This window comes from Streptomyces sp. NPDC002784, assembly GCF_053592135.1.
Genome location: NZ_JBSFVD010000015.1, coordinates 1 through 57671 on the forward strand (window position 1 = coordinate 1; position 57671 = coordinate 57671).

Consider the following 57671-nt stretch of genomic DNA (forward strand, 5'->3'; position numbering starts at 1 on the left):
GGCGTCCCATTCACCGGCGGGGGGCGCCCCCCCGCCACCACCCCCCCCCCCCCCCGCTCCAGGTTCACGCGTCAGAGAGCCGACGGTCCGTCAGACCTCCACCACGACAGGGAGGATCATCGGCCTGCGGCGATAGGTGTCGGAGACCCACTTGCCCAGGGTGCGGCGGATCAGCTGCTGGAGCTGGTGGGGCTCCACGACGCCGTCCTGAGCCGACCGCTCCAGCACCTCCGTGATCCTCGGGATGACATCGCCGAAGGCGGAGTCCTCGATGCCGGAGCCGCGGGCCTGGATGTGCGGGCCGCCCGTGATCTTGCCGGTGGACGAGTCCACGACCACGAAGACCGAGATGATGCCCTCGTCGCCGAGGATCTTGCGGTCCTTCAGCGCCGGCTCGCCCACATCGCCGACGGAGAGGCCGTCGACGTAGACGTAACCCGCCTGGACCTTGCCGGAGATCTTGGCCCTGCCCTCGATGAGGTCGACGGCCACGCCGTCCTCGGCGATGACGATGCGGTCGTGCGGGACGCCGGTCATGGCGCCCAGCTCGGCGTTGGCGCGCAGGTGGCGCCATTCGCCGTGGACCGGCATCAGGTTCCGCGGACGGCAGATGTTGTAGAAGTACAGGAGCTCGCCCGCGGACGCGTGGCCCGAGACGTGCACCTTGGCGTTGCCCTTGTGGACGACGTTGGCGCCCCAGCGGGTCAGACCGTTGATGACGCGGTAGACCGCGTTCTCGTTACCGGGGATCAGCGACGACGCCAGGATCACCGTGTCGCCGTCGACGATGCGGATCTGGTGGTCGCGGTTGGCCATGCGGGACAGGGCGGCCATCGGTTCGCCCTGGGAACCCGTGCAGACCAGCACGATCTCGCTCTCGGGCAGGTCGTCCAGCGTCTTGACGTCCACCACCAGGCCCGGCGGGACCTTCAGATAGCCCAGGTCGCGGGCGATGCCCATGTTGCGGACCATCGAGCGGCCGACGAAGGCGACCCGGCGGCCGTATTCGTGAGCGGCGTCCAGGATCTGCTGGATGCGGTGGACGTGGCTGGCGAAGCTGGCCACGATGATCCGCTTGCGGGCCCCGGCGAAGACCTGGCGCAGGACGTTGGAGATCTCGCGCTCCGGCGGAACGAACCCCGGGACCTCGGCGTTCGTCGAGTCGCTGAGGAGAAGGTCGATGCCCTCTTCGCTCAGGCGTGCGAACGCGTGCAGGTCGGTGAGCCGGCTGTCCAGCGGGAGCTGGTCCATCTTGAAGTCGCCCGTGTGGACCACCATGCCCGCGGGGGTGCGGATGGCGACGGCCAGGGCGTCGGGGATGGAGTGGTTGACGGCGACGAACTCGCAGTCGAAGGGGCCGATGCGCTCGCGGTTCCCCTCCGCCACCTCAAGGGTGTACGGGCGGATGCGGTGCTCCTGGAGCTTGGCCTCGATGAGCGCGAGGGTCAGCTTGGAGCCGATCAGCGGGATGTCCGGCTTCTCGCGGAGCAGGAAGGGGACGCCGCCGATGTGGTCCTCGTGGCCGTGGGTGAGGACGATGCCCTCGATGTCGTCGAGGCGGTCCCTGATGGACGAGAAGTCCGGCAGGATCAGGTCGATTCCGGGCTGCTCCTCCTCGGGGAAGAGCACTCCGCAGTCGACGATCAGCAGGCGGCCGCCGTATTCGAAGACCGTCATGTTCCGGCCGATTTCGCCGAGGCCGCCGAGCGGGGTGACCCGCAGGCCGCCTTCGGGGAGCGGCGGGGGCGGGCTGAGTTCAGGATGCGGATGACTCAAAAGACTCTCCTCAACCACGCGCGCCACGTACCGGTAGGGCACGTGGCGCGCATGACGTTCGTGCAGAAGCAGTTGTCGTTGTGGTGCAGGCACCGGTGGCCTGCCTATTCAGTTGTGAAGTCGGTGCGCGCGGTCGGGCCGCGCGAAGTCTCGTGCTAGAGCTCTACCCCGCCCGCGGCAAGATCGATCTTGAGCTGTTCGATCTCCTCGGGCGAGCATTCGACCATCGGGGCGCGCAGCGGTCCGGCGGGCAGGCCCTGGAGGGTGAGCGCGGCCTTGGTGGTCATGACGCCCTGGGTGCGGAACATGCCCGTGTAGACGGGCAGCAGCTTCTGGTGGATCTCGGTCGCCTTCTGGACGTCACCGCTGGTGTACGCGTCGACGAGGGCGCGCAGCTCCGGGGTGACGACATGGCCGACGACGGAGACGAAGCCGACCGCGCCCACGGAGAGGAGCGGCAGGTTCAGCATGTCGTCGCCCGAGTACCAGGCGAGGCCGGAGCGGGCGATGGCCCAGCTGGCGCGGCCGAGGTCGCCCTTGGCGTCCTTGTTGGCGACGATCCGGGGGTGCTCGGCGAGCCGGACGAGTGTCTCGGTGCTGATCGGGACGCCACTGCGGCCGGGGATGTCGTAGAGCATGACCGGCAGCTCGGTGGCGTCGGCGATGGTCCGGAAGTGCCGGTACAGGCCCTCCTGCGGGGGCTTGTTGTAGTACGGCGTGACGATCAGCAGGCCGTGGGCGCCGGTCTTCTCGGCCTGGCGGGCGAGCTCCATGCTGTGGTGGGTGTCGTTGGTGCCGACTCCGGCCACGACGTGGGCGCGGTCGCCCACCGCCTCCAGTACGGCTCGTACGAGATCCGCTTTCTCCGCGTCGCTGGTGGTGGGGGACTCGCCTGTGGTGCCGTTGATGATCAGGCCGTCGTTGCCTGCGTCCACCAGGTGCGAGGCGAGCCGCTGCGCGCCGTCGAGGTCGAGTGCGCCGTCCGCCGTGAAGGGCGTGACCATAGCGGTGAGGACCCGCCCGAAGGGGGTCTGCGGAGTGGAGGTCGGAGCCATGGGTTACACGCTACTCGTTGCTCAAGGCGCGGTCTGCCCTAGGGGTGCGGGAAAAGTCCTGACAAAGAAGGAGCCCGGCACTGCCTGCTCGGGGGTTCAAGCAGTGCCGGGTCCGTTTGATCAGGCTAGATGAACTTCGCTAAATGCCGCAATCCGGACACATCGTGAGGCTGACCCGTACATCTGTGCCCGACCGGGAACTCGGATGCGCTACGGCGCCACACGTCCGTTCGCATTGAAGGCGGCGTAGGTGAGCGGCATGAGCTTGGCCCACTCCGCCTCCATCTTCTCGCCGACCATCTCGATCTCCCGCTGCGGGAAGGAGGGGACCTTGGCCAGCTCGTGCTGGGTGCGCAGGCCGAGGAAGTGCATCAGCGAGCGCGCGTTGCAGGTGGCGTACATGGAGGAGAACAGGCCGACGGGGAGGACCGCGCGGGCGACCTCGCGGGCGACGCCGGCGGCGAGCATCTCCTGGTACGCCTCGTACGACCGGCGGTAGGAGTCCTCCATCGAGCGGCCGACCAGCTCCTGCTGGGCCTGGGTGCCCTCCACGAAGACGTACTTGCCCGGGCGGCCCTCCTGGACGAGCTTGCGGGACTCGGCGGGGACGTAGAAGACCGGCTGGAGCTCCCGGTACCGGCCCGATTCCTCGTTGTACGACCAGCCGACGCGGTGCCGCATGAACTCGCGGAAGACGAAGATCGGTGCGCTGATGAAGAAGGTCATCGAGTTGTGCTCGAAGGGGCTGCCGTGCCGGTCCCGCATCAGGTAGTTGATGAGGCCCTTGGAGCGCTCGGGGTCCTTCTTCAGCTCGTCCAGGGACTGCTCGCCGGCGGTGGAGACGCGGGCGGCCCACAGCACGTCGGAGTCGGCCGCGCTGTGCTTGACCAGCTCGACGGTGACGTCGCTGCGGAAGCTGGGCTTGAGGTCGTCGGCGGGGGTGTCGGTCACGACGCGGAGGGTCCTTCCATCACTTCACTCGGGCGGCGCCCACTCTACTCAGCGGCGAGGCGCGAAGTTTTTCCCGGTTGACCGGCACTTCTCCCGGTACCCGCTCGTCTGTGTTGGTGACAGTGATTCGTTCGACTCCCGAGAGGAGCAGGACCTCCGATGTTCCATCGGCGCGAGCCCGTACCCTTCGCCTTCCTTGCCGAATCGGACCGGTTCCGCAGCAATGTCGCTCCCCCGCCCCGCGCGCGGGCCACCGCCGGGGAGATAGCCGGGCGCTGGCTCCTCGGGCTCACCATCGTGTCCGCGCTGGCGGGCTCGCTCGTCCTCGGGATGCCGGCGCTCTCCGCCGACCAGCCGTCGCAGCAGACGCAGCAGACGCAGGCGTCCGACGGGCGCTGAGGCCGGTACCGACCCATCCGGACCCCCAAGGGTGGTGAGCCGGGACACAGGTCGATAGCCTCACCGGGCACAGCCCAGCATGGATTGAGTGAGGACCAGCCGTGCCCCTGCCCTTCCTGACGGCCGACCGAGCCTTCGAAACAGCCGACGATGTCGCGCTGCCCTTCGACGACCGTGACCGCTGGCGACGCCCCTACCGCCCGGGCCCGTGGCGGGTGGGCGCGGCCGCGCTTTTGCTGCTGCTCGCCTCCTACGTGCTGTTCGCGGCGGTGATCATCGCGCTGACCGGCACACCGGCCGAGGCCGGCGTGGTCTTCGGCGTCGCCGTGGCCGCGATCGCCGTCGCGCTGCGGCTGCTGCGCATGGGCGTGTGGGTGAGTGCCCAGGGGCTGCGCCATGTCGCGTTCTTCGTCACGCGTACGACGCCCTGGGAGCAGGTCGTCGCGGTGCGCACGGTGCAGCGGCCGGTGCGCTGGCTCGGGCTTCCGCGCACTCTGCAGGGGCAGGCCCTGGTCCTCGTACGCGCCGATCGGGGCGCGGACGATCTGCCGCCGCTGCTGACCACGCACAACGCGGACTTCCTGGCACGGCCGGAGGCGTTCGACCGGGCTGCGGACACGATCGAGGCCTGGGGTGCGGAGGCGCGCCGCTAGGGGTGCCGTGACAATCCGCGGGTCTGTGGGGGCTGGTCGCGCAGTTCCCCGCGCCCCTTTGGGGCGCGCTTGTCAGGGCGATCGTTCGGCCCCGCCGCGGACACCATCGACGCCTGGGGCGCCGTGACCGTCTGCGGGCCGGTGGGGGCTGGTCGCGCCGTTCCCCGCGCCCCTATGGGGGCTGGCTTCAGCGGGCTGTTTCTCGGAGTGTGATGGCTCGCTGCATCGCCTTTCTTGCGCGGGGGGTGTCGCGGGCGTCGTGGTAGGCGATGGCGAGGCGGAACCAGCTGCGCCAGTCGTCCGGGGCGTCCTCCGTCTCGGCCTTGCGGCGGGCGAAGACCTCGTCGGCCGAGTCACGGTCGATGCGCCCGCTGGGGGTGCGCTTCAGCTCGTCGACGGGCAGGCCGCCCTCCGCGTCGAGTTCGGCGGCGAGCTTATTGGCCTTGCGGACGAACTCGGTGTTCTTCCACAGGAACCACAGGCCGATCAGCGGCAGGATCAGCACCGCGACACCGAAGGCGACGGTGAGCAGGGTGCCGGCCTGGATGAGCATCAGGCCCCGGCTGCCGACCAGGACGAAGTAGACGACCAGGACGGCGGCCGTGACGGCGTAGGAGATCTTCGCGCGCATGAGTCGGTCAGCCCAGGTCCAGGAAGTTTTCCAGGCCGACGGTGAGGCCGGGGGTGGCCACCACGCGGCGGGCGCCGAGCAGGATGCCCGGCATGAAGCTGCTGTGGTGCAGGGAGTCATGGCGGACGGTGAGGGTCTCGCCCTCGCCGCCCAGCAGGACCTCCTGGTGGGCCAGCAGGCCACGCAGCCGGATCGCGTGGACCGGGATCCCGTCCACGCTGGCGCCCCGCGCACCGTCCAGGGCGGTGGTCGTGGCGTCCGGTGCGGGGGCCGAGCCGGCCTTGGCGCGGGCCTCGGCGATGAGCTGGGCGGTGCGGGTGGCGGTGCCGCTGGGCGCGTCCACCTTCTTGGGGTGGTGCAGCTCGACGACCTCGACCGACTCGAACCAGGGCGCGGCGATCTGCGCGAACTTCATGGTCAGGACGGCCCCGATGGAGAAGTTGGGCGCGATGAGCACGCCCGTCTCCGGGGACTCGGCCAGCCAGCCCTTCAGCTGCGCGAGGCGCTCGTCGGTCCAGCCCGTCGTACCGACGACCGCGTGGATGCCGTGGCGCACGCAGTAGTCGAGGTTGTCCATCACCGAGTCCGGCGTGGTCAGTTCGACGGCGACCTGGGCGCCGGTCCCGGCCAGGGTGTCCAGTGTGTCGCCCCGGCTCAGGGCGGCGACCAGCTCCATGTCGTCGGCCGCCTCGACGGCCCGGACCGCCTCGGAACCGATCCGGCCCTTGGCACCGAGGACCGCCACTCGCAGCTTGCTCATCTTCTTGCTTCCTTCGGGAGAGGCTTACGCGACCGCTTCGTGCAGACGGGACGCCTGTTTGTCCTTCAGCGGGCCGATGACCGACAGGGAGGGCCGCTGTCCCAGGACGTCCCGGGCCACCGAGCGGACGTCGTCCGGGGTGACCGAGGCTATCCGGGCCAGCATGTCGTCCACGGACATCTGGTCGCCCCAGCACAGCTCGCTCTTGCCGATACGGTTCATCAGCGCGCCGGTGTCCTCCAGGCCGAGGACGGTGGAGCCCCGGAGCTGGCCGATGGCGCGGCCGATCTCGTCGTCGGACAGGCCGTGCTCGGCGACATGGTCGAGTTCGTCGCGGCAGATCTTCAGCACGTCGTGCACCTGCGAGGGCCGGCAGCCGGCGTAGACGCCGAACAGGCCGCAGTCGGCGAAGCCGGAGGTGTACGAGTACACGCTGTACGCCAGGCCGCGCTTCTCCCGGACCTCCTGGAAGAGCCGGGACGACATCCCGCCGCCCAGGGCCGTGTTCAGCACGCCCAGGGCCCAGCGGCGCTCGTCGGTGCGGGCGAGCCCCGGCATGCCCAGGACGACGTGCGCCTGCTCGGTCTTGCGGCCGATCAGCTCGACGCGGCCCGCGGTGCGCAGCGCGCGCCTGCCGCCGCGCGGGGCGATCGGCGTGGCGTCGAGGTTCGTCAGGGCGCCGGCCTTCTCGAAGGCGGCCCGGACCTGCCGTACGACCTTGTTGTGGTCGATGTTGCCCGCGGCGGCCACGACCAGGTGGGTCGGGTCGTAGTGCTTCTTGTAGAAGCGGCGGATGCGGTCGGCGGTGAGGGCGTTGACCGTGTCGACCGTGCCGAGGACCGGGCGGCCGAGGGGGTTGTCGCCGAACATCGTGTGCGCGAACAGGTCGTGCACGCAGTCGCCCGGGTCGTCCTCGGTCATCGCGATCTCCTCGAGGATCGCGCCGCGCTCGACGTTGACGTCCTCCTCCAGGATCAGCGAGCCCGTGAGCATGTCGCAGACGACGTCGATGGCGAGCGGCAGGTCGGTGTCGAGGACACGCGCGTAGTAGCACGTGTACTCCTTCGCCGTGAACGCGTTCATCTCGCCGCCGACGGCGTCGAGGGCGGAGGAGATGTCCAGGGCGGAGCGGCGCCGGGTGCCCTTGAAGAGCAGGTGCTCCAGGTAGTGCGTGGCGCCGTTCAGGGCCGGGGTCTCGTCGCGGGAGCCGACGTGCGCCCAGATGCCGAAGGTCGCGGAGCGGACCGAGGGCAGGGTCTCGGTGACGATGCGCAGGCCGCCCGGGAGGGTGGTCTTACGGACCGTGCCGATGCCGTTCTCGCCCTTGATGAGCGTTTGGGTACGGGCGACGGCCCGCGCCTCCGTGGAGGTGCGGGCCGTCGTCCTGGAGGTGCTCGACGTCACTTGTCGGTGTCGTCCTTCGTGTCCTCGGAAGCCTCTTCGCCCTCGATCACCGGGATGAGGGAGAGCTTGCCGCGGGAGTCGATCTCGGCGATCTCGACCTGGACCTTGGAGCCCACGGCGAGCACGTCCTCGACGTTCTCCACGCGCTTGCCGCCGGCGAGCTTGCGGATCTGCGAGATGTGCAGCAGGCCGTCCTTGCCCGGGAGCAGCGAGACGAACGCGCCGAAGGTGGTCGTCTTCACGACCGTGCCCAGGTAGCGCTCGCCGACCTCCGGCATGGTCGGGTTGGCGATCGAGTTGATCGTGGCGCGGGCGGCCTCGGCCTGCGAGCCGACCTGGGCACCGATGTAGATGGTGCCGTCGTCCTCGATCGTGATCTCGGCGCCGGTGTCCTCCTGGATCTGGTTGATCATCTTGCCCTTGGGGCCGATGACCTCACCGATCTTGTCCACGGGGATCTTCACGGTGATGATCCGCGGGGCGTTCGGGGACATCTCGTCCGGCGTGTCGATCGCTTCCATCATCACGTCGAGGATGTGGAGGCGGGCGTCGCGGGCCTGCTTGAGGGCCGCGGCCAGGACGGAGGCCGGGATGCCGTCCAGCTTGGTGTCGAGCTGGAGGGCGGTCACGAACTCCTTGGTGCCGGCGACCTTGAAGTCCATGTCGCCGAAGGCGTCCTCCGCACCGAGGATGTCGGTGAGGGTGACGTAGTGCGTCTCGCCCTCGATCTCCTGGGAGATCAGGCCCATGGCGATACCGGCGACGGGGGCCTTCAGCGGCACACCGGCGTTCAGCAGCGACATGGTGGAGGCGCAGACCGAGCCCATGGACGTCGAGCCGTTGGAGCTCAGCGCCTCGGAGACCTGGCGGATCGCGTAGGGGAACTCCTCGCGCGTCGGCAGGACCGGCACGAGGGCGCGCTCGGCGAGGGCGCCGTGGCCGATCTCGCGGCGCTTCGGGGAGCCGACGCGGCCGGTCTCGCCGGTGGAGTACGGCGGGAAGTTGTAGTTGTGCATGTAGCGCTTGCGGGTCACCGGGGAGAGGGTGTCCAGCTGCTGCTCCATGCGGAGCATGTTGAGGGTGGTGACGCCCAGGATCTGGGTCTCGCCACGCTCGAAGACCGCGGAGCCGTGCACGCGCGGGATGGCCTCGACCTCGGCGGCCAGGGTGCGGATGTCGGTGACACCGCGGCCGTCCATGCGCTTCTTCTCCTTGATGACGCGCTCCCGGACCAGGGTCTTGGTCAGCGAGCGGTACGCGGCGGAGATCTCCTTCTCGCGGCCCTCGAACTCCGGCAGGAGCTTCTCGGCGGCGAGCGCCTTGACGCGGTCCAGCTCGGCCTCGCGCTCCTGCTTGCCGGCGATGGTCAGCGCGGAGGCGAGCTCCGGCTTGACGGCGGCGGTGAGCGCCTCGAGGACGTCGTCCTGGTAGTCCAGGAAGACCGGGAACTCGCCGGTCGGCTTGGCGGCCTTGGCGGCGAGGTCGGCCTGGGCCCTGCAGAGCACCTTGATGAAGGGCTTCGCGGCGTCCAGACCGGCGGCGACGACCTCCTCAGTCGGCGCCTCGGCGCCGACCTCGACCAGCTTGATGGTCTTCTCCGTGGCCTCGGCCTCGACCATCATGATCGCGACGTCGCCGTCCTCCAGGGTGCGGCCCGCGACGACCATGTCGAAGACGGCGTCCTCGAGCTCGGTGTGCGTCGGGAACGCCACCCACTGGCCGCGGATCAGCGCGACGCGGACGCCGCCGATCGGGCCGGAGAAGGGCAGACCGGCCAGCTGGGTGGACGCGGAGGCGGCGTTGATCGCCACGACGTCGTACAGGTGGTCGGGGTTGAGCGCCATGATCGTGGCGACGACCTGGATCTCGTTGCGCAGGCCCTTCTTGAAGGACGGGCGCAGCGGGCGGTCGATCAGCCGGCAGGTGAGGATGGCGTCCTCGGAGGGGCGGCCCTCACGGCGGAAGAAGCTGCCGGGGATCTTGCCGGCGGCGTACATCCGCTCCTCGACGTCCACCGTCAGCGGGAAGAAGTCGAGCTGGTCCTTGGGGTTCTTGGAGGCGGTGGTGGCCGACAGCACCATGGTGTCGTCGTCCAGGTACGCCACGGCGGAACCGGCGGCCTGCTTGGCCAGGCGGCCCGTCTCGAAGCGGATGGTGCGGGTGCCGAAGGCGCCATTGTCGATGACGGCCTCGGCGTAGTGGGTCTCGTTCTCCACTAGCAATTTCTCCATTACTTTTCGTCTTTTGTCCCGATCCGCCCGTGTGGCGGGGGGACGGGGGCGGAGAAGCGCTCTGCGGGCCGGTCTTCGATCGAAGCACCCGGGTTCGCATTGCCCGGGGGCCACTACCGAGGACCGGCGGCGGCGAGGTGCACTTCTCCTCGTGCCACTGCGTTGTGCTACCACACTACAAAGCGGGTGTGACACTCCGCACGTTTCCGTACGTACGGCAAAGGGAGCGGCCCCCGATCGTTTCGGGAACCGCCCCCTTCACGGCGTCTTACTTGGCGCCCGCCGCACCGCGGCGGATGCCGAGGCGGTCGACCAGCGCACGGAAGCGCTGGATGTCCTTCTTCGCCAGGTACTGGAGAAGGCGGCGACGCTGACCGACCAGGATCAGCAGACCACGACGGGAGTGGTGGTCGTGCTTGTGGGTCTTGAGGTGCTCGGTCAGGTCCGAGATCCGGCGCGAGAGCATGGCGACCTGGACCTCGGGGGAGCCGGTGTCGCCCTCCTTCTGACCGAACTCGCTGATGATCTGCTTCTTCGTAGCGGCGTCGAGCGGCACGCGTACTCCTCGTAGTCTCTGAGTGGCCACCGAGTGCCCCCGGTCTATGTCTCGGGGGAGCTTCCGTTACTCGGGAGGCGGGGATCCGCTGGGCGCGGCCTCCAGAGCGAGCGCTCCGGGGGTGCGTACACAAACGGCCGTCACTCAGGGTACCAGCCAGAGGTGGGCGCCCTTGCACGGGTCCCTGAACCGCCCTGATCGCGAGGAATGGCCCACTAGGGTGAGCGCCGATCAAGCGTACGTCGTAAGGACCCGTACGCCGGAAGTCTGGAAGGGGTCGCTGGGCATGGCGGAGACGGAAGCGGAGATCAAGGCGCGCAAGGAGCGGGAGCGCGACGAGCTGTACGCCCTCGACATCTCGGGCGTGGAGTGGCAGAGCGCGCCGGGCACGGAGGCGCACGAGGAGCGGGTGGAGATCGCGCAGCTGCCCGGCGGGGCGGTGGCGATGCGGTCGTCGCTGGAGCCGGAGACGGTGCTGCGTTATACGGAGGCCGAGTGGCGGGCGTTCGTGCTGGGCGCGCGGGACGGGGAGTTCGACCTGGAGCCGGCGCCGGGGAGCGGCGGTTCTGACGGGGAGTGATCGACGGGCGGTCGTCGGGTCGACAGGCGGTCGTCAGGCGGTCGTCAGGTGGTTCTCAGGTGGTTCTCAGGCGGTCGTGGGGGTGCGGGTTCGTGGCTCCCCGCGGCCGCCAATTCCCTTGTACGGCGGGGTGGTTGCGCGGGGTGAATTGGTCGCTTGCTTCGCTTTCATTCCGGATTGTTCACGAGTGCTGTCCGGTTTGTTCACCAATAGGTCGGCTGTGTACGGCACTTCGGGGCAGGCTGTGACGCAGTGGGCGGCTGCTCGGGGGTGGACGGGCCTGCCGGGGTGATGGCTGTGGTGATTAGGCTGGGACCGGGCGCGATGCCAGAACCCGTGGACCGGGCGTCGGTGGCCCAGGGGGAGAGCCGACCGAAACGGACGACCTCGAACGACTTCGGACGACGAGCAAGGGTCTCCCCGGCACGGCATGGGGGTGCTCGACCACACCAGGAGGAACTGTGAGCAGCGATCGGGACGGGATCCGCGGGGGCTGGGCCACACCCGGCGATGACCAGCCCGACGCGGAGTCGGCGAACGAGGTCACGGGTGAGTTCACCATCGACTACGCGCCGCCTGCCTGGTACACCCAGAACGCGAGTGGCTCCGCCGGGGCGGGGCGGGACGAGAGCGGGTCGGGGGCGTCGGGGGCGTCGAGTGCCTCTGGCGCTACGGGGTCCTCTGGTGCTACGGGGTCCTCTGGTTCGGCGTCGGGGGGCTCGGCATCGGACTCTTCGGCGGCGGGTGAAGGTGGTCCTGCCGGTGACGGTGGTTCCGCTGCTCGGCCGACCTTCACTCCCTCTCCCACCGCGCTGCCTTCCTCGCTGCCGGGGCTGACGCCGCCTGTTCCGCAGGGGACGCCTGCTCCGGGGGCGCCTTTCACGCCGCCCGCTCCTCCTGTGCGGCCCGCGCCCGGGGCCCCTTTCACTCCGCCGCTGCCTGCGGCTGGGGGGCCGGTCGCGGTGCCCAAGCTGCCGGTGGGGAGTGGTTTCGAACCGCAGGGGACGTCGGCCGAGCCGCCCGCGACTCCGCCCGCGGAGGATGCGGCATCTCCTACGGCCGTGCCGAGCATCCCCGTCGGGGGGTTCCAGTCGCAGTGGAGCACGCCTGCTTCCGCGCCTTCCGAGGCTTCGTCCACGGCTCCGGCCGCCGAGGAGTCCGACTCCGGCAAGGGTGACCTGGAGAGCGGCGCCACGATGCGGTTCTCCGCGGTGGCGCTGCAGCGGGAGATCGAGGAGCGCGCGGCGGAGGCCGGGGCGGGGCTGCCGTCGGAGGACGGGGACGGCGTCTCCGGGGAGCAGGAGCCGGAGGTCGAGCCCGAGGACGCCGTGGACGACTCCGGTGTCGGCACGACCGAAACGGACGCGGTGGCGGCCGAGCCGGAGGAGGCGGAACTGGCGGACACCGAGCTCACGGACGCGGAACTGGCGGACGCGGAGCCGGACAGCTCGGACGCCGAGTTGTCCGAGCCGGAGCCGACGGACTCCGTCCCGGAGGACGTCGTAGCCGATGAGGCTGAGCCGTCGGACGAGGCCGAGGCCGAGCCGGAGGACGCGGTACCGGCCGACGCGGAACCGGAGGACGTCGTACCGGCTGACACCGAACCGGAAGACGCGGCACACGCAGACGTGGAACCGAAGGAAGAGGCCGCAGAGGCCGACGCGGAGCCGCAGGAGGCCGTACAGGCCGACGCCGAGCCCCAGGACGCCGAACCGCAGGACGCCGTACCCGCGGCTGCCGCCTGGACTCCCCCGCCGACACCGCCGGTCGGGGTGCCGCCGCTGCCGCCGTCGTACCAGCCCGCGGCTCCGCCGTCGGCGCCGCAGTGGCCCGTGCAGCAGCAGGAGCCGGTGGCTCCGGCGGAGCCGCAGCAGCAGCCTCCGTTCCAGCCGCAGGCCCCGCAGCCCGCACCCGCGGCCTGGACCCAGCCGCCGACCCCCGGCGCCCCCGCGCCGCAGGGCGGCTACGGCTTCCCGCACCCCGGCACTACCGCCGTACCGGCGCAGGGACCCGCCAACTCCCCGGCGCCCACGCCACAGGACGGGCACGGCTTCCCGTACCCCGGCCCTCCGTCAGCCCCCGCGCAGGAACCCACGGCCCCGCACCCCGGCACGCCGACCGCGCCCGCGCAACAGCCGCCCGCCGCCCCGGCGCCCAACCCCCAGGACGGCTACAGCTCCCCTCAGCCCGGGGCTCAGCCCTCCACCCCCAACCCCCAAGGCGCCTACGGCTTCCCCGGCACCCCCGCAGCACCTGCGCACCCGACGGCCGGCGTCCCCAACCCCACGCCCGCCCCGCAAGGCGGCTACGGCTTCCCGCACCCCGGCACCCCCGCAGCGCCCGCGCACCCGACGGCCAGCGCCCCCAACCCCACGCCCGCCCCGCAAGGCGGCTACGGCTCCCCCCAGCCCGGCACCCCCAACCCGCAAGGCGGCTACGGCTTCCCCCAGCCCGGCACTCCCGCCGCGCCCGCGCAACAGCCGCCCGCCACCGCGGCGCCCAACCCCCAGGGTGGCTACGGCTTCCCGCACCCCGGCGCCCCGGCGGCCCCGTACGCCCAGCCTGAGCAGCCCACCGCGCACCCCCAGCCTGAGCAGCCCGGCGTCCCGGCGGCTGCACACGCCCAGCCCGGCACCCCCGCGGCCCCGCACGCGCAGCCGGGCCAGCCTCCGCAGCAGCCCTCCCCCGCCGCTCCCAACTCCCCCGCGCAGCCCGGCGGTTACGGCTTCCCCCAGCCGCCCGGCCAGCCGGGACCGGTACCGGGCCAGGGCCACGCTCAGCCCGCCGTACCCCCGCAGGGCCAGCCACACGCTCAGCCCGGCATGCCCCCACAGGGCCAGCCGCAAGCTCAGCCCTCCGTACCGGCACAGGACCACCCCCAGGCCCACCCCACCGCACCACAGCAGGGCCAGCCGCAGGCTCAGCCCGGCGTACCCGCACACGGCCACCCCCAGGCCCAGCCCGGCATGCCCCCGCACAGCCACCCGCAGGCACAGCCCGGCATGCCGCCGCAGGGTCAGCCGCAGCAGCCCGTCGACCCCCGGGCCGGGGCCGCCTGGCCTCAGCCGATCCAGCATGATCAGCGGCAGCCGACCAACCCCGGGGCCGCGCCGCTCGGTTACACCGCTGCCGTGGAGCTGTCGTCCGACCGGCTGCTCAACAACAAGAAGCAGAAGGCGAAGAGCGGACGGCCCGTCGCAGGCGGTGGGCGGTTCAAGATCGGTGGGAAGAAGGAAGAGGCCGAGCGGCAGCGCAAGCTGGAGCTCATCCGTACGCCCGTGCTGTCCTGCTACCGGATCGCCGTCATCAGCCTCAAGGGCGGCGTCGGGAAGACCACGACCACCACCGCCCTCGGCTCCACCCTCGCCACCGAGCGGCAGGACAAGATCCTCGCCATCGACGCCAACCCGGACGCCGGCACCCTCGGCCGCCGGGTCCGCCGGGAGACCGGGGCCACCATCCGTGACCTCGTGCAGGCGATCCCGTACCTCAACTCGTACATGGACATCCGCCGGTTCACCTCCCAGGCGCCGTCCGGGCTCGAGATCATCGCCAACGACGTCGACCCGGCCGTCTCCACGACGTTCAACGACGAGGACTACCGGCGCGCGATCGACGTACTGGGCAAGCAGTACCCGATCATCCTCACCGACTCCGGTACCGGTCTGCTCTACAGCGCCATGCGCGGTGTGCTGGACCTCGCCGACCAGCTCATCATCATCTCGACGCCGTCCGTGGACGGGGCGAGCAGCGCCAGTACGACGCTGGACTGGCTGTCGGCGCACGGCTACGCCGATCTCGTCTCGCGGTCCCTCACCGTCATCTCCGGCGTCCGCGATACCGGCAAGATGATCAAGGTCGACGACATCGTCAGCCACTTCGAGACCCGCTGCCGTGGTGTCATCGTCGTGCCCTTCGACGAGCATCTCGCCGCCGGTGCCGAGGTCGACCTCGACATGATGCGGCCCAAGGTGCGGGAGGCGTACTTCAACCTCGCCTCGATGGTCGCCGAGGACTTCGTCCGCCACCAGCAGGCCCACGGCCTGTGGACCAGCGACGGCAACCCGCCCCCGGTGGCGGCCCCGCCCCTGCCCGGCCAGCCCATCCCCGGCCAGCCCTACGGCCACGGCCAGCCCGGCCAGCCCTACGGCCCCGGCCCCGGCCCCGGCCACCCCGGTCAGCCCCCGGCGCAGCAGCCCGGGCAGCCGCCCTACCCCTACCCCCAGCAGCCCCCGCAGTAGGCGGTGACGGCACACGAAAGGGCGGCCGGTGCCCGCGAGGCACCGGCCGCCCTTCGGCGTCGTAGCGGCGGCTAGCCCCTCGCCTGCGCCGCCGTCTCCGCCGCTGCCGTCAGATCGCGGCTGATCTTGATGTCCTCCATCATTCGCTCGATCAGCGCGTCGAGCGAGTCGAACTTGACCTGCCCGCGCACGAAGCCGAGGAAGTCGACGGCGACATGCAGGCCGTACAGATCGAGGCCGACCCGGTCGATGACATGCGCCTCGACCGTGCGCGCGGTGCCGTCGAAGGTCGGGTTCGTGCCGACGGAGATCGCCGACGGCATCACCTCGCCCTGGGCGTGCAGCCAGCCGGCGTACACACCGTCCGCGGGGATCGCGGTGTGCGGGAGCGTCTCGACGTTCGCCGTCGGGACGCCCAGCTCGCGTCCGCGCTGCGCGCCGCGCACGACGATGCCCTCGACCCGGTGCGGGCGGCCCAGGATCTCGGCGGCGCCCTCGACGTCGCCCTCCAGGACCAGACGCCGGGTCAGGGTCGAGGAGAACGGCTGACCGCCGCCCGCCTCACCGGACACGTACAGGTCGACGATCTCGACGTCGAAGTCGTACGTCTTGCCCAGCTCGGCCAGATACACGACATCGCCCGCCGCACGGTGGCCGAAGCGGAAGTTGGGGCCCTCGACGACGGCCTTGGCGCGCAGCTTGTCGATGAGGACCTTCACGATGAAGTCCGCCGGGGAGAGGTTGGAGAACTCCGCGGTGAACGGCAGCACCAGCACCGCGTCCACGCCCAGTTCCGCCATGAGTTCGGCCCGCCGGTGGTGCGGGGCGAGCAGGGGCGGGTGGGTGCCCGGCCGCAGCACCTCCTTGGGGTGCGGGTCGAAGGTGACGACCACGGCGGGCAGGCCCAGTTCGCGGGCGCGTTCCACGGTGTGCCGGATGATCAGCTGGTGTCCGCGGTGGACACCGTCGTAGGACCCGATGGTGACGACGCTGCGCCCCCAGTCCTGGGGGATGTCCTCCAAGCCACGCCAGCGCTGCACTGTGACCGCTCCTTGTCGAACCCGTGTCCGTCACTGCCTTCTACGCAGGTCTAAGGGTGCCATGCCGCGTGCTCCCGCCCCGCATCGGCATGGAGGCTGTGACGGTTAGCACGTGCCGGGGGGCCGAAGTCATGCGGGGACCCGGACACCCGCCAGGTTCTCGATCATCCGCCGGGTGCTGGGGCCCACTACGGCCGCCCAGTCCTGGGGCGCGTCGGTGAGCCAGCCGGCCACCCGGGCGGCGAAGCCGGGGACATGGCGGCCCAGGTCGACGAGACCGCGGCCGAAGCGGGCCGCCCCGTCGGGGGTGCGGACGAGCAGCAGCCCGGTGCGGTGCACGAGGTCGCGCAGTCCCTCGCCGTCCTGCTGGGCGGCCGTGTGCAGGACGGCGTCCAGGACGGCGGGGTCGTGTTCGTGGGCGAGCAGGACCTCCAGGAGATCCTGGCGCAGCGGGCGGGAGGCGGGGGTCCCGGGGGCCGCCAGGACTCCGGCGAGGGCGGCCCGCAGCTGCTCGGACCCGCCGTCCAGCAACCCGGTGACCAGCGGGAACAGTACGGCTCGGGCGGCCGGGCCGTGCTCCAGACGGCGGTCCATGCAGGCGGCGACGTCCCCGGCACGCTCCGGGCGCCGCTCCACCGCCTCGCGTAGGAGCGCGGCGACCCGGCGGGCCAGCGCCGGGGTGGTGACGTCGGCGAGGGCGCGCAGTGCCGGTCCCGCGTCCGGTCGGCGCAGCCGCTCCCGGAAGGCGTCGAGGACCGGCTCGGGGTGGGTGATCAGGGCGCCGGCCAGCGCGCTCGGCGGGACCTGCGGGTCCCCGGACGCGAAGTGGCGCAGGGCGAGCGGGAGATGGCGGGCGCGGGTGTGGGGGTCATGGACGAGCAGGGCGAGCGCGCCGCCGTGCAGGGTGCACTCGTCGGGGCGGGCGAGCAGGGCGAGGGCGGCGTAGCGCAGGAGTTCGCGGTCGGCGGTGGTCCGGACGTGCGGGGCCGCGCGCAGTCCGTACGCCACCGCCGCCACCCGTCGCGCGGGCCGCTCGTCGCGCACCCACCGGTCCACGGCCCGGCAGAGCGCGGAGGGTTCCTCCTCCGCGAGCACGGCCAGCAGCTCGTCGGCCCGCCGGTGCCCGGCCTCGACGAGCGTCTCGATCAGATCGTCCGGCGCGCCGTGCCGATGCGTGTGCAGCAGCGCCTGCGCGGCCCTCGCGACGGTCGCGTGCGGGGTCGCGGGCAGCGGGCGGTCGTCGTGGAACCAGCGGGTGAGGTGCGGCTGTACGGCGGGGGCGTCGGCGGCCAGGAGCCGGGCCACGGCGTCGAGGTAGCGGGGGCCGGCTTTCGAGTCGGCCAGGACGAGGTGCCGGAGCAGGTCGAGCCGCGTGTCGTGCGGGAGCGGCAGCGCGATCCAGAAGTCCGGGCCGAACTCGGCGGGCACCGGCCGCTGTTGCTGCCGCCAGGTCACGATCCGGTCGGTGAGGGTGCGCAGTACGTCGGTGTAGGGCCGGGCGTCGGGTACGCGCAGCAGGGTCTGGGCGAGGAGGCGGGCGGCCCACCAGGACTGCGGGTCGGCGTCCAGGGCGTGTGTCAACTCCTGCATTCGTAGGGCGAGTTGAAGGGGTGTGTGGTGGCGGGCGAGGAGCAGCAGGGCCTCGACCACCGGGCCGATGCGGTGGTGCGGGACGGGGAGGGGGTGGGGTTCGGCGGTGCGGTGGCGGTGGATCAGGGCGCGCAGGGCCTCGTCCAGGTCGAGGTGGGTGCCCTGGATCCAGTCGGCGAACTCCTCGTGGGCGAAGCGGTAGCCCTGGCCGGCGGGGACGAGGAGCCCTTCGGTGAGTACGGCGGAGGCCCAGCCGGTGCCGCCGCCGAGCCGTGCCGGTGCGGGGCCCCAGGGGAACACCGCCTCGAAGGTCTCCCGGTCGAGTCCGCCCTGGCCCGGGCCGAGGCTGCGGCGGGCGGCCTCGTGGACCTGGCCGGCGACCTTGGCGGCGAGGCGTTTCACGGCGGTGCCGCGCAGGCCGTTCTCCGCGGCGAGGCGCACGGCGATGCGCAGGCACATCAGGTCAAGGTGGGCCGCGAAGACGTCGTCCCGGTCGACGCGGGCGCGCGGGGCGTCGGGGAGGGCGGAGCGGACCTCGGCGAGCAGGCGGAGGGTGAGGGGGTGGCGGGCGTCCCGGGGGGCGAGGGCGTCGTCGGGGATGCCGTGGCGGGTGCGGGCCTGGTGGGCTTCGGCGGCGGTCAGGTCGGTGAGCCGTACGCACGGGGGCAGACGTCGGCGGATCTCACCCGTGCGCCCGTCGTAGAGCATTCCGGCCGGGAACTGCGTCCCCGCTCCCTCCCAGTACTCCTCCCGGCAGGCCACCACCAGCCGCGCGCCGGTCCGGGTCAGCCACTGTGCCGTGCCCTCGGTCCATTCGGGCAGGCGGTGGGCGAGCAGCGGGGGCATCTCCTCGGGGCTGTCCAGCAGGAGCAGGAGGGGGCGGGCGGTGGTGCGGGCCAGGTGTTCGGGGGTCAGGTCGCCGAGTTCCCCGGGTTCAAGGCCGCGTGACGCGGCGACGATGCGGGCCGCCCTCGTCAGCGCCCTGCCCGCCGCGTCCGCCACCGAGGTGTCGTCGTCCTTCAGGTCGGCGCCGCGCAGCCACAGGGTGGGGGCCGGTTCCGGTCCCCGGTGGCGGCGGCCGGCCAGGGCCGCCAGTTCGGTCGTACGGCCGCTGCCCGGTGGGCCCACGAGGGCCAGCACCGAGGCTCCCGCGCGGGCGGTGAAGTCGTCGAACTGCCGTGTCACAGAAGGCCGTTCCACCGGTTCCGCGTCCCCGGACGGACCGTCCTGGCCCACCGAGGTCGCCGTCAGTTCCAGGACGCCCGCCGGGTTCAGGTCGGCGCCGTAGGCGGGGACGGTGGTCGCGTTCTCGGTGAGCAGGTCGGCCAGCGGGCCGGGCGGGGGCGGCCGGAGGGGGACCGCGAAGCCCGAGTCCCGGTCACCGCGCTTCAGGGCCGTGCCCAGGACGGCGAGCACCGTGCCGGTCTCCGCGTCCAGCACCGGTCCCCCGGCCGCCCCTCCGCCCAGCCGCAGGGCGTCCCGGCCGGCGGTGCCGATGGCCAGCTCCAGGGCACGGTCGAGGTGGTGGACACGGTCCGTCGCCGTGTACGTCACCGGGGTCGCGCCCAGTACCCGTGCCGCGCGCCAGCAGCCGGTCGCGATCTGGACGTACCGGCCGGGCTCGGCACCGTCCCGCACCGACACCGGGAGCGGCCGGACGCCGAGGCCCTCGGTGCGGATCAGGGCCAGGTCCAGGGCGGGGAGCGCGGTCACGGCGTCGGCCGGCACGACGCAGGTGCGCTCCTCGCCCGCGCACAGGACCAGGCGCGGCAGGCCGTCGACGGCCTCGTGGCTGGTGATCACCGTGCCGTGGTGGTCGGCCACGAAACCCAGGCCCCGGGGGCGGCCGGCGAGATCGTGGATCCGTACCAGAGCGTCCTCGTGAGCCCCACCGGACTCCTGGGGAATCCGCGGGCCGGCTGCCGCCATGGTCCCACCTCCCCGCCGTACCGAAATGCCTGTTCTCGACGGTAGGCGCGGGATGATCAGCGGCACAGATCGCGCGCCGAACGCGCCCCCTTGCACTCCCTCGGTTCACTCCGAGCGCCTGCCCGGAAGGGTGAACAGACCGGGGTGGCTGGATACACCCTAGGGGTGGGGGAACCGAGGGGGACCGTGGAGCGGCGGGCAGCGCAAGACCCCGTGCGCGCCGCTCCGCGGGCGGAGCCGGGGCCTCAGCCGAAGACGGCCAGGCTCTTCGCCTTGCCCTTGTGCTCCTCGACCAGCGCCAGGAAGCGGCCCTCCGCGTCGAAGACCGCGACCGCGCCCCGGCCCGCGTACTCCTCGGGCATCTCCAGCCGGACGCCGTTGGTGAGCAGCCGCGCCCGCCTGGTGTCCACGTCCCAGCGCGGGAACGCGGCCGCGGCGGCCTCGGCCAGCGGCAGCACGGTCAGCTCCCGCTGGAGCTGGTCCAGGGTCTTCGCCCCGTCCAGCTTGTACGGGCCCACCCGCGTCCGGCGCAGCGCCGTGAGGTGGCCGCCGACGCCCAGACCGGCACCGAGGTCCCGGGCGAGCGCCCGGATGTAGGTGCCGGAGGAGCAGACGACCGACACCACCAGGTCCAGGACGGGGGTGCCGTCCTCCGCGACGGCGTCCCGGATGTCGTGGACCGCGAAGGAGGAGACGGTGACCGGACGGGCCGGGATCTCGAACTCCTCGCCCTCGCGCGCCCGCTTGTAGGAGCGCACGCCGTTGATCTTGATGGCGCTGACCTTGGACGGCACCTGCATGATGTCGCCGGTCAGCTTGGCGATCCCGGCGTCGACGGCGTCCCGGGTGACCTTCGAGGCGTCCTGCGACCCCGTGATCGCGCCCTCGGCGTCGTCGGTCAGGGTCGTCTGGCCGAGCCGGATCGTGCCCAGGTACTCCTTCTCGGTCAGCGCGAGGTGGCCGAGGAGCTTGGTGGCCTTCTCGACGCCGAGGACGAGCACGCCCGTCGCCATGGGGTCGAGGGTGCCGGCGTGGCCGACGCGGCGGGTCCTGGCGATCCCGCGCATCTTGGCGACCACGTCGTGCGAGGTGAAGCCCGACGGCTTGTCGACGATGACAAGCCCGTCGGGCGTCCGGTTCTGCTGGGTCATTCGGCGGTGTCGTCCTCGTCCTCGTCCTCGCCCGGCTTCTTGTACGGGTCCGCCTCACCGGCGTAGGCGGCGCCGGCCGAGACCTCGCGCACCTTCTCGTCGGACTGGCGGGCCCGGTCGAGGAGGTCCTCGATGGTCCGGGCGGTGTCGGGCAGCGCGTCCGCCACGAAGGTGAGCGTCGGGGTGAACTTCACGCCCGCCGCCGCACCGACCGCACTGCGGAGCACGCCCTTGGCGCTCTCCAGTCCGGCGGCCGCCGCGGCCCGCTCCTCGTCGTCCCCGTACACCGTGTAGAAGACGGTCGCCTCCCGCAGGTCACCCGTGACCCGGGTGTCCGTGATGGTGACGTGCGAGCCGAGCCGCGGGTCCTTGATCCCGCGCTGCAGCTTCTGGGCCACCACCTCCCGGATGAGGTCCGCCAGCCTTTTCGCCCGCGCGTTGTCGGCCACTGGTCCGTCTCCTTAAGTGTCTTTCTTCTTGCATCAGTCTTCGTCGCTGTGGAGCCTGCGTCGAACCGAGAGCAGTTCCACCTCGGGCCGTCCGGCGACCAGCCGCTCGCAGCGGTCCAGGACGTCGGAGAGGTGTCCCGTGTCCCCGGAGACCATCGCGAGCCCGATCTCGGCCCGTCGATGAAGGTCCTGGTTGCCCGTCTCGGCCGCGCTCACCGCGTACTTGCGCTGGAGTTCGGCCACGATCGGACGGACGAGTGAGCGTTTCTCCTTCAGCGAGCGAACGTCGCCGAGAAGCAGGTCGAAGGAGAGAGTCCCCACATACATGTGCGATCCGGATGTCCCGCCGGTTCGGGGTACGGGCGCCACGCATCGACGCCGATACGGGAACCGTACACGCAACGGCCGGGGCCGATCGACGGAAATAACTTCCGCCGACCGGCCCCGGTCGCGTGTCAGGTCACGCGCGCGGCTTCTCGCGCATCTCGTACGTCGCGATGACGTCGTCGACCTTGATGTCGTTGAAGTTGCCGAGGTTGATACCGCCCTCGAACCCTTCGCGGATCTCGGTGACGTCGTCCTTGAAGCGACGCAGACCCTCGATGTTGAGGCTCTCCGCGACCACCTTGCCGTCGCGGATGAGGCGCGCCTTGGTGTTGCGCTTGACCTCGCCCGAGCGGATGAGGACACCGGCGATGTTGCCCAGCTTGGACGACTTGAAGACCTCGCGGATCTCCGCCGTACCGAGCTCGACCTCTTCGTACTCCGGCTTGAGCATGCCCTTGAGGGCCGCCTCGATCTCCTCGATCGCCTGGTAGATGACCGAGTAGTAGCGGACGTCCACGCCCTCGCGTTCGGCCATCTGCGCCGCGCGGCCGGCCGCACGGACGTTGAAGCCGATCACGATGGCGTCCGAGCCCATCGCCAGGTCGATGTCCGACTCCGTGACCGCACCGACACCGCGGTGCAGGACGCGGATGTCGACCTCTTCGCCGACGTCCAGCTGGAGCAGCGAGGACTCCAGCGCCTCGACGGAACCAGAAGCGTCACCCTTGATGATGAGGTTGAGCTGCTGGATCTCGCCGGCCTTGAGCACCTTGTCCAGGTCCTCGAGGGAGACGCGGCGCGTGCGCTTGGCGAACGCGGCGTTGCGCTCACGGGCGGCGCGCTTCTCGGCGATCTGACGGGCCGTACGGTCCTCGTCCACCACCAGGAAGTTGTCGCCCGCACCCGGGACGTTGGTCAGGCCCAGGACCTGGACCGGCGTCGACGGGCCGGCCTCGGCCACGCTGTTGCCGTTGTCGTCGTGCATCGCCCGGACTCGGCCGTACGCGTCGCCGACCACCATGGTGTCGCCGACCCGCAGCGTGCCGCGCTGGACGAGGACCGTCGACACGGCACCGCGGCCGCGGTCGAGTCGGGACTCGATCGAGATGCCCTGCGCGTCCTGGTGCGGGTTGGCCCGCAGGTCGAGTGAGGCATCGGCGGTGAGGATCACGGCCTCCAGCAGGGAGTCGATGTGCAGACCCTGCTTGGCGGAGATGTCGACGAACATGGTGTCGCCGCCGTACTCCTCGGCCACCAGCCCGTACTCGGTGAGCTGACCGCGCACCTTGGTCGGGTCGGCGCCCTCGACGTCGATCTTGTTCACCGCGACCACGATCGGCACCTCGGCCGCCTTGGCGTGGTTGAGCGCCTCGACCGTCTGCGGCATGACGCCGTCGTTGGCCGCGACGACGAGGATCGCGATGTCCGTCGACCGGGCACCACGGGCACGCATGGCGGTGAACGCCTCGTGACCCGGGGTGTCGATGAAGGTGATCTTGCGCTCTTCGTCGTTGACCTCGGTCGCGACCTGGTAGGCACCGATGTGCTGGGTGATGCCGCCGGCCTCGCCCGCGATGACGTTCGTCTTGCGGATGGCGTCGAGCAGTCGGGTCTTTCCGTGGTCGACGTGACCCATGACGGTGACGACCGGCGGGCGGACCACCAGGTCCTCCTCGTCGCCCTCGTCCTCGCCGAACTCGATGTCGAAGGACTCGAGCAGCTCGCGGTCCTCCTCCTCCGGGCTGACGATCTGAACCGTGTAGTTCATCTCGTCGGCGAGGAGCTGGAGCGTCTCGTCGGAGACGGACTGCGTGGCCGTGACCATCTCGCCGAGGTTCATCATGACCGCGACGAGCGACGCCGGGTTGGCGTTGATCTTCTCCGCGAAGTCGGTGAGCGACGCACCGCGCGACAGGCGAACGGTCTCGCCGTTGCCGCGAGGCAGCATCACACCGCCGACCGACGGGGCCTGCATGGCCTCGTACTCCTGGCGCCTCTGCCGCTTCGACTTGCGACCGCGACGCGCGGGACCGCCGGGACGACCGAAGGCGCCCTGCGTGCCACCACGGCCACCGGGACCACCGGGACGACCACCGAAGCCGGGACGACCGCCGCCACCGCCACCGGGACCACCCGGACGGCCGGCGAAGCCGCCGCCACCGCCACCGGGACCACCGGGACGACCGGCGAAGCCGCCACCGCCACCACCGGGACCAGCGGGACGACCGGCGAAGCCGCCGCCGCCACCGGGACGACCGCCGCCACCGCCACCGGGACGACCGCCGCCACCGGGACCGCGGCCACCGGGGCCACCGCCACCGGGACGCGGGCCCGCGGCGGGACGCTGCGGCATCATGCCGGGGTTCGGACGGGGACCGCCGCCGGGACGCGGGGCGCCGCCCTGCGGACGGGGCATGCCGCCCGGGGTGGGACGCGCGCCGCCCGGACCCTGCGGACGGGGACCGCCGGCAGCACCCTGGGGACGGGGACCGCCCTGGCCCTGACCCTGCGGACGCGGAGCGCCGCCGGGAGCACCGGGACCACCCTGGCCGCCGGGACGCGGGGCACCACCCGGACGGGGCGCCTGGGGGCGCGCCATGCCGGTGGAGCCACCGGAGGTGAAGGGGTTGTTGCCCGGACGGGGACCGGCCGGACGGGCACCGGGACGCGGGGCCTGACCACCCGGACGCGGGGCGCCGGGACGGTCGCCACGGTCACCGCGGCCCTGGCCGGGACCGGCCGGACGGGAGCCCGGACGCGGGGCCTGGCCGGCCGGACGCGGGGCGCCCGGACGCGGGCCGGAGCCCTGACCCTGGCTCGGAGCCTGGCTCGGAGCCTGGCTGCCCTGGGAGGCGGCCGGCGCGGCGGGAGCCGACGGCGGTGCCGTGAACTCGGGCGTGGTCGGAGCCGGGGACGCCGGCGCCGGACGCGGCGCGGGCTTCGGGCCCGGACGGGGGCCGGGAGCGGCCGGCGCGGCGGGAGCCGCGGGCTGCTCGGCGGCGGCCGGCTTGGGGGCCGGCGGGCGCGGGGCAGCCGGACGGGCGGCCTGCGCGGGAGAGGGGGCTGCCGGCCTGGCCGGTGCAGCCTTGCGTGCGGGGGCGGACTTGCCGCCGCCGCTGCCCTGCTGGAGGGCATCAGTCAGCTTGCGTACGACGGGCGCCTCGATCGTCGAGGAAGCCGAACGAACAAATTCACCGAGTTCTTGGAGCTTGGCCATGACGACCTTGCTCTCCACTCCGAACTCCTTGGCGAGTTCGTATACCCGGACCTTAGCCACTTCGCTCCTTTTAGGTCCGGGTTGCGGCCGGACCGTCGCTACTTCATGGGCGTACTCATCGCGTGCTCATCGAGTGCTCATCGCAATCTCGACCTACTTCCAACTCGCGGGGTACCTGGGCCGCGCGGGGGTTCCGCACGACGCTTCTTACGGTGTTGCCTGCTCGACGTAGAGGCGCAACGCCTTGGTGTCGAGCGGTCCCGGGGCGCGCAACGCCCGTGGGAACGCCCGACGGCGTACCGCCAGGTCGAGACAGACCAGGGCGGGGTGCACGTACGCACCCCGGCCGGGCAGCGTACCGCGATGATCGGGGACGCACTCGTCCTCGATCGCCACGATGCGCAGCAAGTCTCTCTTGGCCGCTCGCTCCCGGCACCCCACGCAGGTGCGCTCGGGGCATGCTGGAGCTTGCGTCCGGCCAGACACTGTTAAGTCTACCTCCCCGCACCGACCTCACCCCTTTGGGGCAAGAATCGAACGGTTGTTGTCGTGATCTCAGCCACCCGCGGCCGGGTTCTATTCCCCGGGCTGCTCGGTGTCGGGGCGGATGTCGATGCGCCAGCCGGTCAGACGGGCCGCGAGCCGGGCATTCTGCCCTTCCTTGCCGATCGCCAGTGACAGCTGGTAGTCGGGCACGGTCACGCGCGCGGACCGGGCCGCCATGTCCACGACCTCCACCTTGGAGACCCGGGCCGGCGAGAGCGCGTTCGCCACCATCTCGGCCGGGTCGTCCGACCAGTCGACGATGTCGATCTTCTCGCCGTTCAGCTCGCCCATGACATTGCGCACACGGCCGCCCATGGGGCCGATGCAGGCGCCCTTGGCGTTCAGCCCGGAGCGGGTGGACCGGACGGCGATCTTCGTGCGGTGTCCGGCCTCGCGGGCGATCGCGGCGATCTCGACGGAGCCGTCGGCGATCTCCGGCACCTCCAGGGCGAAGAGCTTCTTCACCAGGTTCGGGTGGGTGCGCGAGAGGGTCACGGAGGGGCCGCGGACGCCCTTGGCCACCCGTACGACGTAACTGCGCAGCCGCATGCCGTGCGGGTAGGTCTCGCCGGGCACCTGCTCCTGCACCGGCAGGATGGCCTCCAGCTTGCCGATGTCCACGAGCACGTTCTTCGGGTCGCGGCCCTGCTGGACCACTCCGGTGACGATGTCGCCCTCACGCCCCGCGTACTCGCCGAGCGTGGCGTCGTCCTCGGCGTCGCGCAGCCGCTGCAGGATGACCTGCTTGGCGGTGGTGGCGGCGATACGGCCGAAGTCGGACGGGGTGTCGTCGAACTCCCGGGGCTCCTGGCCCTCCTCGAGGTCCTCGGGATCCTCCTTCGCCCACACGACCACGTGCCCGGACTCCCGGTCGAGCTTCACGCGCGCGTGGCGGTGGCTTCCCTCGGTGCGGTGATAGGCGATGAGGAGGGCCGACTCGATCGCCTCCACCAACAGGTCGAAGGAGATCTCCTTCTCCCGAACCAAGCCCCGCAGGGCGCTCATGTCGATGTCCACGGCTACGCCTCCTCCTCTTCCTTCATGTCCTTCTTGTCCTTGCGGCTGAACTCGACCTGGACGCGGGCCTTGGCGATGTCGCCGAAGGCGAGCCTGCGGGTCGTGGCCTTGCGGCCCTTCACACCGGGTACTTCCAGATCCACGCCGTCCTCGTCCACGGTCAGGATCCGCGCGACCAGTTCCCCGCCCTCGGTGAGCTGGAATCTCACCAGCCGGTCGACGGCGCGCACATAGTGCCGGTGCTCGGTGAGCTCGCGCTCCGCACCGGGGGTGCCCACTTCGAGGTCGTACGCGCCGTCACCCATCGCATTGGTCTCGTCGAGCTTCGCCGAGAGCGCACGGCTCACATCGGCGATCCGGTCCAGATCGGCACCGGTGTCCGAGTCGACGACCACGCGCAGCACCCGCTTGCGCCCGACGGAGTCCACTGCGATCTCTTCGAGATCGAGGCCCTGGGAGCTGACGAGGGGTTCCAGGAGTTCTCGCAGCCTCTCGCTCTGGGTGGTGCTCATCCGGGTGACTCCTCGGCCGCGTGTGCTGTTGTGGGATGGGTCGCGTGTCTGGTCAAAGGGTATCGGGTCGCGGGGTGTGTTGCCGTCCATCGGGTGGCGGACGGGTGCCGGTGGGTGGTCCCGGACATGTCCACGGGTACCGTGATCACGGGCGTGCCGCCCTCCACTCCGTACGAGCACCGAGGACGTCTGCCGTGCCGTTTCCCCCGCCGCCGCGCCTGCCCTCGGGGCCGCGCAGAAGGAGCCTGCTCGCCGCGGCCGCCGGTGCCGCCGTGCTGGGGGGCTGTTCACCCGGTTCGGACACCGACGGCACGGCCGGCAGCCCGTCGGCCGCGGACCGCGCACGCGCGCGTGCGGCCCGGGACAGCGCGGAGCTGGTGGACCGCTACGACGCGGTGATCGCCGCCCATCCGGCTCTGGCGGGCCGGCTGCGGCCGCTGCGCGCGGAGGTGCTCCGGCACGCGGAGGCGTTCGGCGGTACGGCGGCGGCCGGGCCGGGGACCCCGTCCGCGTCGGCGACCGCGCCGGTGGCGCCCTCCGACGAGAAGGGCGCGCTCGCGGAACTCGCCGCCGCCGAGCGGACGCTGTCGGACCGCAGGATCGGGGCGCTGTCGGCGCTGCCCGGGGAGCTCGCCCGGCTGCTGGCCTCGGTGGCGGCTTCCGGGGCGGCGCATGTGTATCTGCTGACGGAGGGTGCGGCGTGAGCAAGGCCAAGGCCGGGGAACTGACCGCGCTGCAGGCGGCGCTGGCCGCCGAGCACGCGGCGGTGTACGGGTACGGCGTCGTCGGGGGGCGGATCCGGGAGGAGCGCCGCGCCGAGGCCCGGGGGGCCTACGACGCCCACCGGGCGCGCCGGGACGTCCTGGTGCGTGAGGTGCTGGACCTGGGCGGGGAGCCGGTCGCCGCGGAGCCCGGGTACGCCCTGCCGTTCGCGGTGTCCGACTCCGCCGCGGCGGCCCGGCTCGCCGCCGAGGTGGAGGACCGGGTGGCCGGGGTCTACTCGGATCTGGTGCGGGCGGCCACCGGTGAGCGGCGGCGTACGGCCGCCGAGGCGCTGCGGGAGGCGGCGGTGCGGGCGGTGCGCTGGCGCGGCGAGAGCGTAGCCTTCCCTGGGCTCGCCGAGCGGGCGGCCACCGGCTCGGCATCGGCGACGCCCACGGCGTGACGTGAACTGGAAGGAAACTCTCGCGTATGGCTTTCGAACCGCCGCGGCGTCTGGTCAGGGCGCTCGGTGAGACGGCACCGGACGCCGACGGCTGGCTGGAGAAGCTGCCCGAGGCGGCGCAACAGGCCGTGGCGCTACGCGAGTTGACCGTGGAGCGGGTGCAGGTGCCCGGCGGGCGCAGCAGCCTGGTCGTGCTGGTGCGGCGGGCGGACGGTACGCCGGCCGTGCTGAAGCTGGCCCCGCCACGGGCCCGGCCCGAGAGCGAGCGCGCGGCGCTGGCGCACTGGGGCGGCCGGGGCGCCGTACAGCTGCTGGAGCCCTTCCGCACGGAGGGGGTGCTGGTGCTGGAGCGGCTGCATCCGGATGTGTCGGTGCGGTCGTTGCCGGAGGCGAAGGCGCTGCTGGAGGCGGCGGGGACGCTGCGCCGGCTGTGGGTGGAGCCGCCCGGGGACCATGTCTTCGAGACCGTCGCCGAGCGGACGGGGCGGCAGGCCGAGGCGATGCGGCTCGGCTCCGCCGGTGACACGGGAGCGGCGGTGCTGGTGGACGCGGCGCTCTCCGCTCGGGAGGAGCTGCTGGCGGCGCCGCCCGAGCACCGGCTTTTGCACGGGACGTTCCGGCAGAGCAAGGTGCTGGCGGGGGAACGGACGCCGTGGCTGGCCGTGGGGCCGGATCCCGTGGTGGGTGAGTGCGCGTTCGATCTGGCCCGGCTGGTGCGGGACCGGGTGGAGGACCTGATCGCCACGCCGTCTGGGGCGGCCACGACGCGCCGCCGCATCAAGCGGCTGGCCGAGTCCCTGGACGTGGACCAGGATCGACTCCGCGGCTGGACCCTCTTCCGGGCCGTGGAGTCCGGCGTACGCGCCCTGCGAGTGGGCCGCCCCCAGGACGCCGAGCTGCTACTGGAGTTCGCGGCCTGGCTCTGACCTCCCCCACGCGGCAAGCACCCGCCGCACTGGAAACGGGCGCCCTCGCGGCCCCGGGAGGACCGACACGGCCGAGCCCGCGCCGGCCTCCCCGACCGACTCCGCCACCGCCGACTCCGGGAACCCTCGCCCGACGGCCACAGGCACCCCGCATCCCCGCCGGATCTGGAGGGCCCCCGGCCGGGCGCGCGATGGGCTCTCGGGCGACTACTCCCCCGCGACCTCGGACGCCGGGAATGCCCGCCCCCACGGCACAGGACATCCCCGCGGCCCCAGAGGTTGACCTACGCGGTCGGGCACGCACGGTCTCCCCGACCGTCTGCTTCCCCGCCGGCTCTCACGCCGGAAGGGCCCGCCCCCCGTGCCCGGGCAGCGGGCCCTCTTTTGGGTCTGGGGGGCTGCTCGGGCCGGCTTTTGGCCGCCCTCCCCCGGAGGGGTTACGCCGTCAGGTGGGTGAGGGCTTCCTCGAGGGTCAGTTCCTCGCGTTCGCCGGTGCGGCGGTCCTTGAGTTCGAGTACGCCCTCGGCCGCGCGGCGTCCGGCCACCAGGATCTTGGGGACGCCGATCAGCTCGGAGTCGGTGAACTTCACGCCCGGGGACACCCCGGCGCGGTCGTCGCACAGCACCCGCAGGCCCTTCGCCGCCAGCTTCTCGGAGACGTCGAGGGCGAGTTCGGTCTGCAGGGCCTTGCCGGCGGCGACCACATGGACGTCGGCCGGGGCGATCTCGGCGGGCCAGCACAGGCCCTTGTCGTCGGCGGTCTGCTCGGCGAGCGCCGCGACCGCGCGGGAGACGCCGATGCCGTAGGAGCCCATGGTGACGCGGACCGGCTTGCCCTGCTGGCCGAGGACGTCGAGCTTGAGGGCGTCGGCGTACTTGCGGCCGAGCTGGAAGATGTGGCCGATCTCGATGGCGCGGTCCAGCGTGAGGCCGGTGCCGCAGTTCGGGCACGGGTCGCCCTCCTGGACGACCACGACGTCGACGTACTCGGCGACCTCGAAGTCCCGTCCCGCGACGACGTTCTTCGCGTGCGTGCCCTCCTTGTTGGCACCCGTGATCCAGGAGGTGCCGGAGGCCACGCGCGGGTCGGCGAGGTAGGTGACCTTCTCGCCCAGGCCCTGCGGACCGACGTAACCGCGCACCAGGTCGGGGCGGCCCGCGAAGTCCTCCTCGGTGACCATCTCGACCGTCGCCGGGGCGAAGTGCGCCTCGACCTTGTCCAGGTCGACCTCACGGTCACCGGGGACACCGACGGCCACGATCTCGCCGTCGACCTTCACCAGGAGGTTCTTCAGGGTCGCGGAGGCCGGGACGCCGAGGTGGGCGGCGAGGGTCTCGATGGTGGGGGTGTCCGGGGTCGGGATCTCCTCCAGCGCGGCCACGCCGTCGGCGTCCACCGGCTGCAGCGCGTACGTGATCGCCTCGGTGTTCGCCGCGAAGTCGCAGTTCGGGCAGTCGGCGAAGGTGTCCTCGCCGGCCTCGGCGGGGGCGAGGAACTCCTCGGACCTGGAGCCGCCCATCGCGCCCGCGGTGGCGGCGCAGATGCGGTAGTCCAGGCCGAGGCGCTCGAAGACGCGCTGGTAGGCCTGGCGGTGCAGGGCGTAGGACCGGGCCAGGCCCTCGTCGTCGAGGTCGAAGGAGTAGGAGTCCTTCATCAGGAACTCACGGCCGCGCAGGATGCCCGCCCGCGGGCGGGCCTCGTCGCGGTACTTGTGCTGGATCTGGTAGAGGATGACCGGCAGGTCCTTGTACGAGGACGCCTGGTCCTTCACCAGCAGGGTGAAGATCTCCTCGTGGGTCGGGCCGAGCAGGTAGTCGCCGCCCTTGCGGTCCTTGAGGCGGAACAGCTCCTGGCCGTACTCGTCCCAGCGGCCCGTCGCGTCGTACGGCTCACGCGGCAGCAGGGCGGGCAGCAGCACTTCCTGGGCGCCGATCGCGTCCATCTCCTCACGGACGACGCGCTCCACATTGGCCAGGACCCGCTTGCCGAGCGGCAGCCAGGACCAGATGCCGGCCGCCGTGCGGCGGACGTAGCCGGCCCGGACGAGCAGCTTGTGGCTGAGGACCTCGGCGTCCGCCGGGTCGTCGCGCAGCGTCTTCGCCATCAACTGGGACATGCGCTGGACCGGTGCGTTCGCCATGGTTCGTGTACTCCTGCTGCGTGAGGGTTATGGCAGGAGGTTAGCCGGGCGGTACGGGGCGGTGGAAATCGGTCGGGGCCCGCTATCGCCTGCGCAGCGGCAGCGTGGCCCCCATCACGGCGTACGGCCTCGGGGCGCTGGGGAAGAGGACCTGCCGGGCGAGGTCCTGGTAGCCGAGGGAGTGGTAGAGGCCGCGGGCCGGGCTGTCGGTGTCGATCGCGGAGAGGATCGAGCGGGGTTCGGCGGCGCCGTCGGTGAGGGCGGTGATCAGGGCGCGGCCCAGTCCGCGGTTCTGGTACGCCGGGTGGACGTGCAGCTCGGTGATGACGAAGGAGTCGTCGAGCCAGTCGTCGTTGCCCCGGCCGCGGAGGTACGGCTCCACGACCGTGGACCACCAGTGGGTGCGGTCGTTCGGCATGCCGTAGACGAATCCGACGAGCCGTCCGTCCGCGGTGGCGCCGAGGGCGCGGGCGCCGGGGTAGGCCATGTGACGCAGGACGATCTGACGGCGTACGACCACCTCGTCGGGGCTGAGCCCGAAGGCGACGGCTTGGACGGCCAGGGCCTCGTCCACGTGGGCCGGCAGATCCAGGGGGCCGATGACGAGGTCCATGCGGGGAGGGTACAGGGAGCTAAAAGAGGACGCTCATGAAGGCGCCGACCTCTTCGAAGCCGACCCGTCGGTACGTCCTTCTGGCCGCGGTGTTGAAGTCGTTGACGTAGAGGCTCACCACCGGGGCCACGTCCGCGAGGGCGTAGCGCAGTACGGCCGCCATGGCGGGGGCCGCCAGGCCCTGGCCCCGGTATTCGGGGGCCACCCAGACGCCCTGGATCTGGCAGGCGCGGTCGGTCGCGGCGCCGATCTCCGCCTTGAAGACGACCCGGCCGTGTTCGTCGAGGCGGGCGAACGAGCGGCCGGAGCCGACCAGTTCGGCCACCCGGGCCTGGTACAGCAGGCCGCCGTCGCCGGCCATCGGGGAGACGCCGACCTCTTCGGTGAACATCGCCACGCACGCCGGCATGATCGTGTCCATCTCGTCCTTGCGGATCCGGCGGACGCGCGGGTCGGGGGCGATGGTCTGCGGCATGCGGTCGGTGACCATGAGGGGCTGGCGGGCGCGGACGTCCCGGGCCGGGCCCCAGTTCGGTTCCAGCAGGCGCCAGAGCTGGGCGGTGGGTTCGGCCGGGCCCACGATGGAGGAGCAGCGGCGGCCCGCCCGGCGGGCCCGGTCGGCGAAGGCGCGGACGGCTCGGGGGGTGGCGCAGATGGGGACGAGGTTGGCGCCCGCGTAGCAGAGGGACGTCAGCATGCCGTCCTCGTACCAGCCCCACATCTCGCCGCCGAGGCGCCAGGGGTCCAGGCCGGCGACCTGGACCCGGGACGTGACGAAGGCGTTCGTCACGGGCTCGCGGTCCAGGACGGCGAGCGCTGCGTCCAGGTCGCTCGGTTCGAGGACCCGGGAGGTGGTCTGGGTCAGCAACTGCGGGGCCTCACACTAAAGACAGCTGATCTCCGCACTGTACCTGGCGGGGATGTGGAGTGCCGCCCTGCCGGAGTGAGACCGGTCGAGGTGCTGCTCGCGGGGGGTGCCGCCGCGGGGGTGCCGCTCAGCCCGGCACCGGGGGTCAGCCGGCCACGAGGGCTCAGCCCGCCACCGAGACCGACGGCTCGCCCGATTCGATGCCCGCGTCCTGCATCTGCTCGGCCAGCTTCATGGCCTCCTCGATCAGGGTCTCCACGATCTTGGACTCCGGCACCGTCTTGATGACCTCGCCCTTGACGAAGATCTGGCCCTTGCCGTTGCCGGAGGCGACACCGAGGTCGGCCTCGCGGGCCTCGCCGGGGCCGTTCACGACGCAGCCCATGACCGCGACGCGGAGGGGGACCTCCATGCCGGTCAGGCCCGCGGTGACTTCCTCCGCCAGCTTGTAGACGTCCACCTGGGCACGGCCGCAGGACGGGCAGGAGACGATCTCCAGGCCGCGCTGCTTGAGGTTCAGGGACTCCAGGATCTGGATGCCGACCTTGACCTCCTCGGCGGGGGGCGCCGAGAGGGAGACGCGGATCGTGTCGCCGATGCCCTGGGAGAGCAGCGCGCCGAAGGCGACCGCCGACTTGATCGTGCCCTGGAAGGCGGGGCCCGCCTCCGTCACACCGAGGTGCAGCGGGTAGTCGCACTGGGCGGCGAGCTGCTTGTACGCCTCGATCATGACGACCGGGTCGTTGTGCTTCACCGAGATCTTGATGTCGCGGAAGTCGTGCTCCTCGAAGAGCGACGCCTCCCACAGGGCCGACTCCACGAGCGCCTCGGGCGTCGCCTTGCCGTACTTCTGGAGCAGTCGCCGGTCCAGCGAGCCCGCGTTCACGCCGATGCGGATCGGCGTGCCGTGGTCCTTCGCCGCCTTGGCGATCTCCTTGACCTTGTCGTCGAACTGCTTGATGTTGCCGGGGTTCACCCGGACCGCGGCGCAGCCGGCCTCGATGGCCGCGAAGACGTACTTGGGCTGGAAGTGGATGTCCGCGATCACCGGGATCTGCGACTTGCGGGCGATGGTCGCGAGGGCGTCCGCGTCGTCCTGCGTGGGGCAGGCGACCCGCACGATCTGGCAGCCGGACGCCGTCAGCTCGGCGATCTGCTGGAGGGTCGCGCCGATGTCGGACGTACGGGTCGTCGTCATCGACTGGACGGAGACCGGGGCGTCGCCGCCCACCGCGACCGTGCCCACCTGGATCTGCCGGCTCTTCCGGCGCTCGGCAACCCTGGTCGGAACGGACGGCATGCCGAGAGAAATCGCAGTCATCTGCTGTGCAACCCCAAGTCGTGGATCAAGGTCCGGTCCCGTCAGCAGCGGGCTCCAGGCTTCGAGATTACGGCACGGGCCAAGGCGACAGCACATCACGGCCCGTAAACCCACTCGATGGAAGGCGGCCCGGGACACAGGATCCCGGGCCGCCGCCAACGCCGTATGGCTAGGAGATTCTCACCGGGTTAACCACGTCGGCGATCAGCACCAGGAGCGTGAAGCAGACGAAGATTCCGGCCACCACGTAGGCCACCGGCATCAGCTTCGCCACGTCGAACGGGCCCGGGTCCGGGCGGCGCAGCACCTTCGCGACGTTCCGGCGCAGCGACTCCCACATCGCGCCCGCGATATGGCCGCCGTCGAGCGGCAGCAGCGGGAGCATGTTGAACAGGAACAGGGAGAGGTTGAAGCCGGCCACCAGCATGACCGCCATGGCCAGCTGCTGGGAGGCGGGGATGTCGAGGGTGAAGATCTCGCCGCCCACCCGGGCGGCGCCGACCACGCCCATGGGCGAGTCGGACTCGCGCTCGCCGTCGCCGAAGGCGGCGTCCCACAGGGCCGGGATCTTGCCGGGCAGGGCGGCGAGGGAGTCGACGGCGTCGCCGACCCGGTCGCCCATCCAGGTCACGGAGTCACCGAAGTCCTGCTTCACGATGCCGGTGGCGGCGCTGAAGCCGAGGAAGCCGGCGGTGACGTACTCGCCCTGGACGATCTGGCCGGCGGCGTCCTTCTTGGCGACCTGGTTGGTGGCGATCTTCGCGGTGAGGGTGACCTCCTGGCCGTCCCGGTCGACGACGATCGGCACCTGCTTGCCGGGGTTGGCGCGGATCAGGTCGGAGAGCTTGTTCCAGTCGTCGGTGCGCACCCCGTCGAAGGCGACGATCTTGTCGCCGGCCTTCAGGCCCGCGGCGGCGGCCGGCGCGGCCGGGTCGGACTTCTCGCAGGTGTCGCGGTTCTCGCTCTGGGCGATGACGCACTGGGAGACCGAGCTGACGGTGGTGGTCTGCTGGGAGATGCCGAAGCCCATCAGCACGGTGAGGAACAGGCCGACGGCGAGGACCAGGTTCATGAAGGGGCCCGCGAACATCACGATGACCCGCTTCCACGGCTTGCGCGTGTAGAAGAGGCGGGTCTCATCACCCGGCCTGAGTTCTTCGAACGCGGCCTCGCGGGCGTCCTCGATCATGCCGCGCCAGGGCGAGGTGGAGCGGGCCTCCAGCCGGCCGTCGGGGCCGGGCGGGAACATGCCGATCATGCGGATGTAGCCGCCGAACGGGATGGCCTTGATGCCGTACTCCGTCTCGCCCTTCTTGCGCGACCAGAGGGTCGGGCCGAAGCCGACCATGTACTGGGGCACGCGGATGCCGAAGAGCTTGGCGGTGGACAGGTGCCCCAGCTCGTGCCACGCGATCGAGAAGAGCAGCCCGACGGCGAAGACCACTATGCCGAGGATGAACATCAAGGTCGTCATGCACGGGCCTCCACCGTCTGTGCCGCCAGTTCCCGGGCCCGGGTGCGCGCCCAGGCCTCCGCTTCGAGGACGTCCGCGACGGTGAGTGAGGTTCCCGTCACCGGCGTGCCGTGCTCCTGGACCACCCGGGTCACGGTCTCCATGATCCCGTTGAACGGCAGCGCGCCGGCCCGGAAGGCCTCCACGCATTCCTCGTTGGCGGCATTGAACACCGCCGGGGCCGTGCCCGCGAGCTCACCGACGTGCCGGGCGAGGTTCACCGACGGGAACGCGTCGTTGTCGAGCGGGAAGAACTCCCACGTCGAGGCCCTTCTCCAGTCGAAGGCGGGCGCCGCGTCGGGGACGCGCTCGGGCCAGCCCAGACCGATGGCGATCGGCCCGCGCATGTCGGGGGGCGTCGCCTGGGCGATCGTGGATCCGTCGGTGAACTCGACCATCGAGTGAACATACGACTGGGGGTGCACGACGACCTCAATGCGGTCGAAGGGAATGTCGTAGAGGAGGTGCGCCTCGATGACTTCCAGGCCCTTGTTGACGAGGGTCGCGGAATTGATCGTGATCACCGGGCCCATGGCCCAGGTGGGGTGGGCGAGGGCGTCCTCGACGGTGACGCTCGCCAGTTCCTGCTTGGTCCGGCCGCGGAAGGGGCCGCCGGACGCGGTGACGACGAGCTTGCGTACGTCCGCGCGCGTGCCGGAGGCCAGCGCCTGGAACAGCGCCGCGTGCTCGGAGTCGACCGGGATGATCTGGCCCGGCTTGGCGAGCGCCTTGACCAGCGGGCCGCCGACGATGAGCGACTCCTTGTTGGCGAGCGCGAGGGTGCGGCCCACCTCCAGGGCGGCGAGGGTCGGGGCCAGGCCGATCGAGCCGGTGATGCCGTTCAGGACGGTGTGGCAGTCGGAGGCGGCGGCCTGGGTGGCGGCCTCCGGTCCGGCGAGGATCTCGGGCAGCGGCTCGCCGGCGCCGTACCGCGCGCGCAGGGCCTCGCGCAGCTCCGGTACGGCGTCCTCGCGGGCGACGGCGACCGTGCGGGCCTTCAGCCGGTGGGCCTGCTCGGCGAGGAGGGCGACGCGGCCGCCGTTGGCGGAGAGCGCGGTGACCCGGAAGCGGTCGGGGTGGCGCAGCACGAGGTCGATGGCCTGGGTGCCGATCGACCCGGTGGAGCCGAGGATCACCACGTCCTTCGGGCCGTCTCCCGCGACGGGGTCGTACACCAGGTGCGGGTCGGCGAGGGGGGCTGGAGAGTCGCTCATCCTTCCATTGTTGCCGCAACCACGGCGTGGGTGGACAGGGCGTCCCCCTCAGGGGGCGGGAGGGGAACGCCCTGTCGACGGCGGTCAGCGGATCGGGCGGTGGACGTTCTCCCGTTCGCTCGGGCCCGGAAGGGCGTCGGCGATCCAGGGGCCGTCGCCCGAGGGGTCGACGATGCCCTGCTCCAGCCAGGCGTAGGTACCGGACATGACGCCCTTGACGACCTTGCGGTCGACGTCGTCGGTGTTGCTCCAGAGCCGGCCGAAGAGTTCCTCGGTGCGGATGCGGGACTGGCGGCAGAAGGCGTCGGCGAGCTGGTAGGCCTCCCGGCCGTTCTCGCCGCGGGAGCGCAGGTGCTCGGCGCGTACGCAGACCGCGCTCATCGCGAACAGTTCCGCGCCGATGTCGACGATCCGGGCGAGGAAGCCCTGCTTGGACTCCATCCGGCCCTGCCAGCGGGACATGGCGTAGAAGGTGGAGCGGGCCAGCTTGCGGGAGGTGCGTTCGATGTACCGCAGGTGGGCGGAGAGGTCCACCTCGCGCTTGAACTCGCCGTAGGAGTAAGGGAGCTGGCCCTGCCCGGCGACCAGTTTCGGGAGCCACTTGGCGTAGAAGACGCCCGCGTTCGCGCCCGCCTTGGCCTTGTCCTGGAGGGACTTGTCGGGGTCGATGAGGTCACCGGCGACCGAGAGGTGGGCGTCGACGGCCTCGCGGGCGATGAGGAGGTGCATGATCTCCGTCGAGCCCTCGAAGATGCGGTTGATGCGCAGATCGCGCAGGACCTGCTCGGCGGGGACCGCCCGCTCGCCGCGGGCCCGGAGCGACTCGGCCGTCTCGAAGCCGCGTCCGCCGCGGATCTGGACGAGCTCGTCGGCCATCAGCCAGCCCATCTCGGAGGCGTACAGCTTGGCCAGGGCGCCTTCGATGCGGATGTCGTTGCGGTCCTCGTCGGCCATCTGCGAGGCCAGGTCGAGCACGGCCTCCAGGGCGAAGGTGGTGGCCGCGATGAAGGAGATCTTGGCGCCGACCGCTTCGTGCCGGGCGATCGGCTTGCCCCACTGCTCGCGGGCCGCCGACCACTCACGGGCGATCTTCAGGCACCACTTGCCGGCGGCCACGCAGGACGCGGGCAGCGACAGCCGCCCGGTGTTGAGGGTGGTCAGCGCGATCTTGAGGCCGGCGCCCTCGGGGCCGATGCGGTTGGCGGCGGGGACCCGGACCTGGTGGAAGCGGGTGACGCCGTTCTCGATGCCGCGCAGGCCCATGAAGGCGTTGCGGTGCTCGACGGTGATGCCGGGCGAGTTGGTCTCCACGACGAAGGCCGTGATGCCGCCCTTGTGCCCCTCGGACTTCGGCACCCGGGCCATGACGACGAGCAGGTCGGCGACCACCCCGTTGGTGGTCCACAGCTTCACTCCGTCGAGGACGTACTCGTCTCCGTCCGGTACGGCGGAGGCGGCGAGCCGGGCCGGGTCGGAGCCGACGTCCGGCTCGGTGAGCAGGAACGCCGAGATGTCGGTGCGGGCGCAGCGCGGCAGGAACCGTTCCTTCTGCTCGTCCGTGCCGAACAGCTTCAGCGGCTGGGGCACGCCGATCGACTGGTGGGCCGAGAGCAGCACGCCGATCGCGGGCGAGGCGGAGCCGGCCAGGGCGAGGGCCTTGTTGTAGTAGACCTGGGTGAGGCCGAGGCCGCCGTACCTGGTGTCGATCTTCATGCCGAAGGCGCCGATCTCCTTGAGGCCGCCCACGACCTCGTCGGGGATGCGGGACTCGCGCTCGATGAGGGCGCCGTCGACCTTGGTCTCGACGAAGTCGCGGAGCTTGGCGAGGAACTCCTCGCCGCGCTGGGCGGCCTCGTCGGTCGGCATGGGGTGGGGGTGGATGAGGTCCAGGCGGAAGCGGCCGAGGAACAGTTCCTTGGCGAAGCTGGGCTTGCGCCAGTCCTGCTCACGGGCCGCCTCCGCCACCTGGCGGGCCTCACGTTCGGTGACTGTGGGCTTGGTCGTTGGAGCGGACATGACGCTCACCTCGCCGCGCATAGGGATCTTTTCCGGATCTTCCGGACCGAGAGTTACTGACGGGTGCTACCCGATCGTATGTACCCGATCCGGGGCGAGGTGGCCACCCTGTGTGCGGCCGTTCAGCCGAGAATCGGTCCCCGGCAAAATCGCTGTCGAAGCGCTTCGACAGCCTATGGACACCCACCCCCGGTGGAGCTACTGTCGAACCACCCTCACCCGCCCCTATTCACCGTGCGCACTGTCGAAGCGCTTCACAAAGCTTGGAGAGCTGGATGGTCACCCTCGCCGAGGTCGCCCAGCACGCCGGAGTCTCGGCGAGCACGGTGAGCTATGTCCTCAGCGGCAAGCGGTCCATCTCCGCGACCACCCGGCACCGGGTCGAGCAGAGCATCCGCGAGCTCGGCTACCACCCGAACGCGGGCGCCCGGGCGCTGGCCAGCAGCCGGTCGAACATCATCGCGCTGATGATCCCCCTGCGCACCGACATGTATGTGCCGGTGATGATGGAAATCGCCATCGCGGTGGCCACCACCGCGCGCACGCACGGCTACGACGTCCTGCTGCTCACCGGCGAGGAGGGCCCGGACGCGGTGCGCCGGGTCACCGGCAGCGGGCTCGCCGACGCGATGATCCTGATGGACGTCGAACTCGACGACGAGCGGCTGCCGTTGCTCCGCGACACCGACCAGCCGTCCGTGCTGATCGGGCTGCCCGCCGACACCTCCGGGCTGACCTGCGTCGATCTGGACTTCCGGGCGACCGGTGCGCTGTGCGTGGAGCATCTGGCGAAGTTCGGGCACCGCGACATCGCTGTCATCGGCGAGGCGCCCGCGGTCTACGAACGGCACACCGGGTTCGCCGAGCGCACCCTCGACGGACTGCGCTCGCGGGCCCAGGAGTTGGGCGCCCGGCTGCTGCACCGGCCGTGCGACGGCGGCTACGACGCGATGGCCGTGACCCTCGCCCGCGTCTTCGACGAGCGCCCGGGCACCACGGGCTTCGTCGTGCAGAACGAGTCGGCGGTGGAGCCGCTGCTCGCGCTGCTGCGCCAGCAGGGCCGGGCCGTGCCGGAGGACGTGTCGGTGGTCGCGATCTGCCCCGACCAGGTCGCCGTCCAGGCCTCGGTGCGGCTGACGTCGGTGTCCATTCCCGCGCAGGAGATGGGCCGGCAGGCCGTGGAGCATCTGGTGGCCAAGCTGGACGGGCGGGGCGAGGACGAGGTCGTGCTCATCGCCCCCGAGTTGACGGTCCGGGCCAGCTCGGGACCGGCCGCTTCCTGACCTGTACGTCCCCGTGCGGCCCCTGCGGGGGCGGCTTCCCCCTGCCATCGTTCAGGAGTACGCCTCGTGAATCAGCCTGCCGAAAGCCAAGCGAAGATCAGCCTGGCGCAGTCCTCCCCCACCGTCGGCACGTTCCGCGAGCGGGACGGCGCGCTGGAGTGGAGCGGCCGTCAGGAGACCGTACGCGTCGAGCCGTGGGGCCCGGACGCGGTGCGGGTGCGGGCCCGGCTGGGCGGGCCGGTCCTGGCCGGTCTGCCGGGCGCCCTGCTGGACGAGGCTCCCGCGACGCCGTCCACGGTGAAGATCGAGGACGGGCGGGGGCGGCTGACGGTCGGGGCGCTCACCGTGGAGGTCGACGCCGAGGGCATGGTCCGCTTCCTGCGCACCGGCGACGGCGCCGAACTGCTCGCCGAGGAGCGCGCCCACTTCTGGTGGCCGGGTCCACGGCTGTACACGGCCGTGGGCAACGGCCACCACCGCCTGGAGCAGCGCTTCGCCGCCTACGACGACGAGAAACTCTACGGCCTCGGCCAGCACCAGCACGGCCGGCTCGACCAGAAGGGCCTGGTCCTGGACCTGGTGCAGCGCAATGCCGAGGTCGGCATCCCGGTGCTCACCTCCAGCCGCGGCTACACCCTGCTGTGGAACAACCCGGCGATCGGCCGGGTGGAGCTCGCGCACAACGGCACCCGCTGGGTCGCGGACTCGGCCCGGCAGATCGACTACTGGATCACCGCGGGCGACCCGGCCGACGCCCAGCGCCGCTACAGCGCGGTGACCGGCCGGACGCCGATGCTGCCCGAGTGGGCGGCCGGGTTCTGGCAGTGCAAGCTGCGCTACCGCACCCAGGACGAACTCCTCGCCGTGGCACGGGAGTACAAGCGGCGGGGCCTGCCCCTGGACGCGATCGTCTGCGACTTCTTCCACTGGACGCACCTCGGTGAGTGGAAGTTCGACCCCGCGGAGTGGCCGGACCCCGCGGCGATGGTCCGCGAACTCAAGGAGCTGGGCGTCACGTTGGTGGTGAGTGTCTGGCCGTCGGTGTCCCCGCTGTCGGAGAACCACCCGGTGATGGAGCAGCGCGGCTGGTTCATCGGCACCCAGTACGGCCCGATGGCGCACGCCGACTGGCCGGACAAGGAGGTCGCCTCGACCGTCCAGGTCTCCTTCTACGACGCCACCAACCCGGAGGCCCGGGAGTTCGTGTGGTCGCGGATCCGGGACAACTACCTGCGCCCGTACGGCATCACGGCCTTCTGGCTGGACGCCTGCGAGCCGGAGCTGAAGCCGGGCTTCCAGGAGAACCTGCGGTACTGGGCGGGGCCCGGCCTGGAGGTCGGCAACCTCTATCCGGCGGAGAACTCCCGCACCTTCCACGAAGGGCTCAGCGCCGAGGGCGAGTCCGACATCATCACCCTCAACCGCTCGGCCTGGGCGGGCAGTCAGCGCTACGGCGCCGCCCTGTGGTCCGGTGACATCGGCACCGACTTCCCGACCCTGCGCCGCCAGATCGCGGCCGGCCTCAACACCGCACTGGCCGGTATCCCCTGGTGGAACACCGACATCGGCGGCTTCCACGGCGGCGACCCGCGGGACCCGGCGTACCGGGAGGTCATGGTCCGCTGGTTCCAGTTCGGCGCGCTGTCCCCGCTGATGCGGCTGCACGGCTTCCGCGACCCCGGCATGCCGCTGGGCCCGGACATGACGGGCGGCCCCAACGAGGTCTGGTCGTACGGCGAGGAGGCCGGCGCGATCCTGGAGCGGTATCTGCGGCTGCGCGAGCGGCTGAAGCCGTACGTTTTGAAGGTCATGCGCGAGGCGCACGAGGAGGGGCTGCCCGTGATGCGGCCGCTGTTCCTGGAGTTCCCGCGGGACCCGGCCGCCTGGTCGGTGGACGACGCCTATCTCTTCGGCCGGGACCTGCTGGTGGCGCCGGTGCTCACGGCGGGGGCCACCGCCCGGACGGTGCGTCTGCCGGCGGGCGCGGTCTGGACGGACGCGTGGACGGGTGAGACGTACCAGGGCGGCGCCGCCGTGACGGTCGACGCCCCGCTGGACCGCATCCCGCTGTTCCTGCGGGACGGGGCCGAGCTGCCGATCGCGGAGTGACGGGTGCGGCCGGTCCCGCGGGTCACGGGACCGGCCGCACGCTCAGCCGGTCAACTGCTGCTGATGGTCAGGTTGTTGGTGACGAAGTCCAGGCCGCCGGAGGACGAGGTGATCTCGTAGCCGAACTGGACGTCCCCGATCGTCTCGTTGGCGGCCATCCAGCCCTTGGTGCCCGCGATCCAGGTGAGGATCGGCTTGATGTTCACGGTGCCCGAGGTGGAGTCCGAGGTGCGCAGGAACGAGAAGACCTCGTTGGCGCCGTTGTTGCCCTTGTAGACGTTCCAGGTGTGGCCGCCGAGTGTGACCGAGCCCTGGGAGCTGCCGAGCGGGCCGACCGGGCCGTGGTGGTTGACCCACAGCATGATCTCGTAGTCGTAGTCGGTGTCCCAGATGTCGTACGACGTGTTGTAGGCGCCGGACGCGGGGACCGTGACGTTGTAGCTGCTGGTCAGCGATCCGATCGAGGAGATCGTCTTGTTGACCACCTTCTTCGCGTTCGGGTACGACTTGATGCCGCCGGTGTTGGGGTGGTTGGCCCAGACGCCCCAGTTGGTACCGGAGTTGGCCCAGACGCACTGGCTGCCGGCGCCGGAGCCCCAGATGTTGTTGTAGAGCGTGTAGCCGTTCAGGGTGGTGTTGCCCCACTGGTCGCAGGAGTTCCAGACGGCGGCGTGGGCGGGCGCGGAGGCGAGTCCGACGGTGGCTCCGAGGGCGAGCGCCGGGGCGACGAGGGCCCGGGTGACACGGCGGAGCATGCGGGTTGATGCCATGGTGTCCCTTCCATGGGTGGGGGGAGTTGCGGGGAGTCACCACGTCCCTGGGGTGAGGACGTGGTCTTCTCCGGCGACGAGGTCGAGCGGTCTCGCGCCGGTGGAAGTCCTGAGCTCGACGCGGAGCGTGCGGGTGGGGCGCAGGACCGCGCTCGCTCCTTGCGGGGTCCAGTCGAGGTCGAGTTCGGCGCCGAACCGGGTGCGGATGCCGCGGAGCCGGCCCGTCGGGTACGCCCGGGGCAGCGCGGGCAGCAGGACCAGCCGGTGGGGGGTCGACTGGACGAGCGCCTCGATCAGCACCGCGGGCAGGGTGTGGGCGGCGTCCGCGTTGTAGACGTCCCGGTTCGGGTAGTGCGCGCTCATCAGGGAGGCGTGGAAGAAGTCGCCGTCCAGGACCTGGCCGAGGGCGTGGGCGACACGGTCCGCGTCGCGCAGGCGGGCGGCGACGAGGGCGTGGTGGAGATGGCCGTGCGCGGAGTCGTTCTCGGCGCCGCGCAGTGCGAGGGCGCGGTGTGCGGCCCGTGCGAGGTCCGGGGTGTCGTAGGGGTTGATCTCGTCGAGGGGCCAGACGCCGTAGAGGTGGCTGAGGTGGCGGTGGTCGTAGCTGTCCTCCAGGCCGGGCCGGGCCCATTCGGCGAGGGCGCCGCGGTCGTTGACGCGGTGCGGGGGGAGCCGGTCGGCGAGTGCTCTCCAGCGGTCGGCGTGCTCGGGGTGGTACTCGGCCGCGGTGCGCAGGGCGTGCCGGGCGGCCGAGAGGTCCATGGCGGCGTTGAGGGTGCCCCAGCTCGCGTTCGCGGGCCGGTTCTCCGGCGAGTAGGACGGGACGACGACCAGGTGGCCCTCGTCGTCGGTGCGGGTGAGGAAGTCCTCGTAGAACAGGGCGACTTCGGCGAGCGCGGTGGCGGTCCCGGGGTCGCGTTCGCCCCGGGTCTCGTCGTGGTCGACGAGTGGTTTGAGCAGCCAGTCGGCGCCCGCGGTCCACAGGTGCAGGGGGTACTCGCGGCTGAAGTGGTACAGGTGCCCGGACTCGCCGTCGGTGTGGGCGGGCGCGACGACACCTCGGGTGCCGAAGACGGCACGGGCGTTCTCCCGCCAGTGCGGCAGCTGACGGGCTATCAGGGTTGCCTGCGCTGCCGTGACTTCGGTGAGGTCGGCGGCCACGGCGGAGGCGGTCTGGAGGTTGAGATTGGCGTCGGTGGTGAAGGCGCCCGACCAGGCCGTGTTCCAGTCGCCGGTCCACACTCCGGTGAGCCGGGGCGGCAGCAGACCGCTGCTGGACAGCAGGTGGTAGCGGCCGGCCGCGAAGAGCCGCTCCAGCAGGGCCGCGCCGCGGGTCCGCCGGAGCAGCTGCGAGCCGGGCAGGGCGCGCTCGGCCGGGTCGCCGTCCAGGTCGAGGGTGACGCGCTGGTAGGCGGTGCGGTGCCGGGGCAGATGGCGGGCGAGGAGGGTGTCGTACGGCCGCTCGGTGGCGGGCAGCAGTGCGCGCAGGGCGCGGCCCTCCTCGATCACGTCCAGCTCGCCGGTGTGCCGGCGGACCCGGGTGAGCAGCAGGACCGAGGCGGCGCCCTCGACGCGCACGCCGGGGGGCACGAGCACGCAGGCGCCGCGGGCGATGGCGACGAGGGTGATTCCGGTGTACGCCCGGTCGCTGTCCGGGTAGCGGGCGCGCAGGCTGAGCAGGGCGCCCTCGGGGGTGAGCAGCGCGCCCTGGCCGACGCCGAGGCCGTCGGGGGCGCCGGGGAGGCGGTGGTCCAGGGCGATGTCGAGGTGCGGGCCGGCGGTGGTGACGTGCTGGACGATCACGTCGTCCGTACGGGAGACGAAGAGGCGGCTGGACCAGTCGGCGCGCTCGGCGATCGTCTCACCGGTGGTGAAGTCGACGGAGCGGCGGTAGCCGGGGGCGTCGGCGGGCGGTCTGCACAGCCGGATCCGGAAGGCGGGGTGGAAGGGCTGCACCCACTGGAGGGGGCGGCCGTCGGTGAAGCTCTCGGCGGCCGTGGTGTCGCCGGCCAGCAACCTGTCCTGCAGCGCGGGGAGTTCGGCCGCCAGCTCGGGGGGACGGGCCTTCTCGCCGCCGTTGGGTCGTACCAGGGTGTGCTGGGTGACGATGACACGGTCGTCGTCCGGATCGCCGAACACCAGGGCGCCGTGGTGGCCGTTGCCGCTGAGGAAGGCGTCCTCCCAGCGGGCGGCGGGGGCGGGTTCCCACGTGCCGTGCACGGTCATGGCTTCAGCACCGCCACCGCGTACCGGCCGAGGGTGAGTTCGTCCGTGACCGTCGTGTCCGTCAGGAGGTCCCGGTGGGTGCCGGGGACCTTCACCGTGACCGGTTCGCGGCCGTGGTTCAGCACGAACAGGATCTCGCCCCGGCGGACGGCCTCCACCTGCGGGGCCAGCCCGTCGAGCACGGGCCGGACGCCCGCCTCGGCGCCGATCCGCTCCAGCAGCTCGCGCAGGTCCGGCGGTTCGGGGAGCGTGGAGAGGTACCAGGCGCGGCCGGCGCGCAGGACCGCGGGCAGGCCGTCGAGCTCACCGCCCTGGTACGCGGCCACGGTCCGGGCGCCGTCGGTCTTCTCGATCTCCTCCGACCACAGCGTGCCGCGGAACCCCTCGCACTCGACGCTCTCCCCCGCCTCCAGCGGCCACCACTCGTGCAGGGTGCGGATGCCGAACAGCTCGCGCAGCCGGGCGTCCATGCCTCCGGGGCGCACCCGGTCGTCCTCGTCGGCGACACCGGTGAGGAAGCCGGAGACGAGGGTGCCGCCCTGGCGGACGTAGGCCAGGAGGTTGTCGATCGCGGTGTCGGTGAGGGCGTACAGCTGGGGGACGACGACCAGTCGGTACCGGGTCAGGTCGTGCTCGGGGTGGGCGAAGTCGGTGGTGAGGTGGGCCTCCCAGAGGGCGCGGTGCCAGGCGGTGAGGACCTGGGCGTAGTCGACCTCGGTGGAGAGCCGGCCCTCGTGGGCGCCGGCCCACCAGGAGTGCCAGTCGTGCAGCACGGCGACGTCGTGGTCGCTGTGACCGCCGCTCACCTCACCGGCGATCCGGGCGAGGTCGGCGCCGAGCCGCTTGATCTCCTGGAACGTCCGCCCCTGCTCGCCCGCGTGGCCGACCATGCCGGAGTGGAACTTCTCGGCGCCCTGCCGGGACTGGCGCCACTGGAAGTAGCAGACGGCGTCCGCGCCCCGGGCCACGGCCTGGAGGGACCACAGGCGGTTGAGGCCGGGCGGCTTGGGGTGGTTGACGCCCCGCCAGTTCACCGGCCCGGCCGCCTGTTCCATCAGCATCCAGGGGCCGCGGGCCTGGGAGCGCGTCATGTCCTGCACCAGGGCGCCGTGCTGGGCGCCGAGGGGGTCGCGGGGGTCGGGGTAGAGGTCGACGGAGACGACGTCCTCCTCCTCGGCCCAGCGCCAGGCGTCCTGCCCGGCCCACAGCGGCATGAAGTTGGTGGTGACCGGGAGGTGGGGGGTGTGCCGGCGGACGATGTCCCGCTCGGCGAGGCAGCACTCCAGGAGCATGTCGGAGGTGAACCGCTTGAAGTCCAGCACCTGGGCGGGGTTCTTCAGGTAGTGGGCGTGCCGGGGGGTGTGGATCTCCTCCCAGTCGCCGTAGCCCTGGCTCCAGAAGGCGGTGCCCCAGGCGGTGTTGAGGGCGTCGAGGCTGCCGTACTTGTGCCGCAGCCAGCCGCGGAAGCGGGCGGCTGCGGCCTCGCTCCAGTCGTAGGTGCAGTACTCGTTGTTGATGTGCCACATGGTGAGGGCCGGGTGGGTGGCGTAGCGGGCGGCCAGGTCCTCGGTGATGGCGGCGGCATGCCGGCGGTAGGTGGCGCTGGAGTGCGAGAAGTGCTGGCGGCCGCCCCACCACTCGGTCCGGCCGTCCTGGTCGACGGGGAGGGCGTCGGGGTGCAGACGGCCGAGCCAGGGCGGGGGCGAGGCGGTGGGGGTGGCGAGGACGACACCGATGCCGCTCGCGTGCAGCAGGTCCATCAGGCGGTCGAGCCAGCCGAACTCCCGTGCCCCGGGGCGGGGTTCGAGCTTGGCCCAGGAGAAGACGCCGAGGGTGACGGAGTTGACGCCGGCGTCGCGCATCAGCCGGATGTCGTCCGGCCAGGTCTCCTCGGGCCACTGTTCGGGGTTGTAGTCGCCGCCGAAGAGGATGCGGCCCCGGGTGACGTCGGCGAGGGACGGCTTCACGCGGGCTCCCCGTACTGGATGCCCCGGCCGTTGGTGGCCAGGTACACCCGGCCGTACACGCGCGGGTCGCCGGTGATGGTCTCGCCGATCCAGCCCCACTGGTGCCGGTCGTCATTGATGCGGACCCAGCTCCGGCCGGCGTCGTCGGAGCGGTACACGGCGGTGATCGCCTCGGTCGAGCCGACCTGGTAGACCGCCGGATAGTCGGCGCCGTCGGCGGCCTTGCCGAAGCCGAGGGTGTACGAGGCCCAGCAGCTGTCGACCTTGGCGAAGCTCGCGCCGCCGTCGGTGGACCGGTACAGCCCGTTCCACTTGGCGCTCAGCCACAGGTCGCCGGATCTGCCCGGCGCCGCGACGACCTTGAACTGACTGTCGCCGGAGGGCAGCCCGGTCGCACGCGCGGTGAACGAGAGGCCACTGTCAGTGCTGGCGAGTAGCGTTCCTGTATCGGTGTCGTACGCGTAGAAGAGCGTCGGGTCGGCCGGGTCGGCGACCGGCGTGGCGCCCTTCGGGAAGGAGGGGACCTCGGTCCAGGTGGAGCCGTTGTCCGCGGAGCGGTAGGCGGGGTGCCTGGTGCCGTCCCAGTGCACGAAGACCCAGAGCAGGGCGGTGCCGTCGGCGTTGGCCGCGATCGGTCCCGGTGCGTTCCTGGCGAGGTCGGGCGAGCCCGCGAAGGGCGCCCAGGTCCGTCCGCCGTCGTCGGAATATGCGCCGTTGCCATGGTCGCCCCAGCCGGTGCGGACGACGTACGCCGGCTTCGCCGCGGCCTGCGCGAGTCCCGTCGCCGACCCGAACACGGGGTTCGTGGCCATGCCGCGCGAGGGGGACGCGGTGAGCGTCTCGTGGTACATCACGCCGATGTCCCTGGACCCGCTGAGCAGGTGTGCCTCCCCGACCGGAGGTGACACCAGCTGCACCACCGAGGCCTCCTCCAGGCCGCGGATCTGCGGGGCCCAGTGCTTCAGGTCCCGGGTGCCGTAGAGGGTGGCGCCGGTGCCGAAGACGAGGTGCCGGGAGTCGTAGGGGTCGAGGGCGAGCGCCTGGATCCACCAGCCGAACTTGGGGGCGTCGCCGCCCCACTTCAGATAGGGGGTCTCCGACACGTCGAGAACCGCGGAGTCCTTGAGGGACGTCCAGGTGCGCCCGCCGTCGGTGCTGCGGAAGACGGTGTCCACGGCCGCCCACCGGTTGTTGGTGGAGACGACGACGGTGCCGGGCCGCCGGGCGTCGACGGCGACGCCGCCGTACCCGAAGGTGTCGTCACCGCCGGGTGCCACCGGCGTGACGTCGCTCCATCTCCCGTCCAGGGTGCACAGCCGGTGCACGCTGCCGTCGGACTGCCCGTTGGGGCCGGGCGCGTCGGCGTACGTCAGGTACAGGTGCCGGCCGGTGCGGTCGTAGGCGGCGCGGATCGGGACCTTGGCGGCGGTGCCGGAGGGCCGGCCGGGGACGGCTTGCCAGGTGGCGCCGTCGGAGGTGCGGTAGAGGTTGGCGTCGGTGCCGTCGGAGTCGCCCCAGCCGGCGTAGAGGGTGCGTCCGGCGGCGACCAGCAGGGTGACGCCCTGTCCGGAGGCACTGGGCGTGGCGGGGAAGCCGTCGGCGGGGGCCCAGGTGGCGCCCCGGTCGGTCGACTTCAGCAGGCCGTCGTGCCGGGTGCCGAGCCACAGGGTGTCGCTGTTGCGGGGATCGACGAGCAGCCGCTCTCCGGCGCCCCGTCCGTCCTCGTTGGCCCCGAGCTTCACGCCGAGGTCGGTGCGGCTCCAGCTGGCGCCCCGGTCGTCGGAGCGCAGGACGGCGCCGTTGGAGGCCCAGGGCTGGGCGTAGGTGCCGACGGCGAGGTAGAGGCGGCCGGGGTGGGCCGGATCGACGGCCATGGCCTCGACCCCGAGCAGGTTCCAGTCGTCCCACCCGAGGTGATCGAGGAGCGGGGTCCAGCGGGCGGTGCGGTCGTCCCAGCGGTAGGCGCCGCCGATGTCGGTACGGGCGTAGGCGAGGCCGCGGACGGAGGGGTGGAAGAGCACGCCGGTGATGAAGCCGGTGCCGCCGATGACGGCGTTGCGCCAGCGGTAGGCGGGGGCGGCGGCCCTGGCCCGCCCGTGCAGCGGGGGAAGGGCGGTGAGGGCGGCGGCACCCGCGGCCCCGGCAAGGACGGTACGACGACTCAGGTGTGACGCGCTCATGACATGGACCTCGCTGACGGAGAAGGGTCGGGGGGACGTACCTCAGGGGCGCGGGGACCTGCGCGACCGGCCACGACGAACCCGCGGCCGCCGCCCAGCAGGTGTCCCCGCTGACCAGGCGCGATGTCAACCCTTGACCGCGCCCGTCAGCATCCCCTTCTTGAAGTGCCGCTGGACGAACGGCGACAGGACGGCCACCGGGAGCAGTGCCATCACCATGACCGCCATCTGCACGGCGAGCCCGGACAGTTGACCCGTCTTGATGGCCTGGCCCAGCCCCACCGGTGCCTCCTGCTTCTGCACCAGCTGGATCATCACGTTCTGCAACGGCATCATGTTCTGGTCGTTCAGGTACAGCGACGCGTTGAACCAGGCACTCCAGTACCCGACCGCGTAGAACAGGGTGATCACGGCGATGACGGCCCGGGACAGCGGCAGGACGATCTGCCAGAGGATCCGGAAGTCCCCCGCCCCGTCGATCCGGGCACTGTCGATCAGTTCCTGCGAGATCCCCATGAAGAAGCCGCGCAGCACCAGGATGTTGAAGACGCTGAGCGCGCTCGGCAGGATCAGCGCGAGATAGCTGTCGGTCAGGCCCAGCGTCTGCACCAGCAGATACGTCGGGATGAGACCGGCGCTGAAGAACATCGTCGCCAGCAGGGTCATCAGGATCCACCGGTGCCCGAGCGATCCGGTGCGGGAGAGCCCGTACGCGCACAGCACCGACACCGTCATCGAGAACGCCGTACCGACGAGCGTGACCAGCACGCTGATGATCGCCGCCCGGGTCACCTGCCCGCCGCTCAGCAGCTCCTGGTAGGCGATGAAGGTGATGTCCTTGGGGATCATCACCAGACCGCCGGCCTCGTCGATGGTCTCGCGGGTGGACAGGCTGGTGACGACGACGATCCACAGCGGGAAGAGGATCGCGAGGCAGGCGATGCCCAGCACGAGCCCCTTGCCCGCCAGACCGGCCCTGGTCGGCTGTTCCTCCCAGACCGGCCGCGGCGGAGCGGCCCAGCGGTTGCGTGCGGGCTTGTCGAGGACCGTGGTCACTTCTTGTACACCCCCTGCTCGCCCATCAGATGGGCCACCTTGTTCGCGGCCAGGACGAGTCCGATGCTGATGACGCCCTTGACCAGCCCCGCGGCGGCCGCGTAGCCGAAGTCCTGGTTGCGGACGCCGTTCCACCACACGAAGGTGTCGAGGACTTCCGCCGCGCCCGGCCCCACGGCGTCGCGTTGGAGCAGGATCTGTTCGAAGCCGACGGTCAGCGCGTCACCGACGCGCAGCACCAGCAGCAGCGCGATCACCGGCCGCAGCGCGGGCAGCGTGACGTGCCACATCCGGCGCCAGCGATTGGCGCCGTCCATCGCGGCGGCCTCGTACAGATCGGGGCTGACCGCGGCCAGCGCGGCGAGGAAGACGATGATCCCCCAGCCGGCGTCCTTCCACACCGCCTGCGCGGTGACCAGGAACTTGAAGGTGTTCGGGTCCGTCATGACGTCGAGCCCGTCGTACCCGTGGTCGCGCAGCAGCTGCGACAGCAGCCCCGCGCCGCCCAGCAGTTGCTGGAAGACGGCGATCACCAGCACCCACGAGAAGAAGTGCGGCAGATAGAGCACGGCCTGCGCGATCGCCCGCACCCGGGGCCTGACCACGCTGTTGATGAGCAGCGCGAGCAGGACCGGGATCGGGAAGAACAGCAGGAGCTGGAGGAAGAACAGCACCAGCGTGTTCCGCACCGCCTGCCAGAAGGCGGAGTCCTCGAAGATCCGCTGGAAGTTCTCCAGGCCCACCCAGGGGCTGTTGAGGATGGACACGACGCCGTTGTCGCTGATGTAGGGGTCGTAGTCCTGGAAGGCGACCACGTTGCCGAGGATCGGCACGTAGTTGAAGAGCAGGATCAGGATGACGGCCGGCAGGGTCATCAGGAGCAGGACGCGGTCGCGTCGGAACCTGTGCCGCAGGCTCAGTTTCGGTGCGGGCGGCCTGCCGCCCCGCCCGGTGGCGCCGTCCGGCGGCACCGGGGACTTCGCCGTCTTGTCGGCCTCGGCCCTGCTCCGAGGCACCGTGCTGTGGGACACGGCCGTTCTCCTTGCCTCGGTGCCCGGTCAGTTGGCCGCGGAGCCGTTCTCGTCGAGGACCTGCTGGTACCAGTCGCGCAGCTTGTCGCCGCCCTTGCTCTTCCAGTCGGAGATCCACCGCTGCATGTCGCTGATCTTCTTGCGGCCCCGGACGACGTCGTCCTCCATCTGCTCCATGTCGTTGGCGAGGTTGGTGTAGCGGCTGGGCTCGGTGATCTGCATGCCGTAGAAGGAGGACTTCTTGGTGAAGGCGCCCATCCGCTGCTGCCACTCGACCTGGCCCTTGGCGACCTCCGGGAAGTCGGGGTGGGCGAGGGTCGGGGCGGGGCTCGCGACCATGACGTAGGCGTTCATCACGTCGATGTTGCCCTGGTCGGTCTTGGTGGGGACGCCGTCCTCGACGGCGTAGTGGGTGCCCTCCACGCCGTAGTTGGTCATCATGTACTCCTTGGTGCCGTACGGCGCCGCGGTGACGTTCGCGACGGCCAGCACGTCGCGGATGACCGACTCGGACGCCTTCTTGTTGACGAAGGCGAAGATGCCGGCGGGCTGTTCGGCCCAGAGCGTGGGGTCGCCGCCGTCGTGGCCCCATATGTCCATCCCCCAGACCTTGAACTCCGGGTTCTGGGACGCCTGTTCGGCGGTGCGGCTCCACCACTGCGAGATGTTGTTGGCGTAGATCAGGAACTCGCCCGCGGCGAACTTGGGGCCCGGGTCGGTGGCCTGGCTCTTGCCCAGCTCGGCGTCCGGGTGGACGACGCCCGCGGCGAAGAGCTTGCGGGACCACTCCAGCGCCTCCAAGTACTCCTCGGTCTCGATGCGGTAGATCATCTTGCCGTCGACCAGGTTCCAGCCCAGCGGCTTCTCGCTGCCGGAGAGCACACCGAAGGCCTGGAAGGCCGTCCACTTCATGTCCATGCACGCCCAGCGCTTGGCCTTGGCGTTGGTGATGTCCTTGGCCAGCGCCAGGAACTCGTCGCAGGAGCGCGGGACTTCGTAGCCCTCCTTGTCGAAGACGTCCTGGCGGTACAGCGGCACGATGCCGGTGACGTACGGCGCCGGCTGCGGCAGGCCGCGCAGCTTGCCGCCGAAGATGGAGCGCTGCCAGGCGTCCGTCGGGATGGCGGCGAGGTTCGGGAACTCCTTGACCGCGTCACCGGAGAGATAGGGGCCGAGGTCGGCGAACTTGCTGATGATGGCGCTGGGTATCTTGCCGTTCATGTTCCAGCCGGGGACCACCACCACGTCCGGGACGTCGCTGGAGGCCAGCACCGCGCCGAGCTTCTGCTCGTAGGTGTTGCCGTCCTGGTTCTGCCACCGGACGTCGACGCCGATCAGGTCGTTCATCGCCCGGTAGTAGGCGTTGTCGCTCTTGGGCGGCGAGCCCCAGAACGGCGACATGACGGTGACCTTGCCGCCCTTGCCGAGCTTCTTGGGCACCGAGGTCTTCAGCTCGGCCAGCTCCAGCTTGCTGGTGAAACCGGCCGCGGAGCCGTTCTTGGCGGGGATGTCCGGCACGACGACATTGCTGGCCACATAGGCCGGCAGGAGCTTCTTGGCGTCCTTGCCCGAGGTGGTGCCTTCGCGCGAGCCGCTGTCCGAATCGCCGCACGCGGCAAGCAGCGGCATTCCTCCCGCCACCGCTGCGGCGGCGACCGCCGAGGAGGCGAGGAAGCTTCTCCGGCTGGTCGCGGAAGAGGCGGAGGAGGCGTTCGGCGTCATTGCGTCAACCCTTCATGGCGCACCTGGACACCCGGCGGTGGGCCGTCGGCTGCGGTGTCGTAAGTGGAACTGGCTGAGCGGAAGCAGTCCTCCGACCAATGTCTGCGTGCTGCGTCGAAGCGCTTCGATGTTGCTGTGAGGTTAAGTGAACACCCAGGGGCGCACAAGGGCCGCTCCCAAGATTCCTCCGCCGCATGCGACCCGCCCCTTTCTTATGTGCTGCCTGAATGGGCAGTGCTGATCCCTTGACACCCACCCCCGTGTCGAATGAGCATCGAAGCGCTTCGAAAGAGCCGCGCCGATCCATCGCAAGGGGATCCCCAAGTGACCGCAGTCCCGCCGCCCACCCCGCCTTTCCGTGATCCCGGCCTGCCGGTCGCGAAGCGCGTCGACGATCTGTTGGCGCGGCTGACGCTCGAGGAAAAGATCGGATTTCTGCACCAGTTCGCCCCGGCCGTAGAGCGGCTCGGGGTCGCCGCGTTCCGCACCGGCCAGGAGGCGCTGCACGGCGTGGCGTGGATGGGCCCGGCGACGGTCTTCCCCCAGGCGGTCGGGCTCGGCGCGACCTGGAACCCGGACTTGGTGCGCCGGGTCGGCGAGGCCGTGTCCCGGGAGGCCCGCGCGATGCGGGCCCGCGACGAGCGCGTCGGCCTCAATGTCTGGTCCCCGACGGTCAATCTGCTGCGCCACCCGCTGTGGGGCCGCAACGAGGAGGGCTACTCCGAGGACCCGAAACTGACCTCCGCCATCGCCACCGCGTACACCCGGGGCCTGCGCGGCGACCACCCGGTGTACTGGCGGACCGCCCCGGTCCTCAAGCACTGGCTGGCCCACAACAACGAGACGGACCGCGACACCTCGTCCTCCTCGGTCCGCCCGCGCGTGCTGCACGAGTACGACCTGCGGGCCTTCCGCGAGACGGTCGAGGCGGGCGCGGTGGCGGGCGTGATGCCGGCGTACAACCTGGTCAACGGCCGCCCCAACCACGTGTCGCCGTATCTGCGTGAGCAGTTGCGCACCTGGACCGAGGAGGACCTGCTGGTCTGCTCGGACGCGGGCGCGCCCTCCAACCTGGTCGACTCCGAGCACTACTTCGACACCCACGAGGAGGCGACGGCGGCGGCGCTCCGGGCGGGCGTCGACAGCTTCACCGACCACGGCACGGACGGTTCGAAGATCACCGCCCGGGTGCGGACGGCGTACGAGCGGGGCCTGTTGACCGAGGCCGACATCGACACCGCGGTCCGCCGCCAGCTCTCGGTCCGCTTCCGGCTCGGCGAGTTCGACGACCACGAGGACCCCGGCGCCTTCGACACCCCCGAACACCGCGCGCTGGCCCGGGAGGCGGCCGAGCAGGCGGTCGTCCTGCTGCGGAACGACGGCGTGCTGCCCCTGCGTCCGGACAGCCGGATCGCGGTGGTGGGCCTGCTCGCCGACGAGTGCAAGCTCGACTGGTACAGCGGCACCCTGCTCCACCGGAGCACGCCGCTGGAGGGGCTGCGCGAGCGGTTCGGCGCCGACCGCATGCGGTTCGCGGAGGGCGTGGACCGCATCCGGCTGAGGACGTCGGCGGGAGCCTTCCTGTACGTCCCCGAGGGCGCCGCCGCCGAGGAGGTGCGCGGCGCCGAGGGCGCGCTGGACCCGGCCCTGCTCGCGGGCCGCACCGACCTGCCGCCGCTGACCACGGACCCCGTCGGCACCGAACTCGCGCTGGTGGACTGGGGCGAGGGCGTGCTGACGCTGCGCGCGCCCGACGGCCGCTATCTGTCGGTCGCCGAGGACGGCTACGTCCGCGCCTCGGCCGACCGGCCCGGCGGCTGGGTCGTGCAGGAGACCTTCCGGCTGGAACCGCACGGCAGCGGACACCTCCTCCGGCACCTCGGCACGGGCCGCCCTGTCTCGGTCGCCGCCGACGGCGTGAAGGTTGCCGAGGCGGACCCGGAGATCTTCGAGGCGGTCGTCGTGGAGCGCGGCGAGGAGGCGGTGGCCCGGGTCGCGGCAGGGGCCGACGTGGTGCTGGTGGTCGCCGGCAACGACCCGCACATCAACGGCCGCGAGACCGAGGACCGTACGACCCTGTTCCTGCCCGCCCACCAGGAGCGGCTGCTGCGCGCGGCCCGCGCCGCCCACCCGAAGACGGTGCTGGCGCTGGTCTCCGCCTACCCGTACGCGGTCGAACCGGGTTCCCTCGCGGCCCTGCTCTGGACGGCCCACGGCGGCCAGGCCGCGGGCACCGCGCTGGCCCGGATCCTGGCCGGCGACGTCTCCCCCGCCGGACGCCTCCCGCAGACCTGGTACGCGAGCGACGCCGACCTGCCGGACCTGCTCGACTACGACGTGATCGGCGGCTGTCAGACCTATCTGTACTTCGAGGGCACCCCGCTCTACCCGTTCGGCCACGGCCTGTCCTACGCCTCGTTCGCCTACGGCGACCTGACCGCGCGCGTGAGCGGGGACGCGGTGCGGGTGTCGTTCACGGTGACCAACACCGGGCGGCGCACGGCCGACGAGGTCGCCCAGCTCTACACCCGCGCCGTGGAATCGCCGGTCCCGCGTCCGCGCCGCGAACTGCTCGCCCACCGCCGCGTCACCCTCGCCCCCGGCGAGCGGACCGGGCTCGCCTTCGACGTGCCGCTGTCCGCCTTCGCCTTCTGGGACGTGGCGCACGGCAGATGGCACCTCGACCCGGGCCCGTACGACCTGCTGGCCGGCGGCTCCAGCGAGGACATCAGGCTGCGGACGACGGTGACGCTCGCCGGGGACCCGGTGGCCCCGCGCGCGGTGCGGCAACACGGGCTGGACGCGGCCGACTTCGACGAGCAGAGCGGCACCGCGATCGTCGACCGCACGCGGACCGCCGGCGACGCGGTGACCCCGGCCGGGGACCGGGCGGGCGAACTCCTCTACCGCGCCTGCGACTTCGGCACGGGCGTCTCCCGAGTGACGGCGACGGTGGCCGGGGCGGGAACGGTGGAGGTGTCCCTGGACGGTGCGCCGCCGCTGGCGGCCCTCACCGCCGGCTCCCGGTCGGGACCGTACGCCTACACCGCGCTCACCGCCGGCTTCCAGGCCGAGGGCGTGCACGACGTCCGCCTCAGACTGCGCGGCGCCCTGCGCCTCGCGCACGTCGGCTTCTCCGGTTGAGGGGCCGGACCGAGCCGGCGCGGAGGAAGGGGCCCGGCGCCGGAAGGCATCGGCGCCGGACCCCTTCGGGAAGACTATATGAAAACGGTTCCCATTAGCTAGGAGTTCGGGGCGGGAAACCCGTTACGACCGCCGCCGGACTGTGGCAGCCTGCCGCCATGCCAGCCGAACTGCGCAAGCACGCGGGCCGCCACTACGCGGTCCAGTTCCACTACGCGTTGCCCGACGACGCCTGGGCCGTGGAACTGAGCGAGGCCAGGCCCACCCCGGCGTCCCTCAGCGAGGCCCCCGGCGCCGAGACCTACATGCCCGGGGTGGCGTTCGCGGTGGTGTTCGTTCCGGACGAGGACCCGGATCGGGAACCGACCGTCCACATCCACAGCCACGACGAGCATGTCGTGCCCTACGAGATCATGCGCTGGTTCATGGAGCTGGCGGCCGATCAGGTGGAGCGCTGCCGCACCGCCTTCGAGCGGGACGGGCGGGAGGAGCGCGGCGGCTCGGAGGCCACCGCCTGAACACGCCGGCGGCCGGAGCCCCCGCACAGTGGGCTCCGGCCGCCGGTGGCCGTCGGGTCGGCTCAGAGAGCGAGGCCGGTGAGGACCAGGACCCGCTCGTAGGTGTAGTCGTCCATCGCGAACCGCACGCCCTCACGGCCCACGCCGGACTGCTTGGCACCGCCGTACGGCATCTGGTCGGCGCGGTAGGAGGGGACGTCGCCGATGACCACGCCGCCGACCTCAAGGGCTCGGTGGGCGCGGAAGGCGGCCTGCACGTCGTGGGTGAACACGCCCGCCTGGAGGCCGTACTTGGAGTCGTTGACGGCGGCGAACGCCTCGGCCTCGCCGTCCACCTTCTGCACCGACAGCACCGGGCCGAAGACCTCCTCGCAGGCCAGCGTGGTGCCGGCCGGCAGGTCGGTCAGGACGGTCGGCGCGTAGGAGGCGCCGTCGCGCTTGCCGCCGGTGAGCAGCGAGGCGCCCGCCCCGACCGCTTCCTGGACCCACGCCTCGACGCGCCGGGCGGCGTCCTCGCTGACCAGCGGGCCGACGTCGGTCTTGTCGTCGGAGGGGTCACCGGTGACCTGGGCCTCGACGGCGGCGACGATCCGCGGCAGCAGCCGGTCGTACACCGAGGCGTCGGCGATCACGCGCTGCACCGAGATGCAGGACTGGCCGCCCTGGTAGTTGGAGAAGGTGGCGATGCGCGTCGCGGCCCAGTCCAGGTCCTCGTCGCTCGCCCAGTCGCCGAGGACGACGGCGGCGCCGTTGCCGCCGAGCTCCAGCGTGCAGTGCTTGCGCGGCACCGAGTCCATGATCGCGTAGCCGACCTGCTCGGAGCCGGTGAAGGAGATCACCGGCAGCCGCTCGTCCTTCACGAGGGCGGGCATC

The 57671-nt window shown here is 71.7% G+C and carries 43 protein-coding genes and 1 pseudogene (1 of these 44 running past the window's edge); 12 read left to right on the forward strand and 32 right to left on the reverse strand.

Annotated elements, in window-relative coordinates; translation table 11 throughout:
- Window positions 1–90 precede the first annotated feature (90 nt).
- From ACWD1Z_RS23990 to thyX, 3 genes are all read right to left on the reverse strand, one after another.
- Window positions 91–1776 carry a ribonuclease J gene (locus ACWD1Z_RS23990; RefSeq protein WP_451121637.1) on the reverse strand — a complete coding sequence of 562 codons (1686 nt, stop codon included), beginning with the start codon at window positions 1774–1776 and terminating at the stop codon, window positions 91–93.
- A gap of 155 nt (window positions 1777–1931) precedes the next feature.
- Window positions 1932–2831: a 4-hydroxy-tetrahydrodipicolinate synthase gene (gene dapA, locus ACWD1Z_RS23995; protein WP_451121639.1), complete on the reverse strand. Its 900-nt coding sequence runs from the start codon at window positions 2829–2831 to the stop codon at window positions 1932–1934.
- A 210-nt stretch (window positions 2832–3041) separates the two neighbouring features.
- The gene (gene thyX, locus ACWD1Z_RS24000; protein WP_451121641.1) at window positions 3042–3782 is read right to left on the reverse strand and encodes an FAD-dependent thymidylate synthase; all 741 of its coding nucleotides are present in this window, start codon (window positions 3780–3782) and stop codon (window positions 3042–3044) included.
- 159 nt (window positions 3783–3941) lie between these two features.
- Between thyX and ACWD1Z_RS24005 the strand changes: the two genes are divergently transcribed.
- Entirely contained in the window at window positions 3942–4181 is a 240-nt protein-coding gene (locus ACWD1Z_RS24005; RefSeq protein ID WP_451121643.1) for a hypothetical protein, read from the forward strand.
- Between the two features lie 101 nt (window positions 4182–4282).
- A complete protein-coding gene (locus ACWD1Z_RS24010) occupies window positions 4283–4834 on the forward strand; it encodes a PH domain-containing protein (protein ID WP_451121645.1) in 552 nt (183 codons plus the stop codon).
- 187 nt (window positions 4835–5021) lie between these two features.
- Here ACWD1Z_RS24010 and ACWD1Z_RS24015 read toward each other — a convergent pair whose 3' ends face one another.
- The 5 genes from ACWD1Z_RS24015 to rpsO form a co-directional block, all read right to left on the reverse strand.
- A complete protein-coding gene (locus tag ACWD1Z_RS24015) occupies window positions 5022–5465 on the reverse strand; it encodes a hypothetical protein (protein ID WP_451121647.1) in 444 nt (147 codons plus the stop codon).
- A gap of 7 nt (window positions 5466–5472) precedes the next feature.
- Window positions 5473–6225: a 4-hydroxy-tetrahydrodipicolinate reductase gene (gene dapB, locus ACWD1Z_RS24020; protein WP_451121649.1), complete on the reverse strand. Its 753-nt coding sequence runs from the start codon at window positions 6223–6225 to the stop codon at window positions 5473–5475.
- A 24-nt stretch (window positions 6226–6249) separates the two neighbouring features.
- Window positions 6250–7629 carry a M16 family metallopeptidase gene (locus tag ACWD1Z_RS24025; RefSeq protein WP_451121651.1) on the reverse strand — a complete coding sequence of 460 codons (1380 nt, stop codon included), beginning with the start codon at window positions 7627–7629 and terminating at the stop codon, window positions 6250–6252.
- Window positions 7626–9845, reverse strand: a complete 2220-nt coding sequence (locus ACWD1Z_RS24030) for a polyribonucleotide nucleotidyltransferase (protein WP_451121653.1) — start codon at window positions 9843–9845, stop codon at window positions 7626–7628. Before ACWD1Z_RS24030 ends, ACWD1Z_RS24025 begins: the two co-directional genes overlap by 4 nt.
- Window positions 9846–10128: 283 nt before the next feature.
- Entirely contained in the window at window positions 10129–10416 is a 288-nt protein-coding gene (gene rpsO / locus ACWD1Z_RS24035) for a 30S ribosomal protein S15 (protein WP_015657483.1), read from the reverse strand.
- 286 nt (window positions 10417–10702) lie between these two features.
- On the opposite strand from rpsO, the gene ACWD1Z_RS24040 reads away from it, so the two are divergent.
- From ACWD1Z_RS24040 to ACWD1Z_RS24050, 3 genes and pseudogenes are all read left to right on the forward strand, one after another.
- Complete coding sequence (locus tag ACWD1Z_RS24040) at window positions 10703–10996, forward strand: DUF397 domain-containing protein (RefSeq protein WP_451121655.1); 294 nt, start codon at window positions 10703–10705, stop codon at window positions 10994–10996.
- A gap of 461 nt (window positions 10997–11457) precedes the next feature.
- Window positions 11458–11586: pseudogene (locus ACWD1Z_RS24045) on the forward strand (SCO5717 family growth-regulating ATPase); the annotation flags it as partial.
- A 471-nt stretch (window positions 11587–12057) separates the two neighbouring features.
- Window positions 12058–15237, forward strand: coding sequence for an AAA family ATPase (locus ACWD1Z_RS24050; protein ID WP_451121789.1), 3180 nt, complete (start codon window positions 12058–12060; stop codon window positions 15235–15237).
- A gap of 71 nt (window positions 15238–15308) precedes the next feature.
- On the opposite strand, the gene ACWD1Z_RS24055 is transcribed toward ACWD1Z_RS24050, so the two are convergent.
- The 9 genes from ACWD1Z_RS24055 to rimP form a co-directional block, all read right to left on the reverse strand.
- The gene (locus ACWD1Z_RS24055; RefSeq protein WP_451121657.1) at window positions 15309–16277 is read right to left on the reverse strand and encodes a bifunctional riboflavin kinase/FAD synthetase; all 969 of its coding nucleotides are present in this window, start codon (window positions 16275–16277) and stop codon (window positions 15309–15311) included.
- Window positions 16278–16406: 129 nt separating this feature from the next.
- Window positions 16407–19796: a trypsin-like peptidase domain-containing protein gene (locus ACWD1Z_RS24060; RefSeq protein WP_451121659.1), complete on the reverse strand. Its 3390-nt coding sequence runs from the start codon at window positions 19794–19796 to the stop codon at window positions 16407–16409.
- Between the two features lie 245 nt (window positions 19797–20041).
- Window positions 20042–20947, reverse strand: a complete 906-nt coding sequence (truB, locus tag ACWD1Z_RS24065) for a tRNA pseudouridine(55) synthase TruB (protein ID WP_451121661.1) — start codon at window positions 20945–20947, stop codon at window positions 20042–20044.
- A complete protein-coding gene (rbfA, locus tag ACWD1Z_RS24070) occupies window positions 20944–21396 on the reverse strand; it encodes a 30S ribosome-binding factor RbfA (RefSeq protein WP_389414673.1) in 453 nt (150 codons plus the stop codon). The genes truB and rbfA overlap by 4 nt, the downstream gene beginning before the upstream one ends.
- Before the next feature lie 33 nt (window positions 21397–21429).
- Window positions 21430–21723, reverse strand: a complete 294-nt coding sequence (locus ACWD1Z_RS24075; protein ID WP_250074448.1) for a DUF503 domain-containing protein — start codon at window positions 21721–21723, stop codon at window positions 21430–21432.
- A 133-nt stretch (window positions 21724–21856) separates the two neighbouring features.
- On the reverse strand, window positions 21857–25000 hold the full coding sequence (infB, locus tag ACWD1Z_RS24080) for a translation initiation factor IF-2 (protein WP_451121664.1): 3144 nt from the start codon (window positions 24998–25000) through the stop codon (window positions 21857–21859).
- Between the two features lie 147 nt (window positions 25001–25147).
- Window positions 25148–25426, reverse strand: coding sequence for a YlxR family protein (locus tag ACWD1Z_RS24085; RefSeq protein WP_389414675.1), 279 nt, complete (start codon window positions 25424–25426; stop codon window positions 25148–25150).
- 90 nt (window positions 25427–25516) lie between these two features.
- Window positions 25517–26503: a transcription termination factor NusA gene (nusA, locus tag ACWD1Z_RS24090; RefSeq protein ID WP_015657494.1), complete on the reverse strand. Its 987-nt coding sequence runs from the start codon at window positions 26501–26503 to the stop codon at window positions 25517–25519.
- A gap of 2 nt (window positions 26504–26505) precedes the next feature.
- A complete protein-coding gene (gene rimP / locus ACWD1Z_RS24095; protein WP_451121667.1) occupies window positions 26506–27015 on the reverse strand; it encodes a ribosome maturation factor RimP in 510 nt (169 codons plus the stop codon).
- A gap of 194 nt (window positions 27016–27209) precedes the next feature.
- On the opposite strand from rimP, the gene ACWD1Z_RS24100 reads away from it, so the two are divergent.
- Genes ACWD1Z_RS24100 through ACWD1Z_RS24110 form a run of 3 tightly spaced genes read left to right on the forward strand, consistent with a single transcriptional unit; the run spans window position 27210 to window position 29106 of the window.
- Entirely contained in the window at window positions 27210–27719 is a 510-nt protein-coding gene (locus ACWD1Z_RS24100; protein WP_451121669.1) for a hypothetical protein, read from the forward strand.
- On the forward strand, window positions 27716–28180 hold the full coding sequence (locus ACWD1Z_RS24105; RefSeq protein ID WP_451121671.1) for a ferritin-like domain-containing protein: 465 nt from the start codon (window positions 27716–27718) through the stop codon (window positions 28178–28180). Before ACWD1Z_RS24100 ends, ACWD1Z_RS24105 begins: the two co-directional genes overlap by 4 nt.
- Window positions 28181–28206: 26 nt before the next feature.
- Window positions 28207–29106, forward strand: coding sequence for an aminoglycoside phosphotransferase family protein (locus ACWD1Z_RS24110; protein WP_451121673.1), 900 nt, complete (start codon window positions 28207–28209; stop codon window positions 29104–29106).
- A 437-nt stretch (window positions 29107–29543) separates the two neighbouring features.
- Here ACWD1Z_RS24110 and ACWD1Z_RS24115 read toward each other — a convergent pair whose 3' ends face one another.
- The 7 genes from ACWD1Z_RS24115 to ACWD1Z_RS24145 form a co-directional block, all read right to left on the reverse strand.
- A complete protein-coding gene (locus tag ACWD1Z_RS24115) occupies window positions 29544–31247 on the reverse strand; it encodes a proline--tRNA ligase (RefSeq protein ID WP_451121675.1) in 1704 nt (567 codons plus the stop codon).
- Between the two features lie 82 nt (window positions 31248–31329).
- Complete coding sequence (locus ACWD1Z_RS24120; protein ID WP_451121677.1) at window positions 31330–31860, reverse strand: GNAT family N-acetyltransferase; 531 nt, start codon at window positions 31858–31860, stop codon at window positions 31330–31332.
- 19 nt (window positions 31861–31879) lie between these two features.
- Complete coding sequence (locus ACWD1Z_RS24125) at window positions 31880–32728, reverse strand: GNAT family N-acetyltransferase (RefSeq protein WP_451121679.1); 849 nt, start codon at window positions 32726–32728, stop codon at window positions 31880–31882.
- A 163-nt stretch (window positions 32729–32891) separates the two neighbouring features.
- On the reverse strand, window positions 32892–34049 hold the full coding sequence (gene ispG, locus ACWD1Z_RS24130; RefSeq protein WP_250074464.1) for a flavodoxin-dependent (E)-4-hydroxy-3-methylbut-2-enyl-diphosphate synthase: 1158 nt from the start codon (window positions 34047–34049) through the stop codon (window positions 32892–32894).
- Window positions 34050–34218: 169 nt separating this feature from the next.
- Complete coding sequence (locus tag ACWD1Z_RS24135) at window positions 34219–35511, reverse strand: M50 family metallopeptidase (protein ID WP_451121790.1); 1293 nt, start codon at window positions 35509–35511, stop codon at window positions 34219–34221.
- Window positions 35512–35519: 8 nt separating this feature from the next.
- Entirely contained in the window at window positions 35520–36776 is a 1257-nt protein-coding gene (gene dxr, locus ACWD1Z_RS24140) for a 1-deoxy-D-xylulose-5-phosphate reductoisomerase (protein WP_451121681.1), read from the reverse strand.
- 84 nt (window positions 36777–36860) lie between these two features.
- Entirely contained in the window at window positions 36861–38792 is a 1932-nt protein-coding gene (locus tag ACWD1Z_RS24145) for an acyl-CoA dehydrogenase family protein (protein ID WP_451121683.1), read from the reverse strand.
- A 275-nt stretch (window positions 38793–39067) separates the two neighbouring features.
- On the opposite strand from ACWD1Z_RS24145, the gene ACWD1Z_RS24150 reads away from it, so the two are divergent.
- Both ACWD1Z_RS24150 and ACWD1Z_RS24155 read left to right on the forward strand, forming a co-directional pair.
- Entirely contained in the window at window positions 39068–40075 is a 1008-nt protein-coding gene (locus ACWD1Z_RS24150; RefSeq protein WP_451121685.1) for a LacI family DNA-binding transcriptional regulator, read from the forward strand.
- A 66-nt stretch (window positions 40076–40141) separates the two neighbouring features.
- On the forward strand, window positions 40142–42184 hold the full coding sequence (locus tag ACWD1Z_RS24155; RefSeq protein ID WP_451121687.1) for a glycoside hydrolase family 31 protein: 2043 nt from the start codon (window positions 40142–40144) through the stop codon (window positions 42182–42184).
- A 50-nt stretch (window positions 42185–42234) separates the two neighbouring features.
- Here the strand turns inward: ACWD1Z_RS24155 and ACWD1Z_RS24160 are convergent, their stop codons facing one another.
- The 7 genes from ACWD1Z_RS24160 to ACWD1Z_RS24190 all read right to left on the reverse strand — a co-directional run bounded on the left by ACWD1Z_RS24160 (window position 42235) and on the right by ACWD1Z_RS24190 (window position 53136).
- On the reverse strand, window positions 42235–42954 hold the full coding sequence (locus ACWD1Z_RS24160) for a glycoside hydrolase family 12 protein (RefSeq protein ID WP_451121689.1): 720 nt from the start codon (window positions 42952–42954) through the stop codon (window positions 42235–42237).
- A 36-nt stretch (window positions 42955–42990) separates the two neighbouring features.
- The gene (locus ACWD1Z_RS24165; protein ID WP_451121691.1) at window positions 42991–45180 is read right to left on the reverse strand and encodes a glycosyl hydrolase family 95 catalytic domain-containing protein; all 2190 of its coding nucleotides are present in this window, start codon (window positions 45178–45180) and stop codon (window positions 42991–42993) included.
- Window positions 45177–47147, reverse strand: coding sequence for a beta-galactosidase (locus ACWD1Z_RS24170; RefSeq protein ID WP_451121692.1), 1971 nt, complete (start codon window positions 47145–47147; stop codon window positions 45177–45179). The genes ACWD1Z_RS24165 and ACWD1Z_RS24170 overlap by 4 nt, the downstream gene beginning before the upstream one ends.
- On the reverse strand, window positions 47144–49327 hold the full coding sequence (locus tag ACWD1Z_RS24175; protein ID WP_451121693.1) for a 1,4-beta-glucanase: 2184 nt from the start codon (window positions 49325–49327) through the stop codon (window positions 47144–47146). Before ACWD1Z_RS24175 ends, ACWD1Z_RS24170 begins: the two co-directional genes overlap by 4 nt.
- Window positions 49328–49453: 126 nt before the next feature.
- The gene (locus ACWD1Z_RS24180) at window positions 49454–50383 is read right to left on the reverse strand and encodes a carbohydrate ABC transporter permease (RefSeq protein ID WP_451121694.1); all 930 of its coding nucleotides are present in this window, start codon (window positions 50381–50383) and stop codon (window positions 49454–49456) included.
- On the reverse strand, window positions 50380–51414 hold the full coding sequence (locus ACWD1Z_RS24185) for an ABC transporter permease (RefSeq protein ID WP_451121695.1): 1035 nt from the start codon (window positions 51412–51414) through the stop codon (window positions 50380–50382). Before ACWD1Z_RS24185 ends, ACWD1Z_RS24180 begins: the two co-directional genes overlap by 4 nt.
- Window positions 51415–51441: 27 nt before the next feature.
- Entirely contained in the window at window positions 51442–53136 is a 1695-nt protein-coding gene (locus tag ACWD1Z_RS24190) for an extracellular solute-binding protein (RefSeq protein ID WP_451121696.1), read from the reverse strand.
- Window positions 53137–53460: 324 nt separating this feature from the next.
- Here ACWD1Z_RS24190 and ACWD1Z_RS24195 point away from each other — a divergent pair, with 324 nt between their 5' ends.
- Window positions 53461–56280, forward strand: a complete 2820-nt coding sequence (locus tag ACWD1Z_RS24195) for a glycoside hydrolase family 3 C-terminal domain-containing protein (RefSeq protein ID WP_451121697.1) — start codon at window positions 53461–53463, stop codon at window positions 56278–56280.
- A 158-nt stretch (window positions 56281–56438) separates the two neighbouring features.
- Window positions 56439–56798 carry a hypothetical protein gene (locus ACWD1Z_RS24200; RefSeq protein ID WP_451121698.1) on the forward strand — a complete coding sequence of 120 codons (360 nt, stop codon included), beginning with the start codon at window positions 56439–56441 and terminating at the stop codon, window positions 56796–56798.
- A 62-nt stretch (window positions 56799–56860) separates the two neighbouring features.
- Here the strand turns inward: ACWD1Z_RS24200 and ACWD1Z_RS24205 are convergent, their stop codons facing one another.
- A protein-coding gene (locus ACWD1Z_RS24205) for an aldehyde dehydrogenase family protein (protein WP_451121699.1) crosses the window boundary here: on the reverse strand, window positions 56861–57671 show its 3' portion. Its footprint extends 635 nt past the window's final position; 811 of the gene's 1446 nt are visible here — the last part of the coding sequence; the start codon falls outside the window, past its right edge — the gene reads right to left on this strand; its stop codon occupies window positions 56861–56863.

What these genes read in the sequence shown, in the direction of transcription:
- ACWD1Z_RS24160 (WP_451121689.1), bottom strand. Translation starts at nt 42,954, where the DNA reads ATGGCATCAACCCGCATGCTCCGCCGTGTCACCCGGGCCCTCGTCGCC.
- ACWD1Z_RS24165 (WP_451121691.1), bottom strand. Translation starts at nt 45,180, where the DNA reads ATGACCGTGCACGGCACGTGGGAACCCGCCCCCGCCGCCCGCTGGGAG.
- ACWD1Z_RS24040 (WP_451121655.1), top strand. Translation starts at nt 10,703, where the DNA reads ATGGCGGAGACGGAAGCGGAGATCAAGGCGCGCAAGGAGCGGGAGCGC.
- ACWD1Z_RS24150 (WP_451121685.1), top strand. Translation starts at nt 39,068, where the DNA reads ATGGTCACCCTCGCCGAGGTCGCCCAGCACGCCGGAGTCTCGGCGAGC.
- dxr (WP_451121681.1), bottom strand. Translation starts at nt 36,776, where the DNA reads ATGAGCGACTCTCCAGCCCCCCTCGCCGACCCGCACCTGGTGTACGAC.
- dapA (WP_451121639.1), bottom strand. Translation starts at nt 2,831, where the DNA reads ATGGCTCCGACCTCCACTCCGCAGACCCCCTTCGGGCGGGTCCTCACC.
- ACWD1Z_RS24135 (WP_451121790.1), bottom strand. Translation starts at nt 35,511, where the DNA reads ATGTTCATCCTCGGCATAGTGGTCTTCGCCGTCGGGCTGCTCTTCTCG.
- ACWD1Z_RS24120 (WP_451121677.1), bottom strand. Translation starts at nt 31,860, where the DNA reads ATGGACCTCGTCATCGGCCCCCTGGATCTGCCGGCCCACGTGGACGAG.
- ACWD1Z_RS24075 (WP_250074448.1), bottom strand. Translation starts at nt 21,723, where the DNA reads ATGTATGTGGGGACTCTCTCCTTCGACCTGCTTCTCGGCGACGTTCGC.
- ACWD1Z_RS24190 (WP_451121696.1), bottom strand. Translation starts at nt 53,136, where the DNA reads ATGACGCCGAACGCCTCCTCCGCCTCTTCCGCGACCAGCCGGAGAAGC.
- ACWD1Z_RS24175 (WP_451121693.1), bottom strand. Translation starts at nt 49,327, where the DNA reads ATGAGCGCGTCACACCTGAGTCGTCGTACCGTCCTTGCCGGGGCCGCG.
- ispG (WP_250074464.1), bottom strand. Translation starts at nt 34,049, where the DNA reads ATGACTGCGATTTCTCTCGGCATGCCGTCCGTTCCGACCAGGGTTGCC.
- dapB (WP_451121649.1), bottom strand. Translation starts at nt 6,225, where the DNA reads ATGAGCAAGCTGCGAGTGGCGGTCCTCGGTGCCAAGGGCCGGATCGGT.
- ACWD1Z_RS24005 (WP_451121643.1), top strand. Translation starts at nt 3,942, where the DNA reads ATGTTCCATCGGCGCGAGCCCGTACCCTTCGCCTTCCTTGCCGAATCG.
- ACWD1Z_RS24015 (WP_451121647.1), bottom strand. Translation starts at nt 5,465, where the DNA reads ATGCGCGCGAAGATCTCCTACGCCGTCACGGCCGCCGTCCTGGTCGTC.
- ACWD1Z_RS24200 (WP_451121698.1), top strand. Translation starts at nt 56,439, where the DNA reads ATGCCAGCCGAACTGCGCAAGCACGCGGGCCGCCACTACGCGGTCCAG.
- truB (WP_451121661.1), bottom strand. Translation starts at nt 20,947, where the DNA reads ATGACCCAGCAGAACCGGACGCCCGACGGGCTTGTCATCGTCGACAAG.
- ACWD1Z_RS24115 (WP_451121675.1), bottom strand. Translation starts at nt 31,247, where the DNA reads ATGGCGAACGCACCGGTCCAGCGCATGTCCCAGTTGATGGCGAAGACG.
- ACWD1Z_RS24145 (WP_451121683.1), bottom strand. Translation starts at nt 38,792, where the DNA reads ATGTCCGCTCCAACGACCAAGCCCACAGTCACCGAACGTGAGGCCCGC.
- rimP (WP_451121667.1), bottom strand. Translation starts at nt 27,015, where the DNA reads ATGAGCACCACCCAGAGCGAGAGGCTGCGAGAACTCCTGGAACCCCTC.
- ACWD1Z_RS24060 (WP_451121659.1), bottom strand. Translation starts at nt 19,796, where the DNA reads ATGGCGGCAGCCGGCCCGCGGATTCCCCAGGAGTCCGGTGGGGCTCAC.
- ACWD1Z_RS24110 (WP_451121673.1), top strand. Translation starts at nt 28,207, where the DNA reads ATGGCTTTCGAACCGCCGCGGCGTCTGGTCAGGGCGCTCGGTGAGACG.